The sequence below is a fragment of the Planosporangium spinosum genome, assembly GCF_049999945.1.
Classification (GTDB): domain Bacteria; phylum Actinomycetota; class Actinomycetes; order Mycobacteriales; family Micromonosporaceae; genus Planosporangium; species Planosporangium spinosum.
This window is the reverse complement of record NZ_JBLYUB010000040.1, coordinates 1-52,040: the sequence shown is the minus strand read 5'-3', so window position 1 is coordinate 52,040 and position 52,040 is coordinate 1. Positions and strand designations below refer to the sequence as shown.

At 70.7% G+C, this 52,040-nt stretch carries 42 protein-coding genes; 22 read left to right on the top strand and 20 right to left on the bottom strand.

Translation table 11 applies throughout. From position 1 onward, the window contains the following. A partial coding sequence (locus ACNTMW_RS32040) for a condensation domain-containing protein (RefSeq protein ID WP_426637744.1) occupies positions 1-862 on the bottom strand: 862 nt, incomplete at its 3' end. 119 nt (positions 863-981) lie between these two features. Further along, positions 982-2,334 (bottom strand): serine hydrolase domain-containing protein, encoded by a 1,353-nt coding sequence (locus tag ACNTMW_RS32035; protein ID WP_426637743.1) that lies wholly within the window; start codon positions 2,332-2,334, stop codon positions 982-984. Between the two features lie 955 nt (positions 2,335-3,289). On the opposite strand from ACNTMW_RS32035, the gene ACNTMW_RS32030 reads away from it, so the two are divergent. Beyond that, positions 3,290-4,243: a CPBP family intramembrane glutamic endopeptidase gene (locus ACNTMW_RS32030; protein ID WP_426637741.1), complete on the top strand. Its 954-nt coding sequence runs from the start codon at positions 3,290-3,292 to the stop codon at positions 4,241-4,243. Here the strand turns inward: ACNTMW_RS32030 and ACNTMW_RS32025 are convergent. Continuing rightward, complete coding sequence (locus tag ACNTMW_RS32025) at positions 4,197-4,727, bottom strand: MauE/DoxX family redox-associated membrane protein (protein WP_426637739.1); 531 nt, start codon at positions 4,725-4,727, stop codon at positions 4,197-4,199. The two genes, ACNTMW_RS32030 and ACNTMW_RS32025, sit on opposite strands and share 47 nt — an antisense overlap. 219 nt (positions 4,728-4,946) lie before the next feature. On the opposite strand from ACNTMW_RS32025, the gene ACNTMW_RS32020 reads away from it, so the two are divergent. Genes ACNTMW_RS32020 through ACNTMW_RS32005 form a run of 4 tightly spaced genes read left to right on the top strand, consistent with a single transcriptional unit; the run spans position 4,947 to position 10,188 of the window. Next, on the top strand, positions 4,947-5,663 hold the full coding sequence (locus tag ACNTMW_RS32020) for a hypothetical protein (RefSeq protein ID WP_426637737.1): 717 nt from the start codon (positions 4,947-4,949) through the stop codon (positions 5,661-5,663). Between the two features lie 12 nt (positions 5,664-5,675). Then, the gene (locus ACNTMW_RS32015) at positions 5,676-6,179 is read left to right on the top strand and encodes a hypothetical protein (protein WP_426637736.1); all 504 of its coding nucleotides are present in this window, start codon (positions 5,676-5,678) and stop codon (positions 6,177-6,179) included. A 25-nt stretch (positions 6,180-6,204) separates the two neighbouring features. Then, complete coding sequence (locus ACNTMW_RS32010) at positions 6,205-6,765, top strand: hypothetical protein (RefSeq protein WP_426637735.1); 561 nt, start codon at positions 6,205-6,207, stop codon at positions 6,763-6,765. Between the two features lie 39 nt (positions 6,766-6,804). Next, positions 6,805-10,188 carry a S8 family serine peptidase gene (locus ACNTMW_RS32005; protein ID WP_426637734.1) on the top strand — a complete coding sequence of 1,128 codons (3,384 nt, stop codon included), beginning with the start codon at positions 6,805-6,807 and terminating at the stop codon, positions 10,186-10,188. A 7-nt stretch (positions 10,189-10,195) separates the two neighbouring features. On the opposite strand, the gene ACNTMW_RS32000 is transcribed toward ACNTMW_RS32005, so the two are convergent. Both ACNTMW_RS32000 and ACNTMW_RS31995 read right to left on the bottom strand, forming a co-directional pair. Then, positions 10,196-10,750 carry a hypothetical protein gene (locus tag ACNTMW_RS32000; RefSeq protein ID WP_426637733.1) on the bottom strand — a complete coding sequence of 185 codons (555 nt, stop codon included), beginning with the start codon at positions 10,748-10,750 and terminating at the stop codon, positions 10,196-10,198. Positions 10,751-10,768: 18 nt separating this feature from the next. Further along, positions 10,769-10,969 (bottom strand): hypothetical protein, encoded by a 201-nt coding sequence (locus tag ACNTMW_RS31995; protein ID WP_426637732.1) that lies wholly within the window; start codon positions 10,967-10,969, stop codon positions 10,769-10,771. Between the two features lie 491 nt (positions 10,970-11,460). Between ACNTMW_RS31995 and ACNTMW_RS31990 the strand changes: the two genes are divergently transcribed. The 3 genes from ACNTMW_RS31990 (at position 11,461) to ACNTMW_RS31980 (ending at position 14,500) form a co-directional block, all read left to right on the top strand. Continuing rightward, a complete protein-coding gene (locus tag ACNTMW_RS31990) occupies positions 11,461-11,841 on the top strand; it encodes an STAS domain-containing protein (RefSeq protein ID WP_426637731.1) in 381 nt (126 codons plus the stop codon). Between the two features lie 101 nt (positions 11,842-11,942). Beyond that, positions 11,943-12,641, top strand: a complete 699-nt coding sequence (locus tag ACNTMW_RS31985) for a hypothetical protein (RefSeq protein WP_426637729.1) — start codon at positions 11,943-11,945, stop codon at positions 12,639-12,641. A 47-nt stretch (positions 12,642-12,688) separates the two neighbouring features. Further along, complete coding sequence (locus ACNTMW_RS31980; protein ID WP_426637728.1) at positions 12,689-14,500, top strand: glycoside hydrolase family 15 protein; 1,812 nt, start codon at positions 12,689-12,691, stop codon at positions 14,498-14,500. A gap of 84 nt (positions 14,501-14,584) precedes the next feature. Here the strand turns inward: ACNTMW_RS31980 and ACNTMW_RS31975 are convergent, their stop codons facing one another. Next, complete coding sequence (locus ACNTMW_RS31975) at positions 14,585-14,944, bottom strand: hypothetical protein (protein WP_426637726.1); 360 nt, start codon at positions 14,942-14,944, stop codon at positions 14,585-14,587. After that, the gene (locus ACNTMW_RS31970; RefSeq protein ID WP_426637725.1) at positions 14,941-15,771 is read right to left on the bottom strand and encodes an SAM-dependent methyltransferase; all 831 of its coding nucleotides are present in this window, start codon (positions 15,769-15,771) and stop codon (positions 14,941-14,943) included. Before ACNTMW_RS31970 ends, ACNTMW_RS31975 begins: the two co-directional genes overlap by 4 nt. Before the next feature lie 318 nt (positions 15,772-16,089). On the opposite strand from ACNTMW_RS31970, the gene ACNTMW_RS31965 reads away from it, so the two are divergent. The 3 genes from ACNTMW_RS31965 to ACNTMW_RS31955 all read left to right on the top strand — a co-directional run bounded on the left by ACNTMW_RS31965 (position 16,090) and on the right by ACNTMW_RS31955 (position 20,302). Further along, positions 16,090-16,494 (top strand): Fur family transcriptional regulator, encoded by a 405-nt coding sequence (locus ACNTMW_RS31965; protein ID WP_426637748.1) that lies wholly within the window; start codon positions 16,090-16,092, stop codon positions 16,492-16,494. 34 nt (positions 16,495-16,528) lie between these two features. Continuing rightward, positions 16,529-18,775: a catalase/peroxidase HPI gene (katG, locus tag ACNTMW_RS31960; RefSeq protein WP_426637723.1), complete on the top strand. Its 2,247-nt coding sequence runs from the start codon at positions 16,529-16,531 to the stop codon at positions 18,773-18,775. 192 nt (positions 18,776-18,967) lie between these two features. After that, on the top strand, positions 18,968-20,302 hold the full coding sequence (locus ACNTMW_RS31955) for an APC family permease (protein ID WP_426637722.1): 1,335 nt from the start codon (positions 18,968-18,970) through the stop codon (positions 20,300-20,302). A gap of 88 nt (positions 20,303-20,390) precedes the next feature. Here the strand turns inward: ACNTMW_RS31955 and ACNTMW_RS31950 are convergent, their stop codons facing one another. After that, a complete protein-coding gene (locus ACNTMW_RS31950) occupies positions 20,391-20,780 on the bottom strand; it encodes a hypothetical protein (RefSeq protein ID WP_426637721.1) in 390 nt (129 codons plus the stop codon). An 872-nt stretch (positions 20,781-21,652) separates the two neighbouring features. Continuing rightward, positions 21,653-23,095, bottom strand: coding sequence for an arabinofuranosidase catalytic domain-containing protein (locus tag ACNTMW_RS31945; RefSeq protein WP_426637720.1), 1,443 nt, complete (start codon positions 23,093-23,095; stop codon positions 21,653-21,655). Between the two features lie 265 nt (positions 23,096-23,360). Here ACNTMW_RS31945 and ACNTMW_RS31940 point away from each other — a divergent pair, with 265 nt between their 5' ends. From ACNTMW_RS31940 to ACNTMW_RS31930, 3 genes are read left to right on the top strand one after another with little or no spacing between them, the layout of a single operon-like run. Next, entirely contained in the window at positions 23,361-24,017 is a 657-nt protein-coding gene (locus ACNTMW_RS31940; RefSeq protein WP_426637719.1) for a TetR/AcrR family transcriptional regulator, read from the top strand. Positions 24,018-24,054: 37 nt separating this feature from the next. Continuing rightward, positions 24,055-25,788, top strand: coding sequence for an ABC transporter ATP-binding protein (locus ACNTMW_RS31935; protein ID WP_426637718.1), 1,734 nt, complete (start codon positions 24,055-24,057; stop codon positions 25,786-25,788). Further along, positions 25,785-27,845 (top strand): ABC transporter ATP-binding protein, encoded by a 2,061-nt coding sequence (locus tag ACNTMW_RS31930; RefSeq protein ID WP_426637717.1) that lies wholly within the window; start codon positions 25,785-25,787, stop codon positions 27,843-27,845. Before ACNTMW_RS31935 ends, ACNTMW_RS31930 begins: the two co-directional genes overlap by 4 nt. Before the next feature lie 64 nt (positions 27,846-27,909). Here the strand turns inward: ACNTMW_RS31930 and ACNTMW_RS31925 are convergent, their stop codons facing one another. Together ACNTMW_RS31925 and ACNTMW_RS31920 are read right to left on the bottom strand one after the other, a co-directional pair. Next, the gene (locus ACNTMW_RS31925) at positions 27,910-29,820 is read right to left on the bottom strand and encodes an MFS transporter (RefSeq protein WP_426637747.1); all 1,911 of its coding nucleotides are present in this window, start codon (positions 29,818-29,820) and stop codon (positions 27,910-27,912) included. Between the two features lie 379 nt (positions 29,821-30,199). Then, positions 30,200-30,340 carry a hypothetical protein gene (locus ACNTMW_RS31920; RefSeq protein ID WP_426637716.1) on the bottom strand — a complete coding sequence of 47 codons (141 nt, stop codon included), beginning with the start codon at positions 30,338-30,340 and terminating at the stop codon, positions 30,200-30,202. 91 nt (positions 30,341-30,431) lie between these two features. Between ACNTMW_RS31920 and ACNTMW_RS31915 the strand changes: the two genes are divergently transcribed. From ACNTMW_RS31915 to ACNTMW_RS31885, 7 genes are all read left to right on the top strand, one after another. Then, the gene (locus ACNTMW_RS31915) at positions 30,432-31,331 is read left to right on the top strand and encodes a Gfo/Idh/MocA family protein (RefSeq protein ID WP_426637715.1); all 900 of its coding nucleotides are present in this window, start codon (positions 30,432-30,434) and stop codon (positions 31,329-31,331) included. Positions 31,332-32,094: 763 nt separating this feature from the next. After that, positions 32,095-33,642: a multiple monosaccharide ABC transporter ATP-binding protein gene (gene mmsA, locus ACNTMW_RS31910; RefSeq protein WP_426637714.1), complete on the top strand. Its 1,548-nt coding sequence runs from the start codon at positions 32,095-32,097 to the stop codon at positions 33,640-33,642. After that, complete coding sequence (mmsB, locus tag ACNTMW_RS31905) at positions 33,639-34,934, top strand: multiple monosaccharide ABC transporter permease (protein ID WP_426637713.1); 1,296 nt, start codon at positions 33,639-33,641, stop codon at positions 34,932-34,934. The genes mmsA and mmsB overlap by 4 nt, the downstream gene beginning before the upstream one ends. Positions 34,935-34,998: 64 nt before the next feature. Next, a complete protein-coding gene (locus ACNTMW_RS31900; RefSeq protein WP_426637712.1) occupies positions 34,999-36,099 on the top strand; it encodes a substrate-binding domain-containing protein in 1,101 nt (366 codons plus the stop codon). Between the two features lie 97 nt (positions 36,100-36,196). Then, positions 36,197-37,444, top strand: coding sequence for an ROK family transcriptional regulator (locus tag ACNTMW_RS31895; RefSeq protein ID WP_426637711.1), 1,248 nt, complete (start codon positions 36,197-36,199; stop codon positions 37,442-37,444). Positions 37,445-37,967: 523 nt separating this feature from the next. Then, positions 37,968-38,762 (top strand): ABC transporter ATP-binding protein, encoded by a 795-nt coding sequence (locus ACNTMW_RS31890; RefSeq protein ID WP_426637710.1) that lies wholly within the window; start codon positions 37,968-37,970, stop codon positions 38,760-38,762. A 5-nt stretch (positions 38,763-38,767) separates the two neighbouring features. After that, positions 38,768-41,296, top strand: a complete 2,529-nt coding sequence (locus ACNTMW_RS31885; protein WP_426637746.1) for an ABC transporter permease — start codon at positions 38,768-38,770, stop codon at positions 41,294-41,296. Positions 41,297-41,446: 150 nt separating this feature from the next. On the opposite strand, the gene ACNTMW_RS31880 is transcribed toward ACNTMW_RS31885, so the two are convergent. Beyond that, on the bottom strand, positions 41,447-41,845 hold the full coding sequence (locus tag ACNTMW_RS31880) for a VOC family protein (protein WP_426637709.1): 399 nt from the start codon (positions 41,843-41,845) through the stop codon (positions 41,447-41,449). Positions 41,846-41,948: 103 nt separating this feature from the next. Next, the gene (locus ACNTMW_RS31875; RefSeq protein WP_426637745.1) at positions 41,949-42,359 is read right to left on the bottom strand and encodes a helix-turn-helix transcriptional regulator; all 411 of its coding nucleotides are present in this window, start codon (positions 42,357-42,359) and stop codon (positions 41,949-41,951) included. 234 nt (positions 42,360-42,593) lie between these two features. Between ACNTMW_RS31875 and ACNTMW_RS31870 the strand changes: the two genes are divergently transcribed. Further along, positions 42,594-42,749 carry a hypothetical protein gene (locus ACNTMW_RS31870; protein ID WP_426637707.1) on the top strand — a complete coding sequence of 52 codons (156 nt, stop codon included), beginning with the start codon at positions 42,594-42,596 and terminating at the stop codon, positions 42,747-42,749. Here ACNTMW_RS31870 and mycP read toward each other — a convergent pair. From mycP to ACNTMW_RS31835, 7 genes are all read right to left on the bottom strand, one after another. After that, entirely contained in the window at positions 42,746-43,999 is a 1,254-nt protein-coding gene (mycP, locus tag ACNTMW_RS31865; RefSeq protein WP_426637706.1) for a type VII secretion-associated serine protease mycosin, read from the bottom strand. The genes ACNTMW_RS31870 and mycP overlap by 4 nt on opposite strands. Beyond that, positions 43,996-45,384: a flagellar export protein FliJ gene (locus ACNTMW_RS31860; protein WP_426637704.1), complete on the bottom strand. Its 1,389-nt coding sequence runs from the start codon at positions 45,382-45,384 to the stop codon at positions 43,996-43,998. The genes mycP and ACNTMW_RS31860 overlap by 4 nt, the downstream gene beginning before the upstream one ends. Next, on the bottom strand, positions 45,381-45,785 hold the full coding sequence (locus ACNTMW_RS31855; RefSeq protein WP_426637703.1) for a hypothetical protein: 405 nt from the start codon (positions 45,783-45,785) through the stop codon (positions 45,381-45,383). The genes ACNTMW_RS31860 and ACNTMW_RS31855 overlap by 4 nt, the downstream gene beginning before the upstream one ends. Positions 45,786-46,030: 245 nt before the next feature. Continuing rightward, on the bottom strand, positions 46,031-47,755 hold the full coding sequence (locus ACNTMW_RS31850) for a glycerol-3-phosphate dehydrogenase/oxidase (protein WP_426637702.1): 1,725 nt from the start codon (positions 47,753-47,755) through the stop codon (positions 46,031-46,033). Between the two features lie 23 nt (positions 47,756-47,778). After that, entirely contained in the window at positions 47,779-49,296 is a 1,518-nt protein-coding gene (gene glpK / locus ACNTMW_RS31845; protein ID WP_426637701.1) for a glycerol kinase GlpK, read from the bottom strand. Between the two features lie 36 nt (positions 49,297-49,332). Further along, positions 49,333-50,163, bottom strand: a complete 831-nt coding sequence (locus ACNTMW_RS31840; protein WP_426637700.1) for an MIP/aquaporin family protein — start codon at positions 50,161-50,163, stop codon at positions 49,333-49,335. A gap of 125 nt (positions 50,164-50,288) precedes the next feature. Continuing rightward, on the bottom strand, positions 50,289-51,440 hold the full coding sequence (locus ACNTMW_RS31835; RefSeq protein ID WP_426637699.1) for an SMP-30/gluconolactonase/LRE family protein: 1,152 nt from the start codon (positions 51,438-51,440) through the stop codon (positions 50,289-50,291). Positions 51,441-52,040: the final 600 nt, after the last annotated feature.

The window sequence follows — 52,040 nt, the reverse complement described above, 5'->3', positions numbered from 1 at the left end:
CCAACTCCGCGAAACTCACCGTCACCTCGCCGTCCACCAACGCCGGCGCCCCCGGCCACCGGCACACCGCCGCCCCGAACAACCCCGCCAACGACACCGGCACCACCCCGTCACCCGTGTCGTTCCACGCATGCAGCACCCGGGACCGCTCCGCGACCGACAGGAGATCGAGGTCACGGATCGGCACCGACGGGTCGTCGGCGATCGCCTCCAGCACGCGGACGACGTGTCCGGCGAACCGTTCCACGGTCGCCGGGTCGAGCCGGTCGGTCCGGTATTCGACGGCGCCGGACAGGTCGGCGGCCGGCTCGGCCAGGCGTACCGTGAGCTGGGTGGTGGTGGGGACGGCGACGGTTCCGCGTACCACCGTGACACGCGCCAGGTCGGCGTCCAGCCGCAGTTCCTCGACGAGGCGCGGGAACGGCACGTCCGCGTGGGCGAGAGCGGCGCGCACCGTGGCACGGACGTGCCGCAGCAGGTCGAGGACGGTCGCCGTGGCGGGAAGGTCGGACCTCAGCAGGACCGGGTTGGCGGGTCGGTCGGGCTGGTCGGCCATGGTGGCCACCGTGACGTCGTCGGTGCCGGCGTAGTACCCGAGGACGGTCTGGACGGCGGCCACGGCGAGTTCGAGCGGTGCGATGCCGTGCCGGCCGGTCAGGTCCGCCAGCCGTGCCGCCGTGCCGGCCGGTACGGCGAAGGCGTGGGCCGCCGTCGCGCCGGGGCCCGTCGGCGCCGCCCCGGTGGCGGGCAGCTCGGCCGGGACCGCGCCCTCGAGCAGTTTCCTCCAGTGTTCCCGCTGCTCGTCCCAGGCGGGGGTGGACCTCGACGTCCGGTGGGCGTTGTCGCGGGCAGAACGGGTCACATCCTGGGCCACCATGGCGGTTGTCGACCTTCCGGGCGCGATTGACGGGTAGTGGTGACGGGGCGAGGTTCGAGTAGCGGTCGGTGGGTCGGGCGACCCGCAACCCGGCGGTCGGCGGGTCAGGCGACCCGCACGGCGTACGTGGTGGCCCGGCGACGAGTGCGGCGGCCGCCCATCTGTAGGGCGTCGATCTCGCCGGTCGCCGGGTCGCGCAGGAACCGCCCGCCGAGCACCTCCCGGCCGGTGGTCGGGTCCTCAATGGTGAAGGTCAGCTCGTCGTAGAAGGTCAGCCGCTCGAGGCCGCCGCCGTCGACGGACAGGTAGACGTTGCCGTCCTCCTTGTCGACCACCAGGTGCTCGACGTCGCCGTTGGTGTACGCGCCGGCGCACCCGGCGGGCGGGGCGGTCGAGATCCGCAGCGGCGCGTGCCGCCGGGCGCGTGCGAGGGGGATCCCGAGGTCATCCAGGTGGGATCGCAGCTCCTGCCAGAGCGCGGCGCCTGAGTTGGCGTTGGCGGTGAGCGCGACGACCCGGCCGCCTGCCGGATCGATGCGCAGATAGGAGGAGACACCGTTGATGTTGCCGTCGTGCCCCACCCAGGTGGTGTCGGCCTCCCGGTACACCGCGAGTCCGAGCCCCCATCCGTCGGCTAGCCCGAACGGGTCGGCGCCGGGAACGGCCGAGCGCATCCGTGCGGCGTACTCCGCCGGCAGCAGCGCGGGGACACCGGCCCCGAGGTGGAGTCCGGCCAGGGCGACGAGGTCGGTGGCGCTCATGGCCAGCGCGCCGGTCGCGGCGTGTGCGGGCGTCAGCGACGGGTGAACCGGCCGGATCCTGCCGATGCGGGCGTTGACGGAGTGGCCGACGGCGACCGGACGTCCCGGTGCCCGGGGCGCGGTGCCGTCGACGAAGGCCGGTGTGATCCCCAGCGGCCGGAGCACGATCGACTCGACCGCCTCCCGCCAGCTCATCCCGGTGACCGTTTCGATGATGCGGCCGACCAGGACGTAGCCGAGGTTGGAGTACGAGAAGCCGGCGCCCGGCCGGAACACGAGGTTGCGGCCGAGACAGTGCTCCTTGACGTACCGGTGGAGGGCGCTGTCCGGCACCTCCCGGGGGTCCGGTCCGTCGGCGAGCCCGCTGGTGTGGCTCAGCAGGTGGCGGAGGGTGGCCTGGTCGCCCAGGTCCGCCAGGCCCGACAGGTACTCGCCGACGCAGGCGTCCAGGTCGACGTCACCGTCGTCGGCCAGCACCATCGTGGTCGTCGCGGTGAATGTCTTGGTGATGGAGCCGATGGCGAACGCGGTGTCGGTGGTTACCGGCCGCCCGGTTCCGGACGCGAGCTCACCCACCTCCGCGGTCACCGTCCGGCCGTCCTGGTGAATGGCGAGTTGGGCTCCCGGGACGCCGTGTTCACGGGCGAGCGCGGCGAGCTCGCGCCCGAGTGAGGGCAGCAGACTCGGCTTTGTCACACTGGCAGCCAACGAGAGACCTCCATTGTCGACGTTCGGTGTCCGGCGGACGTCCGGCAACCACCTACGGGCTGGCGGTCGAGCAGGCGTCGAATCGCGCCATGGGCTGGTACGCCGGCCGCGGATCGGCCCGATCGGCACGGCGGGGCAGGTAACCCGCCAGCGCACGAGGAGTGCCGCGAACAACCGTTCGCCCCGGCGACCCGGTCTTGCCGTTGAGCGCCGTTGCGGCCCAGGTCACCGCTCGCTTTTCCGCGTCGGAGACGTCACCGTCACCCACCCGCCGCCGGCGGCGCCGGGCGCCGAACCGGGCATCCGAACCTGCCGCGCCGTGACACCATCCATACGTATGAATCGCCATGCACAACAAAAGAATGGCGTTTCGACGCGGGTCCAACACAGTACGTGATGTCATCTCGACACCATGAAATGAGCAGCCGAAAGTAATGACATGAGTAACGTTTAGAGCGGCTGATCGTGGGACAGCGACGACATCCGCCGGCCCCGCGCAGCCGATAAAAACCCTTATAGCGGACATATTCCGGCCGGACCGGCGAGCGGTTTGCCCCACGTCGACACCGGGCCGCCGCGACGGGGTGTGCGGCGTGCACCCGGCGGCCCCGTCGCTCCGGGCGGTATCGACCCTACTTCCCGTCGTACGCCGCCGCACCGCAATACGTGGAATTGGTCGATCTGCCCGTCCGCCGCCTGCCCCGCGCAGGATCTCGTTTCGGGTGCATGGTCAGGCGGCCGCTGGCACCATGCTCACCGTGCGGGCGAACCGCCCGCGAGGAGTGGCTGGATCGACAACACCCGCCACGCCGGCTTCGGCCGATCGGGCGGGCATGACCCGTCGAGGATCGGCCGGTGTGTGCGCTGAAGACCGCGGAACCACCAGCGAAAACCGCTGGTGAGCAGCGGTCGGTAATCGTCATTCGTCCCTTGTGGAGGAGAAGTGAGCACCCGTCCGAACGCGGTTCCCGGTGGCGTCCGCGGTCTCGTACACCACTTCCCGCTGGTCGCCTTCTTCTCGCTGGCCTTCGGCTTGACCTGGGCCGCGTGGACGCCGTACGTGCTGTCCACCAGCGGCCTGGGATGGATTCCGCTGCGCATTCCGCCGGTGTCCGGGAACACGCAGATCATCGGCATGCTGCCGGGCGTCTGCCTGGGACCGGTGACGGCCGCGCTGCTGGTCACCGCGGCCGCCGAGGGCCGGCCCGGGCTACGGCGCTGGTCGCGACGGCTGGTGCGCTGGCGGGTGGGCTGGCGCTGGTACCTGGTGGTGCTGGCCGGCGTTCCCGCGACGATTCTGCTGGCCACCTTCGCCCTGCCCGCCTCGTGGGGGCACGCCCGGATGGTCGGCGTCCTGGCCCTGGCGGCGTACCTGCCGGTGCTGGTGGTGCAGATCGTGACCACGGCGCTGCTCGAGGAGCCGGGCTGGCGTGACTTCGCGCTGCCTCGCCTGCAGCGCCGATTCGGCGCGGTGCCCGGCACCGCCGTGCTGGGCACGCTGTGGGGCTGCTGGCACCTGCCGCTGTTTCTCACCGAGTGGGGCGGCTGGCCGCACGTGTCGTGGGTGCAGCCCGCGGAGTTCGTGGCCGGGTGTGTGTCGCTGAGCCTGGTGATGACCTGGGTGTTCAACCGGACCGGGGAGAGCCTGCCGATCATCATGGTGCTGCACGCCGGTATCAACACCACCTACTCGTTGGTGTGGCCGCACGTGTTCCCCACCCTCGACCGCACCCGGGACCCGCTGCTCGCCCAGCTCATCGGGTCGACCGTGGTGGCGCTGATGCTGATCGTCGCGACCCGCGGCCGGCTGGGCCTGCGCGGCGAGGCGTCCCCGGTCGACGCGAAGCGGATCACAGCCGCGTCAGCTCCGGCGCCAGCCAGGCCAGCATCGCCGTGACGAACCCGCCCGCCAGGCACAGCGGCCGAACAGTCCCCGGCAGGGCCGCCACGTGATCGCTCAGCACGGCGGCGGCGACCGCTCCCGCCGCCAGCCCGCCGGCGCGCACCACGACAGCCCGGCCGGCCGGCGCGTCGCCGGTGAAACACCCGCACGGCGTCCCCGGCCGCCGGCGACGCGCCACCGCGAGATAGGCGGTGAACCCCGCGTACAGGGCGGACTCGGCGACCAGCGGCCCCGGTGCCGCCACCGGCACCGCGAGCACGGCGACGAGCACCGACGCGCCGACCAGTACCTCGATGCCGGGCAGCACCCGCGCCACCCCGCCCCGCACCCGGACGGGCAGCACCGCATGCGCGTGCAGCGCGACGCGCAGGACACGCGGATCCCGCCCGTGGCCGACGCCCGCGACGGTCACCAGCAGAGCGCCGCCCAGGGCCACCGAGCAGACCGCGTACGTCACCCACGCCGACACCGGTCCCATCGCCTATACCCGACCGATCCTGCACATCGGACACCGCCGGGTGATCCCGGAGACGATGATTTCTCCGAACACGAGCCATACCGTAATTTCGGGTCGGTTCATACGCACCACCCATTCCGCCAATAGTGAAGAACTCACGTTTCGCCGCAACAATATTGGCCCGAATCCCTGCTTTCGCTATCGTGCCGATTGCTGTGGAGGGGCGGGCAGGGAGGCTCGGTGACGGCAGGACAACGACTGAACCTGGTGGCGCCGAGCGGAGGCCTGGTGACCATCGACCTTCCGGCGGATCCGGCGGTCTCCAGCGTCGCCGCGGGCGTCCGGTTCGCCGGCGGGTCGTTCGGCACCGGCTTCCAGATCGGCCCGCGCGGCTACCACGACTTCGCCTGCACGTACGTGGCGCCGGCCCGCATGCGCGAACGGCTGCTGGTACACGGCCGCGAAGTCGTCGTCGCCGAAGCGCACGACGGCCAGTCCTCGCTGGCCACCCTGATGGGCGTCTACCACGAACTGATGACCGTCTACGCCGGACCGGCACCCCGCCGCGACCGGGTGTTCGCACTGTTCAGCAGCTTGCAGGTGGAAGACCACGTCGGCGGGATGGTCATCCGCCCCCGATCGGCGACCCTGTTGGACACCATGGCCGAACACGTCATCGTCGCGGTCAGGGAACGCGGCTCGCTGGCGATCCCCGGCCCCCGGCAGGCACTGGCCCTGCGGCCACCGCACGCCGGCGCGCGGACCAGGCACGGAGAGGTGTGGAAGGTGCGCCACCCCGACGCCGACGGCTCGGCCAGGACCGGCGGCCACTCCTACATCCTCGGCTGCCCGTCCGGGATCGCCGAGGTCCACCTCGCCGGCACCCCCGGGCTCGCCGCGGACGACGCTCTCGGCTGGCTCGACGACATCAACATCTCCTGGCAGCAGTCGAGCTGAACGGACGCGCACATGTCACCCACGACCGCGTTCGCGATCGTCACCTGGGCAGCGATCATTGTGCTCTTCGCCGGGCTGGCCGCGGTCCTGCGCGAGGTACGGGCGCTGCGGGACATCGTCACCCGCACGCCGGACGGGTTCGCCGCCACCCAACCCGACCTGGCCCTCGGCGCCCGGTTCGCCACCGGCGATCAGCGCGTCGTCCTGGCCGCCGACTCCGGCTGCCCGCTGTGTCTGCAGATCGTCGACCGGCTGGCCCGGCAGGCGACCGCACCGACACCCGGACCGCTGACCGTCACCCTGCTGACCCACGAGCCACCGGCGACGTGGGACGGCCTCGCCGACGGCATGCCGGTCGTCAGCGACCGGGACTCGTGGCGGGCCGTCTCGCACCTCGCCCCACCGGTACTGATGCTCGTCGACGGCTCCGGCACGGTACGCAGGATGAGCCTGCCGGTCCGGGCCGACGAGGTGGACGGCGTGCTGCGGGAATGGAGCGACCCCGTCGTCACATGATCCTTGAGGCTGGAAGGTGATCCCCGTGTCGCTGACGTTCGACCAGATTCCCGACCACGACCGGCCCCCACCCGGCGCCGCCGCCACCAGCGCGCTCGAAGACCTCACCGTCACCGGCCGTCGCCGCACCGTGCTCAGGGCGGCGGCGCTCGGCGCCATGACGCTCGGCGCCACCGCCCTGGACTGGGCCGGCATCCTCACCACCCGCGGCGCCCGCGCCGAGACCGGCCTGTACGCGCTGCAGGGCTGGGACCGCAACGACTGCCGCGACGCCTACCCCTCCGGGTACGACGAGCTCGGCGACACCACCGGCCAGTACGTCGGCACCTACGCCGCCTGCTTCGGCGGCACCTGGCGTGGCAGCACCTACTGCGACGCCGGCTGGCACAAGTACGGCACCTGGTACGAGAACGGCATCCAGGTCGACCACGTACCCATCTCGACGGCGTGCGGCGCGGCCACCCCCAAGAACGCGTGGCGGTGGACCACCCCGGACGGCCGGGTGTACCGCTGCTCCGACGGCTTCTCCACGTTCTGGGGCCCGTACCACGGCCAGACCTACCTGACGATCTGTCGCTCCTCCTGACCTCCCACGAAAGGCAGAGGTATGCACCGTCGACGCACCGTGCCGGCAGCCGTGGCCGTACTCGCCGTCACCACCCTCCTCGGCGGCGTGCACCCGGCCACCGCCCGGCCGACGACAGCCGGCTCCCACCCGGTCCCCGGCACGCGCGTCGACACGGTCACGCTCATCACCGGCGACCGGGTCCGCCTTACCGGCCGGTCCGGCACGGAGATCGTGGTCGGCGTCGAGCCGGCCCCCGGGCGCGCGCACATCGGATTCCTCCGCCGCACCCACACCGGCCGCAACGGCACCGACATCAGCATCGTCCCGGCCGACGCTGAACCGCTGCTGGCGGCCCGCCGGCTGGACCCCCGCCTGTTCGACGTGACCGAACTGCGTCGACAGGGCCTCGCCGACGCCAGTCCGACCCTCCCGCTGATCGTCACGTACGCCCCGACGGCCGGCGTGCCGGCCGCACCCGCCACCGCCCCGGCGACCGCCGGTGCGACCCGGGCCCTGCCCAGCATCAACGGCGCCGCGATCGCCACCGATCGGCGACACCGCGGCGAGTTCTGGCGCTGGCTCACCACGAGCCCCGGACCGCGCGCCACCGCGGCGGCCCCGACCCTCGACCCCGCGATCACCGGCGTGTGGCTCGACGCCCGCGCCCGGCCGACGCTCGACGTCAGCGCGCCGCAGATCGGCGCGCCCACGGCCTGGAGTACGGGCCTGACCGGCGCCGGCGTCACCGTCGGAATCCTCGACACCGGCGTCAAGGCCGACCATCCCGACCTGGCCGGCAAGGTGGTGGAGGCCAGGGACTTCACCGGCACCCGGCCCGACGCCGGCGACGACGTCGGGCACGGCACCCACGTCGCCGGCATCATCGCCGGCACCGGGGCCGCGTCGGACGGGAAGTACCGGGGGGTGGCGCCGGACGCGAAGCTGATCAGCGCCAAGGTCTGCGTCGCCTACGGCTGCCCGGACTCGGCCGTCATCGCCGCCATGGAGTGGATCGCCCCGAAGGTGCGCGTGGTCAACCTCAGCCTCGGCGGTGACGCAAGCGACGGCACCGACCCGGTGTCCCAGGCGGTCAACACCCTCACCGCCCGGTACGGCACGCTCTTCGTCGCCGCCGCGGGCAACGACCGGTCCCTCGACGCCCCCGACCCGCTCGCCTCGATCACCGCCCCGGCCGCCGCCGACGCCGCCCTGGCCGTCGGCAGCGTCACCGGGCAGGACCGGACCAGCCCGTTCTCCCCGACCGGGCCCAGGCGCGGCGACTACGCCATCAAACCCGACGTCGCCGCCCCGGGCAGCGACATCGTGTCCGCCCGGGCACCCGGCACCCCGGCCGGCGACCTCGCCCCCGTCGACGCCGCCTACACCACCATGTCGGGTACCTCCATGGCGGCACCACACGTCGCCGGCGCCGCGGCGATCCTGGCCCAGCAGCACCCCGACTGGACCGCCGGACGGCTCAAGCACACCCTCACCGGCACCGCCACACCGACCGCCGGCGTGTTCGACCAGGGCGCCGGCCGCGTCGACGTGGCCCGCGCGGTCACCCAGACCGTGTCGACCACCAGCGGCAGCCTCACCTACGGCGCGTTCACCTGGCCGCACAACCAGGCGCCGGCCACCCGCACCGTCACCTACCGCAACGACGGCACCGCCGCGGTGACGTTGACGCTGCACCTCACGGTCACCGGACCCGACGGCAAACCCGCCCCGGCCGGCCTGTTCACCGCGCAGGCAAGCCAGGTCACCGTACCCGCACACGGCAGCGCGGACGTCGGAGTGACCGTCGACCCCGCCGCCGGCGGCGCCGGCCTGTACGGCGGGCGGCTCACCGCCGCCGCCACCGGCGTCACCGTACAGACCGCCCTGGACGCCTTCGTCGAGCCGGAGAGCCACACCCTCAACGTCCGGCTCGTCAGCCGCACCGGCCACTTCTCCGTCGGGGTCGGCCAGGTGGTCGACACCCGCACCGGCGTCGCCTACGGCATCCGGTTCGCCGCCGACGGCACCGGGACGGCCCGCCTGCCCAGGGCCCGCTACGACCTCAACGCCTTCGACCTGTCCACCGACCCGACCAACCCCGACCGGCCGTACACGGTCACCCTACTGTCCAGAACGGACCTCGCCGTCGACGCCGACACCACCGTGACCCTGGACGCCACCGCCGGCAGGCCCGTCGACGCGGTGGTCGACAACCCGGCTGCCAGGCGGCAGTCCGCCGAAATGGGGGTGGTGTCGGGCAACCCGGCCGGGGACCGTACCACCGCCACCAGTTGGCTCGCCGGCCCGCAGCACCAACTGTTCGCCGTGCCGACCGGGCCGAAGGTCACCGACCACACCTACGCCTCCTTCTTCCGGACCGCCCTCGCCGCCGACCGGCCCGGCACCGACCCGGCGGCACCCGTGTACCAGCTCGCCTTCCTCGAACGCGGCCGGATCCCGACCGACTCCGTCCACCGGGTACACGACCGGGACCTCGCCGCGGTCGACACCCGCTACCACACCCAGGGTGCGCCGGCGTCGGGCGTCCGTGCCGACTACGCCCTGTTCTCCGTACCGGGGGCCGGCAGCGGCGTGTTCAACCAGTACGGCCAGGCCCTGCCCAGCCGGCGCACCGAGTACTACACCGCCAGCCCCGACGTGACCTGGGAGCAGGTCGGCGCGGTCGGACCCGCGGACGAGTCGGACATCGAGATCAGCTGGTCGTACCGCAGCTACCGCCCCGGCAGATACCAGACCAGTTGGAACCGTGCGCCCCTCGGACCGGCCTTCGGTGACCCCCGCGACGGCTGGGGCGTCCTCCGCGCCGGCAACAACCTCCAGGTCGCGGTCACCCTGCTGTCGGCCAGCGACCCGTACCAGTACACCTCTCCCCCGTTCAGCATGACCGGGACCACCACCCTGACGCGCGAGGGCACCGTCGTCGCCACCAGCCCGGCGCCGGGCGTCGGCACGTTCCCGATACCGGACGCCCCGGGCACGTACACGCTGCGGGCGACCGCGACGCGCACCGTGCCCTGGTCGGTCATCGGCACCACCGCCGACGTGGCGTGGACCTTCCACGAACCGGGCGCCGCCGCCCCGGCCACGCCGCTCCCCCTCATCGTGGTACGCGCGGCCGGTGACGTCGACGATGCCGGCCGCGCACCGGCCGGCCGGCCGTACACCCTGTCGCTGACCGCGCAGCACCAGCCCGGCGCGCCCGTGACACGGCTGGCCGCCCTCCAGGTCGAGGCGTCGTTCGACGACGGTACGACCTGGGCCCGCGTGCCGACCGGGCACGTCGGCGACAACGGCTGGGCGGTCCTGCGCCATCCGGCGCGCGGCGGCTTCGTGTCCCTGCGCATCACCGCCCGCGACGTCGCCGGCAACTCCGTCACCCAGACCGTCATCAGGGCCTACCAGATGACCAGCCGCGGGTGAGGGCCGGCTATCGCCAGGTGGCCGCGAGCAGGCCCAGCAGCGACACCACGAACGCGCCGCCCGTGACCGGGGCCAGCGTCCGCCGGTGTCGCAGCCATTCGGCGTCCCACCCGTTGTCGCTGCGGTAACGCAGATTCGACGTCACCATCAGCGCCCTGCCGACACCGAACCCGACACCCGCGCACAGCGCCGCGGGCACCGACGCCAACACGAACACGAGCACCGCGGCCAGGTACGGCAGGCTGCTCGGCAGGTATGTCCGCACACCGGTACCCATCTCCAGGCCGAACTGCAGCGGACCGAGATGACGCCCGAACCGCAGCACGCTCTCCGGCACCAGTCGCCGGTTCTCCGGAAGCGGGAACGACACGATCCCCGCCTGCCTGAGCAGGACCGCGCCGAGCGCCACGCCGACGACCGCCCAGCGCGCCGCGACCGGCAGCACCGGCCGCACCAGTGAACCCAGCACCATCAACCCGCCGGCGGTGAGCGCACCGCCAGCCATCAACCCGACGCAGAACGCCACCACCGGGGTGCCTCGCCAGACCGGCGAGCTCAGCACGAAGGCCGAGTTCCTGCTTCAGGTGGAACCGCTGGTGGCGAAGCCCGCCGCGGCGCCCGCCACCAGCCAGGTACCGAGGAGGGATGCGCCGGCACCGGAAACGCCCGCGGCACCGGCGACCACACACGCCGCGCCGGCCAGCCCGAACGCGACCGTGAGCGGATGCCAGCGCCGCCGGTGCCGGGGCGCCGAGATGTCAGGGTGTGCCGGCGAGTTCACTACCGCCCCTCCCGGTGTTGCCGGATGTGCCGCCAGCGGCGGTCGTCCCGGTTGCCCAGCAGCACGCCACGTCGTCGGCGACGGCATGCCAGCGGACGTCCATGTCCCGGGACCGGTGCCCACCGCGGGTCGTCATCCGTTCCCCGGCCGGCCACCGCCGGTCGGGAGGCGGGATCGGCGTGGGCGAACACACCGGCGAACGGCTCGGGAAATCCACCTGTGAGCGGTTGCTGCTCTGCCACGTTCACATCATGACCTACGTCGATGGCGCGGTGAGAGACGAACCGCTGGCGACGCGGGTGGCGCATTCACTCCCGCTGGCGCGACGGACCGGTCGACCTGGACGACGGCAGTGTCGTACCCGGGCGAACCATGACATTAAGTCATTCTTATCCCCAGCTGTGAATCGTTTTTCCCGCCTTCCATCCGCCGACCAATCGTGATCATCCTGTTCACGCGACATGCGGCTTTTGTCACGAGGAAGGGTGACGATGGACAACCTGGTTCCTGGAGATCAGGCACAGCTCCGAATCGGCGTGGAACCGGCCGGGCACGACGAGGTCATCATGACCGTGGGCGGCAAGCTCGGCTCCGCAACCGCCCACCGCCTCCGGACCGCGATCACCGCGGTCCTCAACCGCGGTGGCATTCGCGCCATCGGCCTGGACCTTCGCCGGCTGAACTTCATCGACTCCACCGGCGTCGACACCCTCGTGATCGCCCAACGCATCAGCGCGCAGGTAGGCGTGCGGCTCCGGCTGACCGCGGTCAGCGCCGTCGCCGCCCACCTCCTCAGCGCGCTCGGCGTGGACGTCATGCGCGGACTGCGACCGGCCCGCATCGAGACCCTCGCCCCGGGCGGTGCCGGCTAGGGCGCCGAAGCCGGGAAACGGCGGTTTGGACGCGGCGCGACCGGACAGATAGCCGCGCCGGCCGGTGGCCGGGATTCGGGTTACCACCGAGGAGGACCGTCGTGACGCACGTGACCACCGGTACGCCGCCACGGCGTCGCACGTCCCGCGTCGCCGCGTTGCTTGCCGCACCCACGGTGGCCGTCTGCCTGCTGTCAGGCTGCAGCGCCGACCAGAAGGCGCAGACCAGCAGGATGGTCGCGCCGGTGGCCGGCAACGAGGCCAACTCCAGGCCCCACGGCCAGGCAGCGCTGCGTGACGTCCAGATCAGATTCGACCACCCACAGGGGTACCCGGCAGGGGCGTCCGCGCCGCTGTCGCTGTTCATCACCAACAACAGCGCCCTGAAGCCGCTGGTGCTGCGCGGCGTCACCGCGGTCAACGGGAGGAGCGGTGCCACGTTGGGCACCGTCGTGCTCGTGGGTGGCGCCCCCGACATCGGCGCCGGCGGGCCGTCCGCCACCGCCATACCGTCCACCGACCCGTCCGAGGCCGACGAGCCCGCCAGCCCGGCGGCCGTTTCCCCGGCCGGCCTGACCATCCCGCCGAACGGGTACGCGCGACTGGACGTCGGCCACGGCACCTACCTGGCCGTCAGGGACCTGACGGAGGCGCTCGGTCCGGGTTCGACGGCGCACGTGACGTTCATGTTCGAGGGCGAGGAACCCCTGACGGTCGCCGTACCGTTCGGCGTTCCGCTGTCGCCGCCACCACCGAGGGGCCATGATCCAGGGCCGACGCGGCGGTCGGGCGCTCGTTAGCGCCCCCACCACGGGGGAAGGACAGGCTAATGAGCGGGGAGGGAGCCATGGCACAGCGTCGCCGCTACCTGCCGATCGCCGAACACGGGTTGATCGGCGACCTGCGTACCGCGGCCCTGGTGGGCACCGACGGCACCATCGACTGGTACTGCTGTCCGCGCTTCGACGCCCCCAGCGTGTTCGCCTCGATCCTCGACGCCGAGCGGGGCGGATCGTTCGCGCTGACCGCCGACGCGCCGGCGCGGTCCAAGCAGTTCTACTTCCCCGACACCAACGTCCTGATCACCCGGTTCTTCACCGACGACGGGGTGGGCGAGGTCCAGGACTTCATGCCGATCACCGGCGACCCCCGTGCTGCCGCCGGCCGGCACCGCCTGATCCGGCGTGTGCTGTGCGTGCGCGGCTCGATTCCCTTCCGGGCCCGGGTGGCTCCCCGGTTCGACTACGCCAGGCAGCCGCACACCGTCCGGCTGACCGACCGGGCGACGATGTTCGAATCCGAGGTTCTCTCGCTCGCGCTGACCGCCACGGTGCCGATCGAACGGGACGGCCCGGACGTGACGGCGAGTTTCAAGCTCCTGGAGGGCGAGTCCGCGGTGTTCGCGCTCGACCGGATCGGCGACGACATCGCGCCGCGCGGCTGTCCGCACGCCGAAGCGGAGCGCGAGCTCGCCGCCACGGTGGCGTTCTGGCGGCGATGGCTGTCCGCCTCCCGCTACCGCGGCCGGTGGCGCGAGACGGTCCACCGCTCCGCGCTGACCCTCAAACTGCTGACCTACGCACCGACCGGCGCGATCGTGGCCGCGCCGACGGCCAGCCTGCCCGAGCAGGTCGGCGGCGAGCGTAACTGGGACTACCGGTACGCGTGGATCCGCGACGCCGCCTTCTGCGTCTACGCGCTGCTTCGGCTGGGTTTCACCAGCGAGGCAGAGTCCTTCATGACCTTTCTGACCGAACACGCCACCCTGCGCGGCAACGGACCTGCCGGCCCGCTGCAGATCATGTACGGCATCGACGGGCGTACCGATCTGCCCGAGACCGAGCTGACCCATCTGGAGGGCTACCGCGGCTCCACCCCGGTGCACATCGGAAACGCCGCCGCCGACCAGCTCCAACTCGACATCTACGGCGCACTCATCGACTCGATCTACCTCTACGACAAGTGGGGGCAGCCCATCTCCAGCGACCACTGGGACGCCGTCTGTGCCCTGGTGTACTGGGTCTGCGACCACTGGAACCAGCCCGACGAGGGTGTCTGGGAGACCCGCGGCGGGCGCAAGAACTTCCTGTACTCCCGACTGATGTGCTGGGTGGCGATCGAACGGGCCATCCGGATGGCCCGCCGCCGTGGCCTGCCCGCCGACCTCCCGTACTGGCTGCAGACCCGCGACGCGATCTACCAGCAGATCATGCGACGCGGCTGGTCGCCTGTCCGGAAGGCGTTCGTCCAGCACGAGGACGGCGACGTCCTCGACGCCGCGGTCCTGATGATGCCCCTGGCCAAGTTCATCTCCCCCACCGACCCGAAGTGGCTCGCCACCCTCGACGCACTCACCGCGGACCTGGTGTCGGACTCCCTGGTCTACCGCTACGACCCCGCCGCCAGCCCGGACGGGCTGCGCGGCGAGGAGGGCACCTTCTCGATCTGCTCGTTCTGGTACGTCGAGGCGCTCGCTCGCGCCGGGCGCCTCGACGAGGCGCGGCTGGCCTTCGAGAAGATGCTCACCTACGCCAACCATCTGGGCCTGTACGCCGAGCAGATCGGCCGCACCGGCGAGCAGCAGGGAAACTTCCCGCAGGCCTTCACCCACCTGGCGCTCATCAGTGCCGCGTTCAACCTCGACCGCGCCCTCGGCTGACACATCGGTCGGGTCAGTTCAACGCGCCAGGTCCACCGGCCAGGCATGACAGGGGTGCGGCGAGCCCCTCTCCTTTCTCGATCGTCATCGAGGCTTCGTCGGCGCACCGTGGCCTACCCGACCACCCGGAAAGCGTCCTAGGACAATGACGATGAGCTGATCGCTGCCATGGCGGGCGGCGACGAACAGCACCCATCCCGGGCGGCCCGCGTCCTCCGGTTCGCTCCAGCCGAGAACCTTCCCCAACCTGAGCACGGTGGATATCTGGAACCGGCTGGCCGGGGCCGCCGTGGTGGTGGTGGTGGTGGTGGTGTGGTTGCACGCACCGCCCGTCCTGACCGGCCATCGCCGGCCGGCTCGCTCCTCGTCCTGGTCGAGCAGCTGGCCCGGGACAACCCCGGCCGGGGCTGCCCAGCGCATCCAGGGCGAGCTGCCCGGTCTCACCGGATCGACATCCTCTGATCCACACGGGCGACGACGCCGTAACCGGGGAACCGGGTGGCATCGGCCGGTGGGCCGTCGCCGAGGTCCGGGCGCCACAGTGGGCACCGGGCGATGCCCGGCGGAACGGGCTCCCAACCGTCGAGCAACGCTTCGATCTCCTGGCGACTGCGCATGATCACGGCGTTGTCCGCGCGGGCGTACACGGCCTGGGCGTCGCGCTGGCCGGCAGGCGGCCGGCCGTCCTCGCTCGCGTGGGAGACCGCCACGTAGCTGCCCGGGGCGAGCGCCTGGCGCAACTGGGTGAGCACACCGGCGGGATCCTGCTCGTCGGGGAGGAAGTGCAACGTGGCCACCAGCAGGGCCGCCACCGGCTGGTCGAGGTCGAGCAGCTCCCGTACCGCCGGGTCGCCCAGGACAGCGAGCGGGCGCCGCAGGTCGGCCTGGATGGCGATCGCGTGGGGGTTACCGGCGAGGATGGCCGACGAGTGGATCACCGCAACCGGGTCGATGTCGACGTAGACCACCCGCGCCGCCGGGTCGATCTCGGCGACGATCTCGTGCACGTTGCCGACGGTGGGGATTCCCGAGCCCAGGTCGAGGAACTGGCGCACACCCGCCTCGCCGGCCAGGAAGCGCACCGCCCGACACAGGAACGCCCGGTTCTCCCGCAGCACCCTCGGAAGCTGCGGCATGGCGGCGATGGCACGCTCGGCCACCTGCCGGTCGACGGCGAAGTTGTGCGACCCGCCGAGCATGTAGTCGTAGATCCGCGACGACGCCGGACGGTCGATGTCGACCCCCGGCGGCGCCCAATTCGGCCTTCGCACCCGCTACCTCCCCGTAACCAACGCGTCACAGACGGAGACGAGTCTAGATTCCAGCCGTCGCGCCGGGCAGACCATGACCGTCACCAAAGGCCGGCCGGGCGGTTGCACCCCTCAGGCCCGAGCGCTCGCGGCGGCGCACGACCCGCGTACCGGAGCGCCGCGCACGATCTGCGCACCGGAGCACCGCGCACGACCTGCGTACAGGTGCACGGAGCATGACCTGGTGCGCACCCTGGCGACACCCGGCCCATAAACTTGACTAATTCCAGAAAACTGGCCAGACTTCCGGCCGTGGCCACGACCCTGGACATCCAGCAGATGCTGCGCGGGGCCGCGTTGCGCGTGACCCGTCCCCGGGTGGCGGTGCTGAACGCGGTGCACACACATCCGCACGCCGACACGGACTCGATCATCGGTGCCGTGCGCAGGGATCTGCCCGACGTGTCCCACCAGGCCGTGTACGACTCCCTGCACGCGCTGACGGCCGCGGGTCTGGTGCGGCGCATTCAGCCCGCCGGCTCCGTGGCTCGCTACGAGTCGCGGGTCGGGGACAACCATCACCATGTCGTGTGCCGGTCATGCGGTCTCATCGCCGACGTCGACTGCGCCGTCGGCCAGGCGCCCTGCCTGACCGCGTCCGATGACAGCGGCTTCTCGGTCGACGAGGCCGAGGTCGTCTACTGGGGCCTGTGCCCCGACTGTTCCACCCCAGGCAGTTCCTGATCCCTGAGATTTGCTCACGTCACGGAAGGAATCCATGTCCGAGAACCCGATGTCCGAGCACCACGATGCCGTCGTCCACGACGCGGACGCGGGGAGCGAGTCCCGCTGCCCGGTCGCACACGGACGCGCTCCGCACCCGACCCAGGGCGGCGGCAACCGCGGCTGGTGGCCGAACAGTCTCAACCTGAAGATCCTCGCCAAGAACCCCGCCGAGCGGAACCCCCTCGGTGCGGAGTTCACCTACGCCGAGGCGTTCTCCAGCCTCGACCTCGCGGCCGTCAAGCAGGACATCGCGGAGGTCCTGACCACCTCGCAGGACTGGTGGCCGGCCGACTTCGGCCACTACGGCCCGTTCATGATCCGGATGGCGTGGCACAGCGCGGGGACCTACCGCATCAGCGACGGTCGCGGCGGCGCCGGCGCCGGCATGCAGCGCTTCGCGCCGCTCAACAGCTGGCCGGACAACGGCAACCTGGACAAGGCTCGCCGCCTGCTGTGGCCGGTGAAGAAGAAGTACGGCCAGAGCATCTCGTGGGCCGATCTCATGATCCTCGCCGGTAACGTCGCCCTGGAGTCGATGGGCTTCAAGACCTTCGGGTACGCCGGTGGCCGTCCGGACGTCTGGGAGCCCGACGAGGACGTCTACTGGGGCCCCGAGACCACCTGGCTCGGTGACGAGCGCTACACCGGCGACCGGGAGCTGGAGAACCCGCTCGCCGCGGTCCAGATGGGCCTCATCTACGTCAACCCGGAGGGCCCGAACGGCAACCCGGACCCGCTCGCCTCGGCCCGGGACATCCGCGAGACGTTCTACCGCATGGGGATGAACGACGAGGAGACGGTCGCGCTGATCGCCGGCGGTCACACCTTCGGCAAGACCCACGGTGCGGGCCCCGCGGACCACGTCGGCCCCGAGCCCGAGGGCGCCCCGATCGAGCAGCAGGGCCTGGGCTGGAAGAGCAGCTTCGGTACCGGCAAGGGCGCGGACGCGATCACCAGCGGTCTGGAGGTCACCTGGACCTACCACCCGACCCGGTGGGACAACGAGTTCTTCCACATCCTCTTCGCCTACGAGTGGGAACTGATGAAGTCGCCGGCTGGCGCGAACCAGTGGCGTCCCAAAAACGGCGCGGGCGCCGACATGGTGCCTGAGGCGCACGATCCGGCGAAGCACCGCGAGCCGCGGATGCTCACGTCGGACCTCGCGCTCCGGGTCGACCCGATCTACGAGCAGATCTCGCGGCGCTTCCTGGCGAACCCGGACGAGTTCGCGGACGCCTTCGCCCGGGCGTGGTTCAAGCTGACCCACCGCGACATGGGCCCGATCCAGCGCTACCTCGGCCCGGAGGTCCCGTCCGAGGTACTGATCTGGCAGGACCCGGTCCCGGCGGTCGACCACGAGCTGGTCGACGCCGGCGACATCGCCGCTCTCAAGGCGCAGGTCCTCGCCTCGGGCCTGACGGTGTCCGAGCTGGTCTACACGGCGTGGTCGGCGGCGTCGACGTTCCGTGGCGGCGACAAGCGCGGCGGCGCCAATGGTGCGCGCATCCGTCTCGAGCCGCAGAACGGCTGGGAGATCAACGACCCCGACCAGCTGGCCCGGGTGCTGCGCACCCTGGAGGGGATCCAGGAGGCGTTCAACGCGTCCCAGACCGGCGGGAAGAAGATCTCGCTCGCCGACCTGATCGTGCTCGCCGGTGGTGCCGCCGTCGAGCAGGCCGCCAAGGTTGCCGGCTTCGACGTCGAGGTGCCCTTCACGCCGGGCCGTACGGACGCGTCGCAGGAGCAGACCGACGTGGAGTCGTTCGCCGCGATGGAGCCGACCGTGGACGGCTTCCGCAACTACCTCGGCAAGGGCCACCGCCTGCCGGCCGAGTTCCTGCTGCTCGACAAGGCGAACCTGCTGACCCTGACCGCGCCCGAGATGACGGTCCTCGTCGGGGGCCTGCGCGTGCTGGGTGCGAACTACAAGGGGTTGCCGCTGGGCGTGCTCACCACCACCCCCGGTTCGCTGACCAACGACTTCTTCGTCAACCTGCTCGACCTGGGTACGACGTGGAAGGCGACCTCCGAGGACGCGAACACCTTCGAGGGTCGTGACTTCGCCACCGGCGAGCTCAGGTGGACCGGCAGCCGCGCCGACCTCGTATTCGGCTCGAACTCCGAACTGCGGGCGCTCGCGGAGGTCTACGCGAGCGACGACGCACGGGAGAAGTTCGTGCACGACTTCGTGGCGGCGTGGGTCAAGGTCATGAACCTCGACCGGTTCGACCTCGTCTGATCCCGACAACGTCCAGGTCGGCCCCGCGCGGGGCCGACCTGGACGTGGCTGCCGCCGGCGCAGCGGGTGGCGGCCAGGCGCACGAACGCCGGTGCGGCTGGACTCGACGACGCCATGCCGGAGGACACATCAAACCGATGTGATGGGCTTCCTTCGTGGATGTGATGGGCTTCCTTCGTGGAGAGGTGGAGGATGGCATCCCCGCTCCGGCCCCGGGGCGTTCCCGGATCGCCCCAGGCCCCCGGCACCGCCGACGACCAGCTCGCGCGCCGGCTGGGCACCGCGGACGCGGTGGTGATCGGTCTGGGGTCGATGATCGGGGCCGGAGTGTTCTCGGCGTTCGGCCCGGCCGCCCGCGCGGCCGGCACCGGTCTGCTGGTCGGGTTGGTGATCGCGGCGGTGATCGCCTACTGCAACGCGGTGGCCTCCGCGCAGCTGGCGGCGGCGTACCCGACCTCGGGCGGGACCTACATCTACGGCCGGGAGCGACTCGGGCACTGGTGGGGGTTCGTCGCCGGGTGGGGGTTCGTGGTCGGCAAGACCGCCTCGTGTGCGGCGATGGCGCTGACCTTCGCCTCGTACGCGGTGCCCGGCCCCTGGTGGGCGCAGCGCGTCGTGGCCGTGGCCGGGGTGGCCGGGCTGGCCGCACTCAACTACCGGGGCGTGACCAGAACCGCCGCGCTCACCCGTGTGCTGGTCGTCGCCAGCCTGGCGGCCCTGGCCGTCGTGGTGGCCGGCATCGCCGCCGGCGGGCACGCCGACCCGGCCAACCTGGGCGGCTGGGCCGCGGTGGGCGCGGGCGGCGGCTACGGCATCCTCCAGGCCGCCGGGCTGCTGTTCTTCGCCTTCGCCGGGTATGCCCGCATCGCCACCATGGGCGAGGAGGTCCGCGACCCGCGCCGCACCATCCCCCGCGCCATCCCGCTCGCGCTGCTCATCGCCGTCGTGGTGTACCTGGTGGTGGGCGTGGCGGCGCTGCTGGCCGCCGGACCCGACCGACTGGCCACCGCGACCGCCCCGCTCACCACCGCCGTGCACGCCGCCGGCGCCCCGGTCGCGGCACCGGCCGTCCGCGTCGGCGGCGCGCTGGCCTCGCTCGGTGCGCTGCTGGCCCTGATCGCCGGCGTCGGCCGCACCGGCCTCGCCATGGCCCGCCACCGCGACCTGCCCGGCTGGCTGGCCGCCGTCCACCCCCGCTACCGCATCCCGCACCACGCCGACGTCGCTCTCGCCGTCATGGTCAGCGCCCTGGTGACCATGGTGGACCTGCGCGCCGCGATCGGCTTCTCCTCCTTCGGCGTGCTCATCTACTACGCGATCGCGAACGCCTCCGCGTTCACCCAGCCCGCGCGGGATCGCCGCTGGCCCCGCGGGCTCAACCTGCTCGGCGCCGCCGGCTGCCTCACCCTGGTCGCCACCCTGCCCTGGCAATCCGTGATCGCCGGCCTGCCCATGTTCGCGATCGGTCTGGCCGGCCGCGCCGTCGCGCTGGCCGGACGCGGACCACACCCCACCGAGCCGGCGTGAACACCACACGCCCACCCGCCTACGGAGAGACCCGATCAATACAGCAGCTCAGGTCACCACCGGGCCAGGGCTCTCGGCGCCCCACGGGTCAGCCGTCGGGGGTGAACAGGCCCTGAACACCGACGATGATCGCGATGAAACCGAAGACGGCAAGCAGCAGGCCGGGCCCCGTGGCGGTGCCCTGTCGATCCTCCCGCGGCGCCTGTCGCCCGGTCAGGCGATCCCACAGCAGGGCGGTGCCGACACCGATCCCGACCACCTCGAAGGGGAACAGCCGGGGACCGGAGATCAGGTGGACAATGAGGTAGTACCCGCCCGCCACCAGCGCAACGAGCCCGACTATCCAGCCGAACGGCGCGACCCGGGCGGCAAGATTGTTGAGATCGTCCCCGACGCGCGGCAGGCGCCGAAGAAGGGCGACAGCGAGCAGGAAACCGCCGACGACGTTGGCGAGATCGAGCAACAAGGCGATGATCATGAACGGCTCATCCCTTGCCGGGTTCAACACATAACGGTATCGACATGAGTCGGCATCGTAGCGAAGGTTGACAGCGGAACGCACATTCAGCGTCGAGACCGGGACCAGGCACGGTCAGAGCGACACTGTTGGTCACCTGTGACCCTATATCCGGCCTCCAGGGCAACGCGGGCGCGGCCGCTCCTCCCGCCACCACGCACCGCACCGCACCGCCCCGTACCGCGAGAGCGTGATCCGTTCGGGAGGACCTGCGGTGCCGCGCCGGCGGACATCCGAGCTGAAGCGTCGATCTGGTGAGCGCGTCGAGGGTGATCTCTGACCGTGCGCCCGCCGGGGTGGTGGGCCCCCCGTTGTGTCAGTCCACCACCCCGGCGCGCGCCCTTCTGGGCGACGAGCGGTACCCGGTGACGGCCCCGCTCGTCGGACATCTCCCACGATCGCCGGACACTCTCGTGATTGCCAGGTCGGTGGCCGGCAGTTGACCGGCAACGTCGCCGGTGGAACCCTGGGCGCGGCATCAGTCAGAGTCGATGCCGATGCCGCCGCCCGTCGGGGTGGGGTTCCCGGGGAAGGATCGGATGCGTCCTCGGTGACCTCGCCCGCGCCCGGCACCACTACGAACACGCCCCGGCCCTCCGCACGGACCTCGGCTCCCCCGACGCCGACGAGGTACGCGCCCACCTCACCACCCTCGACGCGCTACCCGGTACCGCCACCGACACGATTGACGAGCCCGGCCGAACCGTCTCTGCTCAGGTTGATCACCAGAGGCCGTACGGGTAGTGCGCCGCCGCCCGGCCGATGACCTCACCGCCCCCGGTACGGGCCGGGGGCGGCGCGGTCATCGGCATTCCCGGTCCACCGTGGCCGTTCTACCGGTAGCCGGCGGCGACGATGGTGGCCTGGACCGCGTTCTCGGTGGCGTCCGACGGATAGCCGGACGTCATCACGCCTTCGTAGAAGGTACCGGCGGAACCGTTGCTGTTGTCACCGCCGATGCCGAGGATGATGGCCCCTTCCTTCTTCATCGGGTTGTAGCCCGCGACATTGGGCCGCTTGCCGTCGTAGAAGGTCGACAGGCTGCCGGACTGTGCGTTGCCGGCCCGGATGGCCCAGTGGTTCGGCTCGCCCTTGACGATGGCGGTCAGGTACCGGTAGTTGACGGTCGGGTCGTTGGCGTTGTAGCCGGCGTTCACTCCGGAGAACAGCCCGTTCTCGAGGTCGGCCATGACCCAGGGGCCGTTGCCCGTGCCGTAGCCCCAGACCTTGATGTTGCCGAAGTAGATGGCTTCCATGGTGCCGTTGCCGTTGTCCCGGCTGTTGCGCTCGGCGTTGCCGTAGTCGAAGCAGCAGCCGCCGTTGTAGTGCGTACCGTCGAAGATCGCGTACATCCCCTCCGGCTGGTCGCCGGTCGCGATGCCGTTGGTGTTGTTGTTGCGGTACCCGGTGCCGGGAGCCACGAAGACGCCATAGGCCTTGTGACCGCCGACCGTCGTCGGCGCGGCGGTCGCATTGGCAAGGTTGTCGTATCCGCCCGGAGCCGGGCCGGCGAACCCGCCGGGAGGCGCCTGGGTGAGGTGGTTACCCCGACCGGACTGGTCGTAAATGACGGTGATGAGGCAGGTCGTGCCGGAGCAGAACGAATCCTGCGCGGCCGCGTTGGCGACCCCACCCGGGCTCAGGGGGCCGATGTCCCGGGTGGTGTTGTCCGACGAGCGCCTGACCTGGTACAGCGGGCCGTTGTACGAGGCGTACAGCGCCCGGGTGGTGCCGTGCGCCGCCACGCACGGCGTGCCGCCCGCCGCGTAGATGTCGCACGGCAGGCGCGACGCCGGCGTCGAGGGGGTGGGCGTGGGCGAGGCCGTGGTGGGCGGCGGTGAGGTGACGCCTCCGGTACAGGCGACGCCGTTGAGAGCGAAGCCCGTGGGTACCGGGTTGGACCCGTTCCACGTCCCGTTGAACCCGAAGCTGACGCTGCCGCCGGAGGGGATGCTGCCGTTGTAGGCGGCGTTCGTGACGGTCACCTGCGTACCCGACTGGGTGTAGGAGCCGTTCCACAGCTGGGTGACGGTCTGCCCGGCCGGGAAGGACCACGTCAGCCGCCAGCCGTTCACCGGGTCACCTAGGTTATTAACGCTAACATTCGCACCGAAACCTCCGGCCCACTGCGCGGAGACGGTGTAGGTGACCTGACATCCGGCCACGGCCGCAGCCGCGAATTGAGTTCCGACTACGCCGATACCAGCCATCATGAGCGAACCGGTGGCGGCGGCGGCGATCAGCGTCCGCCGCCGCCGAGGAGAGTCGCCGTACATGGATGTCCTCCCGTTCTCTGTAACGTGACGATGTTCCTGTTAGCGCTAACACCGAACCGCCTACGAGTCTTGACCGCTCACCCGCCTGTCTGTTCCTCATGGCCTCGACGGCGGACCGGGCACGGCCGGTCGCCGGAGGCTCCGCGTCGACACGGAACCCACTACATCGATGAATATGAGTTTCCAGCAGGAGCATACCCACCGCGTGTCGGGCCGGCGAGGGCGACACTTGTGAGTGAGCCACTCACTCAGTTACTGTCCTGCCGTGACCTACCCGTCTGCCGGCAGCCGGCCCTCCACGGCGGACGATCAGCAGCCACGGCAACAAGGCACCGGCCGGGCCCGGCCACTGCCACCAGAGGAACGCCGCGCGGCACTGGTGGCCGCCACGCTGCCGCTGGTGACCGAGCACGGGACGAAGGTCACCACGCGGCAGATCGCGGAGGCCGCCGGGGTCGCCGAGGGGACCATCTTCCGCGTCTTCCCGGACAAGGAGAGCCTGGTCCGGGCGGCGGTCGAGGCGGCGCTGGACCCGGAGCCGCTGCTGGACGTCCTGCACCACATCGATCTGACGCTGCCGCTGCAGGAGCGACTGACCCTCGCCACCCACCTGCTGCAAAACCGGATGACCAGGGTCATCAATCTGCTTATGGTCCTGAGGCTGCAACGCGCGGAGCGGAACATCCCGGTGGACCGGGCAGCCGCCCGCGACACCAACAACCGGATCCAGGAAGCGTTCGTCCGCCTGCTGGAGCCCGACCGCGAGAACCTGCGATACCCGGTGGCGGAGGCGGCGCGACTGCTGCGCATGCTGACGTTCTCCGGCGTGCACCCGATGAACACCGAAGGCAACCCGCTCACCGCTGGGCAGATCGTCTCGGTCCTGCTGGATGGTGTTCGCCGCCATCCGGACCACCCGTAACCCGTCCACCGCGCCTCAATACTCGGGGGAGTCGCCCATGCTGGCTCGACTACTGCGCACCTATCTGCGCCCCTACGCCCGACCACTCATGGCGGTGGTGCTGCTGCAACTCGTCGGCACCATGGCCTCGCTCTACCTGCCCAGCCTGAACGCCGACATCATCGACAAGGGCATCGCGAGAGGTGACACCGGCTACATCCTCGCGACCGGCGGCTGGATGCTCCTCGTCTCCGCGCTCCAGATCGCCTGCTCGATCGCTGCCGTCTACTTCGGATCGCGTACCGCCATGGGGTTCGGCCGTGATCTACGCGCGGCGATCTTCCGTCGCGTCGGCACGTTCTCCGCCCGCGAGGTCGCCCAGTTCGGCGCGCCCTCGCTGATCACCCGCAACACCAACGACGTCCAACAGGTACAGATGCTCGTGGTGCTGAGCTGCACCATGCTCGTCGCGGCACCCATCATGTGCGTCGGCGGTGTCATCATGGCCCTGCGGGAGGACGTCGGCCTCTCCTGGCTGATGCTGGTGAGCGTGCCGGTGCTCATCCTGGCCATCGGTCTGATCATCCGCCGGATGGTCCCGCAGTTCCGGTTGATGCAGACCCGCATCGACGCCGTCAACCGGGTACTGCGCGAGCAGATCACCGGCATCCGCGTCGTCCGGGCATTCGTCCGCGAACCGTACGAGACCGAGCGCTTCGCAACGGCCAACGCGGACCTGACCGCGACGGCGCTGCGGGCCGGCCGGCTGATGGTACTGATCTTCCCGACCGTGATGCTGGTCCTCAACGCGTCCAGCGTCGCCGTCCTGTGGTTCGGCGCGTCCCGGGTCGATTCGGGCGAGATCCAGATCGGAGCCCTGACCGCCTTCCTCAGCTACCTGATGCAGATCCTGATGTCGGTGATGATGGCGACCTTCATGCTGATGATGGTCCCGCGCGCCGCCGTGTGCGCCGAGCGCATCGTCGAGGTGCTCGACACCGAGTCGTCGGTGACCCCGCCGTCCCGGCCGGTCACCGAGGTGCCCGCGCGGGGCGAGCTGGAACTGCGCGGCGTGCGGTTCCAGTACCCGGGTGCGGAGGCTCCGGTGCTGCGCGACATCTCGTTCCGCGCCGGGGCCGGCACGACGACCGCGATCATCGGCAGTACCGGCGCGGGCAAGACGACCCTGCTGTCCCTGGTTCCCCGGCTGTTCGACGCGACCGCAGGCGCGGTCCTCGTCGACGGGGTCGACGTGCGTGAGCTCGACCCGGACCTGTTGTGGAGCCGGATCGGCCTGGTACCGCAGCGGCCGTACCTGTTCTCCGGCACCGTCGCCAGCAACCTGCGCTACGGCAGGCCGGACGCCACCGACGAGGAACTGTGGACCTGCCTGGAGATCGCCCAGGCGCGTGAGTTCGTCGACAACATGCCGGGTGGCCTCGAGGCGCCCATCGCGCAGGGCGGAACCAACGTCTCCGGCGGCCAACGGCAGCGTCTCGCGATCGCACGGGCGCTGGTGCGCCAACCGGAGATCTACCTGTTCGACGACTCGTTCTCCGCGCTCGACCTGGCCACCGACGCCCGGCTGCGCGCGGCGTTGCGCCCGGTGACCGCGAACGCCGCGGTCGTCATCGTGGCGCAGCGGGTGTCCACCATCATCGACGCCGACCAGATCATCGTGCTGGACGACGGCGAGATCGTCGGCATCGGCCGGCACGCCGACCTGCTCGACAGTTGCCCGACCTACGCGGAGATTGTCGAGTCGCAGCTGACCGCGGAGGTCGCGGCATGAGCACACGGGGGGAAGCGGTGAGTCAGCAGGTGGGAGGCCAGCGGCCGGCAGGCTCCGTACCGGGCCGGTTGCCCGGCGCCGGTGCGCGCCGGGGCGGCGGTGGGCCGCCGTGGATGGGCGCGGGAATGCCCGCCGAGAAGTCGATGAACTTCGGTCCCTCCGCCCGCCGGCTGATCGGGCGGCTGCGGCCACAGCGCTGGCGGCTGGTCTCGGTCATCGGACTGGCCGTGGCGAGCGTGGCCCTGTCCGTGATCGGCCCGAAGATTCTCGGGCACGCCACGGACGTGATCTTCTCCGGGGTCGTCGGCAAGCGGCTCCCGGCCGGGGTCGATCTGGCGCAGGTGATCGCGCACGAACGCGCCGCGGGCAACAACCGGTACGCCGACATGCTGGCGCACATGCACGTCGTACCCGGGGTGGGCATCGACTTCACCGCGCTCGGCCGGATCCTGGCGCTGGCGGTCTGCCTGTACGTGGCGGCCAGCCTCCTGATGTGGCTGCAGGGCTACCTGCTCAACGGCGTCGTACAGCACACCATCCTCGACCTGCGCGCCGAGGTCGAGGACAAGCTCAACCGGCTGCCGTTGCCGTACTTCGACAACCAGCCGCGTGGTGAGCTGCTCAGCCGGGTCACCAACGACATCGACAACATCTCCCAGAGCCTCACCCAGACGCTCAGCCAACTGCTCACGTCGTTGCTGACCGTCATCGGCGTACTCGTCATGATGTTCGTGGTCTCGCCGCTGCTGGCCGTGATCGCACTGGTGGCGGTGCCGCTGTCGATGGTGGTGACCAAGCAGGTCGCGAAGCGCTCGCAGAAGCAGTTCATCGCGCAGTGGACGCACACCGGGGCGTTGAACGCCCAGATCGAGGAGGCGTTCACCGGGCACGAACTGGTCAAGGTGTTCGGACGGCAGCGCGAGGTCGAGGCGGCCTTCAACGCGAAGAACGACGAGCTGTTCAAGGCGAGCTTCGGAGCCCAGTTCGTCTCGGGCATCATCATGCCGTCGATGATGTTCATCGGGAACCTGAGCTACGTGGCGGTGGCGGTCGTCGGCGGACTGCGGGTCGCCTCGGGGACGATGAGCCTGGGCGACGTCCAGGCGTTCATCCAGTACTCCCGGCAGTTCACCCAGCCGCTGACCCAGGTCGCGTCCATGGCCAACCTGCTGCAGTCCGGGGTCGCGTCGGCGGAGCGGGTCTTCGACCTGCTCGACGCGGAGGAGCAGACCCCCGACCCGGTCGAGCCGGTACGGGTCAGCGATCCCCACGGGCGGGTGGAGTTCGAACGGGTGTCGTTCCGGTACTCCCCCGACAAGCCGCTGATCGAGGACCTGTCGCTGGTGGCCGAGCCCGGTCACACCGTCGCGATCGTCGGACCGACCGGTGCCGGAAAGACCACGCTGGTCAACCTCATCATGCGGTTCTACGAGCTGGACTCCGGCCGCATCACGCTCGACGGCGTCGACATCAGCACGATGCGCCGCGACGAACTGCGCGGCGAGATCGGCATGGTCCTCCAGGACACCTGGCTGTTCGGTGGGACGATCCGGGACAACATCGCCTACGGCAACCCCGGTGCCAGTGACGAGGAGATCGTCGCCGCGGCGAAGGCGACCTTCGTCGACCGTTTCGTGCACAGCCTGCCGGACGGGTACGACACGGTCATCGACGAAGAGGGCAGCAACATCAGCGCGGGCGAGAAGCAGCTCATCACGATCGCGCGCGCCTTCCTGTCCCGCCCGTCGCTGCTGATCCTGGACGAGGCGACAAGTTCGGTGGACACCCGTACCGAGGTGCTGGTGCAGCGGGCCATGGCCGCGCTCCGGTCGGACCGGACCAGCTTCGTCATCGCGCACCGGCTGTCCACCATCCGCGACGCCGATCTCATCCTGGTGATGGAGAGCGGTCGCATCGTCGAGCAGGGTACGCACGCCGAACTCCTCGCCACGGAAGGCGCGTACCACCGGCTCTACCACGCACAGTTCTCACAGGCCGTGGTGGATACCGGCGAGGAGGCGGGAGTGGTGGGCACCGCCGCCGGCTCCCCCAGGTAGCCGGGTCCCGCGACGACCGCGGTCGGTCGAGCCACGGCTCGACCGACCGCGCGGGCCCGCGCGATTATCGCGATTCGACCATCGGGGTCTGAACAGGGTCGGGAAGTAACTTCCAGATCGCTTCTACAGCGGTATTCGCGACCTCCTCTGGGCTGCCCTTTGCCGCGATCATGATGGACGACAGTCCACCAAGGCGTTGACGCTCTATCACCCTTGCGCGGGTCACCCAGAGCACCACACCCGCTGGCCGACCACCGATGGCACACCTGAGCAGCCGGACGAACTCCATGCCGTCGGCCCTGTTCGGAGCGGCCGCGTGTGACACCGGGTAACTCAGACCGCAGAGTACAACCGCCGCGCCCCTCTGCAGGGCGGGCATTACGGTCCGTTCGGCGCCCTGTGCCAGGGCGGCGAATCGGACCAATGAGGCGGCAGCGGGGGCAATGAACGGACGATCCCCACTCCGCTCAGGAAGCTTGAGGCCAAGGGACAAGGCGGCGGCTTCGGCGTCGAATACCTCGCACGGGTGACCGTTAGCTTTAAGGAGGCTCTGTACCTCACGCGCATAGCGATCGTCCGACTCGCCGAGCAGGGATATCACGACGCCAGGAGGATATCTATCAGTATCGCGGCGCACGATTGCCGCGAGGAGGTCCGAAAGCACCGGCGTCCCACGCTTGTCGTCCATGAGCCGGAACGCCGAAACGCCTACGAACACGGCAAGCAGTCCTGCGACCAGGAGCACGCCGCGACTGGCGCTCAGGTCGACGCTGAGGTCTGCGACGGTCAGCGCGTGGGTGCCACCAATACCAGAGAGCAATGAGCCGAGCGCGGTGGCGAACATCAGCACGACCCGAACACCGGTCTGCACGAAGGCGAACATACGGCCTCGAAGCGCGTCTGTTACCTCGGTTCCGAGCAGCGTCGTCCCGGAGAGGAAAGCCATGCCGGCACCGGAACCGACCAGGACGGCAAACGCCACCGCGATCGCCAGGTGCGGCGCGAGTGCCAGCGCCACGACAGCAGCGCCGGCCAGCACGACGCTCATCCCGAACCAGCGACGCCTGGACAGCTCACCTACCAGACGCGGACCAAGCGCCATCCCCACGCCCAGTCCGATGAACAGGGTCGCGAACAGCAGGCCGAAACTGGCCTCGCCACCGCTGAGGCTCTCCGCATACAACGGTGCGGCGCCGATGACGACCCCACCCGCGGCGAACGCTCCCACGATGCCCAGCATCAGGCCACGCAACAACTGCGTGCTGAACGCGTAACGCCATCCGTCACGCAGCGCCTGAAGCACGCCGGATGGCCGCTCCCGGCTTTGAGTGTTCCCGCCGGGCCCTTCGAGGCCGGGGATGGTGACGACCACAATCGCAGCGGCGAGGAAGGTGCAGGCATTGAAGTACAGCGCCAGTTCCGGTGCTCTGATGTTCAGCAGGTCGTTGGGAAAGATTCGCCCGAGCGCGGCGAGCAACAACGCGGCGAACACCGGGGCGACGCCGTAGGTGGTCACGAGCGATATCTGGTTGGCCTCTTCGAGTCGGGTCCGCACCAGGTTCGGCACGGCCGCCTCCTTGGCCGGTGCCCACACCATCGCACAGGCCTGGGCAAGGAAGGTGGCTACCAGCGCCCAAACGACCGCACTGCCGCTGGGCAACATGGCCGGTGCCGCGGGGATCGACGCGTACAGGAGGAACCGTAGAACATCGCAAGTTATCATGGTGACGCGACGGTCCCAGCGATCCGCTAGTACGCCGGACAGCGGCCCGAGCAGCAACGCCGGAAAGAGTTGAGCAAGCACAACCCCGCCAAACGCGGCGCCATGCGCGGCCGTGCCACTCACATGGCTGGCGGCAAAGAGTCCGGTAGCCAGCAGGCCGAGCCAGTCGCCGACGGATGACATGGCAAGAGTCAGCCATAGCCGGCGAAACGCCCGGATTTTCAAGACAGAAATCGGTGACCTCCGCGCCACGTACACACACCCGGTGCCCGACAACTCCGCGACTGTTACGTCAGAGCGGTTTGTACATACCTCTTATCGCCCCACGGAAATACGATGACCAGGCAATGTGGACACGCACAAAGAATTTCTGCGGCCAAAACCACTTCCAGACACCTGGCGCCGTCGATTGGCCCACGGCAAGTCACCGTACCATGTAATGTGACCCTTATCGATTAAAAATGCCGACAGCGCCTCACCGCCTCGGTCATTCGTGAGAGTCGTCCGCCCGCCGGTCGAACAGCAAGCATGAAGATACGTCGATGTGTTGTGGCGGATGGGCATGGTGCGGGGCCGTCCGTCGCGACGGTGGATGTCGCCCGCTGGCTCCTCCGGCCGTCAGGATAGGTGCTCAGCGGGTCAGCCGGGTACGGGGTTCACCGGGGTGCCCGTTGTCGGCGATCATCACGGTCAGGTCGCCAGCGCCCGTTCCCGGCCACAGGTCGGCCGCCAGCGCTCCCTCCGACGGATGACCGCAGTCGAATGTCTCCATTATCCGATACGCACGGCCCCTGGCCGGACGTTCGCGGATCCGTGTTAACTTTCGGCCCGGCGAACGTGGCGAGGGAGAGGTGGCGCCGGCGATGCGGTTCGGACTATTCGGTACGGGGCCCTGGGCCCACATGACCCATGCGCCGGGCCTCGCCGCGCATCCCGGCGTCGAGTTCGTCGGCGTCTGGGGTCGTGACCCGGACAAGGCCGCCGCGCTGGGCGGCGAGTACGGGGCGCGGGCCTACCCCACCGTCGACGGCCTGATCGCCGACGTCGATGCGATCGCCGTGGCCCTGCCGCCGGACGTACAGGCGCCGATCGCACTGGCGGCGGCGCGCGCGGGCAAGCATCTGGCGCTCGACAAGCCGGTGGCGTTCACCGTGGCGGAGGCCGAGGAGATCGCCTCAGCCGTGGCCGAGAATCACCTCGCCTCCGCGGTCTTCTTCACCCGGCGCTTCGTGCCGCAGCTGCGGGAGTTCCTCGAACAGGCCCAGAAGACCGACGGCTGGGCCGAGGCCCGCGTCGACCACCTCGGCTCGATCTTCGAGGAGGGCAACCCGTTCGGGGCGTCGCCCTGGCGCCGCGAGAGCGGCGGCCTGTGGGACGTCGGCCCGCACGCGCTCGCGCTGGTACTCCCGGTGCTCGGCCCGGTCACCGAGGTGACCGCGATGGCGGGCCCCCGTGACCTGACCCGCCTGCTGCTGCGGCACGCGTCAGAGGCGATCAGCACACTGACGCTCTCGGTCGACGCGCCGCCGGCCTCGGCCCGGCAGGAAGCCGTCTTCGCGGGCAAGGCCGGCGTCGTCCCGGTGCCGACCATGTCGTGGGAGCCGGTCGTGGCGTTCGGACGCATGCTCGACGAGCTGCTCGCCGCCGCGGACGGCGGACCGCAGTCGCAGCTCGACGTGCGGTTCGGGGTCGAGGTCACCGCGGTCCTCGCCGCCGCCGAGGAGGCAGCGCGGACCGGCCGGACGGTCCGGCTCACCGCCTGACGCGGCGTCCATCCACGTTCACCGGATGTACCGGTGAACGTGGTCGATCCTCGCCGCGGTCCGTGGTCAATTGCCTCCCCGCCGTCGACCACACCGCGTATCCGCATCCGCGTCGACCACACCGTGTATCCGCCATGGCCGTGTCGGAGCGTCGGCCGAGACGACCCATGGCGGTTTCGTGGCTGTCGTACGGGTTCCCACGTGGAGGGTCTCGTCGACGCTGGCGGCACATCGGCCGGCGGTCAGGTCCTGCCGGCGGCGCCGGTCACGCCCGGTCGCCGGCGTTGCCGGAACGGATGGGGCACCGGGCGCGATCCGCGCGCGGTAGGCCGTCGCGCCGGGGATGGCCGGGCGGAATCGGACATTCGGCGGATCGATTCCGCTGGTCGTACCGGCGATCCCTCCAATTTCGGCAATCAGCCCGCAAAGGGATGAGCTGGTCTAGATCAAGCCTCATGGACAATTTTTCCCGATAGCCCCCGCACCACAATCATTTACCTTAATCGGACGTCGACCGGCGGTCCGACCGAGCGGCCCTCCCGGCCCGACAGCCGATGTCACGGCCGCATTACCAGGTTGTGACCTTAGGGAAACACGTGGAGAACTTGCGAAACGTGTTCGACTCTGAATATGTTCGAGCGCGCAACAAACGCATGCCAACCCCTGACGAGCGCTCCCGGAGGCAACATGACGTGGGTGACGTGGTGCGGGCCCCCGAAGCGAGAGCCGTACGCGGGACCGGCCCGAATCGAGGAGACGACCGATGAGTGACGCCCCGGTGCTCCTGGAGATGCGCTCCATCACGAAGGAGTTCCCCGGCGTCAAGGCACTGTCCGACGTCAACCTGGCCGTCCGTGCCGGGGAGATCCACGCGATCTGCGGAGAGAACGGCGCCGGCAAGTCGACGCTCATGAAGGTACTCAGCGGTGTCTATCCGCACGGCACGTACTCCGGGGAGATTGTCTACCAGGGACAGGAGGTCCGGTTCTCGGACATCCGGGCCAGCGAACGGGTCGGCATCGTGATCATCCACCAGGAGCTCGCCCTGGTCCCGGGGATGTCGATCACCGAGAACATCTTCCTCGGCAACGAGCCGCGCCGCTTCGGCCGGATCGACTGGAAGGCCGCCAACCTGAAGGCGGCCGAGCTGATGAAGCTGGTGGGCCTCGACGAGGACCCGGACACGCTGATCAAGGACATCGGCGTCGGCAAGCAGCAGCTGGTCGAGATCGCCAAGGCGTTCGCCAAGGACGTGAAGCTGCTCATCCTGGACGAGCCCACGGCGGCGTTGAACGAGGCGGATTCCCAGCACCTGCTCGACCTGCTCCGCGGGTTCAAGGAGCGCGGCATCACCTCGATCATGATCTCGCACAAGCTGAACGAGATCGAGCAGATCGCTGACTCCATCACGATCATCCGCGACGGCAGGACCATCGAGACCCTGGACGTGAAGGCCGACGGCGTCAACGAGGACCGAATCGTGCGCGGCATGGTCGGCCGGGAGCTGAGCAGCCGGTTCCCCGACCACACCCCGAACATCGGCGAGGTCTTCTTCGAAGTCGACGACTGGTGGGTGCGCCACCCGGTCTCGGCCGAGCGGATGGTGTGCAAGGGCTCCAACTTCCACGTGCGCCGCGGCGAGATCGTCGGCTTCGCCGGCCTGATGGGCGCGGGGCGTACCGAGCTCGCAATGAGCGTCTTCGGCCGCTCCTACGGCACGTACCTCTCCGGCCGGATAGTCAAGGACGGTCGTGAGATCGAGCTGAAGAACGTGGCCGACGCGATCGCGCACGGGCTCGCGTACGTCAGCGAGGACCGCAAGTCGGTCGGCCTGAACCTGCTCGACGACATCAAGACGTCGGTGGTGGCGGCGAAGCTGTCCAAGATCTCCACGGCCGGGGTCGTCGACCAGGTGAAGGAGTACCAGGCCGCCGAGGGGTACCGCACCAGCCTGCGGATCAAGACCCCCACCGTCGACGAGGGCGTCGTCAAGCTCTCCGGCGGCAACCAGCAGAAGGTCGTCCTGGGCAAGTGGATGTTCACCGACCCGGACCTGCTCATCCTCGATGAACCCACCCGGGGCATCGACGTGGGCGCGAAGTACGAAATCTACGGAATCATCCAGCGGCTCGCCGACCAGGGCAAGGGCGTCATCGTCATCTCCTCAGAACTTCCGGAGCTGATCGGCCTGTGCGACCGCATCTACACGGTGTCCGAAGGGACCATCACCGGCAGCATCGAGCGCCGGGACGCCGACCCGGAGACCCTCATGAAGTTGATGACCTCGACGAAGAAGATGCAGATGTCATGAGCCGAATCAGAGACCTTCAGAAGCACCTCTTCAGCGGAAGCACGTCCAACGCCCGCCAGTTCGGCATGATCTTCACCCTCGTGGCGATCGTCGCGCTGTTCCACGTCCTGACCGACGGGCTCACGCTGAACTCCACCAACCTCATCACCCTGGTGAGTCAGTACTCGTACATCCTGATCCTGGCCATCGGCATGCTCATGGTCATCGTGGCGGGACACATCGACCTGTCGGTCGGCTCGATCGCCGCGTTCGTCGGCATCGTCGTGGCGAAGTCGATGGCGACCTACCACGTGCCCTGGCCGGCGGCGATCCTGCTCGGCCTGGTCGTCGGTGCGCTGATCGGCGCGTGGCAGGGCTTCTGGGTGGCGTACGTCGGGGTGCCGGCGTTCATCGTGACCCTCGCCGGCATGATGCTGTTCCGCGGCGGTAACCAGGCGATCGGCAACGCGGAGACGATCGCGGTACCGGCGGGGTTCCGCAAGATCGGCGCGGGCTTCCTGCCGGAGGTCGGGCCGGACACCGGATACAACAACCTGACCCTGCTGCTCGGCCTGGCCGCCTGCGTGGCGGTGGTGATCCGCGAGTGGCGCGCCCGGCAGACCCGCCGGGCGATGGGCGCCGAGCCGGCGCCGCTGTGGGTCACCGGCATCCGGCTGGCGATCATCCTCGCGGTGATCATCTTCGCCGCGCTGCGCTTCGCCGGCGGCCGGGTGGGCACGAGCTTCCCGATCTCCGGCATCATCCTCGCCGTCCTGGTGCTGATCTACTCGTTCGTCACCCGCAACACCTCGGTCGGCCGGCACATCTACGCCGTCGGCGGCAACTCCCGCGCGGCCGAGCTCTCCGGCGTCAAGCTCCGCCGGGTCAACTTCCTGGTCATGATGAACATGTCCGTCCTCGCGGCGCTCGCCGGCATGATCTATGTCGCCCGGGCCTCGGCCTCGGGTCCGCAGGACGGCCTGAGCTGGGAACTGGACGCGATCGCCGCCGTCTTCATCGGTGGCGCGGCCGTCTCCGGTGGTCTCGGCACCATCAGCGGCTCGATCGTCGGTGGTCTGGTCATGGCCGTGCTCAACAACGGCCTGCAGCTCCTCGGCGTGGGCTCGGACCAGGTACAGATCATCAAGGGCCTCGTCCTGCTGCTGGCGGTCGCGCTCGACGTGTACAACAAGCGCCAGGGCCGGTTCTCGGTCATCGACTCGATCACGCGGCCGTTCCGCCGCTCCAGCGGGACCCCCCTGATCCCCACCCCGACGGGCACCGAGCCCGACAAGACGCCGGTGGCCGGCTGACCGTCCACCGTCAACGGGGCGGATCACGTCCGCCCCGGCTCACTCCGAAGAAGGGCAACACACTATGCGCAAGTTAGTCGTCAGGGGCGTCGCCGCCGGCGCCATCGCCCTGCTGGCCCTGACGGGCTGCTCCAGCCGCAACTCCGACAGCGGCTCGTCGAGCAGCGGGAACTCCGACAAGGGCTTCGCGGCCGACTCGCTGATCGGCGTCGCTCTGCCGACGAAGACCTCCGAGAACTGGGTCCTCGCGGGTGACCTGTTCACCAACGGGCTCAAGGAGGCCGGCTTCAAGTCCGACGTGCAGTACGCCACCGGTGGCGTCGCCGAGCAGCAGGCCCAGATCTCGGCCATGGTCACCAAGGGCGCCAAGGTGATCGTGATCGGCGCGATCGACGCCGCCCAGCTCACCACCCAGGTCGAGGCCGCCAAGCAGGCGGGCGCCACGGTCATCGCGTACGACCGGCTGCTCAAGAACACCAACGCGGTCGACTACTACGTGGCCTACGACAACTTCAAGGTCGGCCAGCTGCAGGGCCAGGCCCTGCTGGAGGGCATGAAGAAGAAGAAGCCGACCGGCCCGTACACCATCGAGCTGTTCGCCGGCTCGCCCGACGACAACAACTCGGGCGTGTTCTTCAACGGCGCGATGGACGTGCTCAAGCCCGAGATCGACAAGGGCAACGTGGTCGTCGGCTCCGGCCAGACCGACGTCAAGCAGGTCTCCACCCAGGGCTGGAAGGCCGAGAACGCGCAGCAGCGGATGGACTCGCTGATGACCTCGACCTACAGCTCCGGCAAGACCCTCGACGGCGTGCTGTCGCCGAACGACACCCTGGCCCGGGCGATCATCACCTCGGTGAAGGGCGCCGGCAAGGCGGTTCCGGTCGTCACCGGCCAGGACTCCGAGGTGGAGTCGGTCAAGTCCATCGTGGCGGGCGAGCAGTACTCGACCATCAACAAGGACACCCGCAACCTGGTCAAGCAGAGCATCCAGATGGTCAAGGACCTGCAGGCCGGTAAGAAGCCCGAGGTCAACGACGAGAAGTCGTACAACAACGGCGTCAAGGTCGTCCCGTCGTACCTGCTCCCGCCGGTCATCGTGACCAAGGAGAACGCGGCGCAGTCGTACGCCAACGACCCGAAGCTGGCCCCGCTCACCAAGTAGGCGTTCGGAGCCGGACACGTTCGTCATGGGTCCCCGGAGACTGTGCTCCGGGGACCCATGCTCGTCATGAGGCGTTCCGTGCCGATCGGAAGGACCGATGGTCAGCGCCCGAGAGCAGAGGCAGCACCGGACGGGCTCCGCGGCCGGCGCCCGGTCCGCTACGGCGGCCGCCGCGAACCTCGAGGCGGTCCGCCGGCACAACCTCGGCACGCTGCTGCGGTACGTACACATCCACGGCGCCACCTCGCGCGCCGAACTGACCGACCGGCTCGGCCTCAACCGCAGCACGATCGGTACCCTCACCGCCGACCTTGTCACCGCCGGGCTCGTCACCGAGACGGTACCCACCCGCAACCACGGCGCGGGGCGGCCGTCGCTGGTCGTCCGGCCGCGCTCGACGCGGGTCTTCGCGTACGCGTTCAGCGTCGAAGTGGACCGCCTGCGGGCCGCCCGGGTGGGCCTGGGAGGCGTCGTACTGGAGCGGCGCGACCTGCCTCGCCCACCCGGGGCGCCACTTCCCGAAACGCTGGAGCCGCTCGCCACCCTGGCTCATGGGCTGCACCGCGGCGTACCGGCCGACGCGCTCTGCGTCGGCAGCGCGGTAGCCGTCGCCGGCGTACTGCGGCAGGCGGACGGGACGCTGGCCATGAGCCCGCGCGCCACCGGCGCGGTGCTGCAGGGCCGGCTCGGCGACGACCGTGCCCCGCTGGTGGGCGACGTGGCCGACCTCGCGGCGCTGGCGGAGCACGTCCGGGGTGCGGCTACGGGCCTGCGCAACGTCATCTACCTGCACGGCGACGCCAGCATCGGCGCCGGCATCATCGCCGACGGGCAGCGGGTCACCGGGCACGGCGGGCACGGCGGCGAGGTCGGACACATGGTGGTCAACCCGGACGGACAGCCGTGCTGGTGCGGCTCGCGCGGCTGTTGGGAGACCGAGGTGGGCGAACGCGCCCTCCTCCGGCGCGCCGGGCGGGACGGCGCAGGAGGCTCGGACGCCGTGCTCGCCGTCGTCGACGCCGCCGCCCGCGGGGACCACACCGCCCAGGCAGCCGTCCGGCACGTGGCCGACTGGCTCGGCTTCGGGGTGGCAAACCTGGTCACCATCGTCAACCCGGAAGCCGTCCTCTTCGGCGGCACGCTCGGCGACCTGTACCTGGCGGGCGGGGCCCAGGTACGCGGCCGCCTCGACGGCATGGCGCTGCCCGCGTGCCGCGAACACGTCCGGCTCCGGACCTCGATCCTCGGCGACGACGCGCCGCTGATGGGCGCGGCCGAGCTCGCGTTCGAACGGCTGCTGGAGGATCCGCTCGAGGTCGCCGGCGGCGACGCGCCGGCCGGCTGACCGGGCGACCGGACCTCCGGGGCGCGGCCCGTCGCCCCCACCCGGCCGGCATCGTCTCCACGCCTCACCGACGCCGCCCCCGCCATCCCCCACCACTGTCGGCAGCGCGGTGCCGCACCGGGGATCCGCCGTGCCGAACCTGTTCGCTGTCCGCGCCGTCGGCGCCGCGCTTACCGAACCAGGTACCCGGCGGGAACCTGGTTCGTTCGCCCCCGCGTGAGTCACCGGCTGGCGGGCACATCGGCTACCGACGCACCCGCCAGCCTCCGTAGCCCAGCCCGTACCTGACGGTCTGCTGTCCGTGCGCTGTCCACGACCGCCTGACCGACAGCCGGCCGCGAAGTGATCGGCCAGCGCACGGACAGCCCGGGTCGCGACACTCCTCGTACCACGCCGCCCCGGTGCTGAGCGCGACCGTGCTCGCCCGCTGCCCGGTCCTGTCCTGACCGATCCCACCCATCGTCTCGCCCAAGCCCCGCCGCGTCCGTCGCCGACGCCGCGGCCCGCCCACTCAGGAGAATCCGTGAACACACCCACCGCCAGCCGGCCGGCTCCGCCGCAGGGGTCTGCGGCGCGGATCGCGGCGTGCGCCGTCGACCTCGTCAAGACCTATGGCCGGGGCGAGGCCGCCGTCCGTGCGCTCGACGGCGCCAGTGTCGCCATCCCCGCCGGCCGGTTCACCGCCGTCATGGGGCCCAGCGGCTCGGGCAAGTCCACCCTCGTGCACGCGCTCGCCGGTCTGGACACCGTCGACTCGGGCCGGGTGCTGCTCGGCGACACCGACCTGACCGCGCTGTCCGAGCGGGAGCGGACCCTGCTGCGCCGGGAGCGGCTCGGCTTCGTGTTCCAGGCGTTCAACCTCGTCCCGTCGCTGACCGCCGCACAGAACATCGCGCTACCACTCACCCTCGCCGGCAAGCGACCCGATCCGGCCTGGCAGGCGGAACTGGTCGCGATGCTCGGCCTGCAGGACCGGCTCAGCCACCGCCCCGGCGAGCTGTCCGGCGGCCAGCAGCAGCGCGTCGCCGTCGGCCGGGCCCTGATCGCCCGCCCCGACCTCGTCTTCGCCGACGAACCGACCGGTAACCTCGACTCCCGCCACGGCGCCGCGCTGCTGTCCTTCCTGCGCGACGCCACGCGTACCCTCGGCCAGACGATCGTGATGGTCACCCACGACCCGGTCGCCGCCTCCTACGCCGACCAGGTCGTCTTCCTCGCCGACGGGCGCATCGTCGACGAGCTGGCCGACCCCACCGCCGAGACCGTGCTCACGCGCATGGCGCGGCTGGACGTGCCCACGACGACGGTGGGGGCGTGATCGCGATGTGGCGCCTGACCGTCTCCACCGCGCTCGCGCACCGCTCCCGCCTGGCCCTGACCTGGCTGGCCGTCGCGCTCGGCGTCGCGTTCGTCGCCGGCAGCCTCGTTCTCACCGACACGAGCGGCCGCCTGCTCGACGCACAGTTCCGCACCACCGCGGCCGGTGTCGACCTCACCGTCCGCGGCGCCGCCGCCTTCGGCAGCGCGATGGGCGTGGAGGTGCAGCGCGACCCGTTACCGGCCGATCTCGCCGACCGCGTCGCCGCCATCCCCGGCGTCGACCGCGTCCGACCGACCGCCTCCGGTGCCGGCCAGCTGAAGGTCCGCGGGCAGGCCGTGCTCCCCAGCGGGCCGACCATGCTGGGCAGCTGGGCCGAGGCGCCGTTCACCGCCTACCGCCTGCGGGCCGGGCACGCACCGCACGGCCCCGACGAGGTGGTCCTGGACGCGGCCACCGCCCGCGAACACGCCGTGCGGCTCGGTGACACCATCACCGTGTCGGCCACCGCCAGCCGGCAGTTGCGGGTCGTCGGCCTGGCCGGCATCGGCGACGACGAGGGCCTCCCCAACACCGCCGTCGTGCTCGTCGACCTGGCATGCGCACAGACACTGCTCGGCCTCGGCTCCGGAGTGACCTCGCTCGACGTCATCGCCGACCCCGCCGTCGCCGTCTCCGACCTGCGCACCCGGCTGGCCACCTCACTCGGCGCCGGGTACGCCGTCACCACCGGCCAGGACGCGGCCGCAGCCAGCGCTGCCGCCGCCAAGCAGAGCGTCAACTATCTACGCCTCGTGCTGCTGGCCCTGGCCGCCGCCGGGCTGCTCGTCGGCGCGTTCCTCATCGCCAACACCTTCGGCATCGTGCTCAGCCAGCGCACCCGGGAGTTGGCGTTGCTACGCGCCGCCGGCGCCACCGGCCGGCAGGTGCTCGCCTCGGTCCTCGGCGAAGCGCTGCTGGTCGGCGTCACCGGCGCGGCCGGCGGTACCGCGGCCGGCGTCGGCGCCGCCTACGGCCTGCGCGGGCTCGCCCGGCGCGCCGGGCTGGCGCTGCCCGACGGCCCGCTGGACGTGACCGTACGCACGATCATCATCGCGTTGGCCGCCGGAACCCTGGTCACCCTGTTCGCCGCGGTCGGGCCGTCCCGCCGCGCCGCCCTCATCGCACCGGTCGAGGCGATGCGCCTGTCCGGCCCGGGTGCGACGCCACCGCGGCGCCTCCGGTCGATCATCGGCTGGGTGGTGCTCGGCCTCGGCGTCGTCCAGCTCGTCGCCGCGGCGGCCTTCCACGACATCGCCGGTGTCGCGGTCGGCGCGGCACTCTTCCTGGCCAGCCTTGTCGTCCTCGGCCCGGTACTGGCACCGGCGCTGGCGAAAGGCGTCGGACGTCCCCTGACGTCCCTGGGGGTACCCGGCACGCTGGCCCGGGAGTCATGCGTCCGCAACCCTCGGCGCACCGCGGCCACGGCGATGGCGCTGGCCCTCGGCCTGTCGCTGATCAGCTTCGTGTCCGTGCTGGGCAGCTCGGTCAAGGCGATCGGCGCGACCTACCAGGAGCAGATCACCGCCGACCTGGTCATCCAGAGCAGCCGCAACGAGATGCTCGGCGGGCTGTCGCCGGAGGTCGCGCGCCGCGCCGCCGGCCTGCCCGAGGTGGCCGTGGCCTCGCCGATCCGCTACGGGCACTGGCTCGACAAGGGCATGACCGGCGTACTGACCGCCGTGGACCCGGCCACCCTGCCGCGGGTCGCCCACGTCCGCATGACCGCCGGCACCCTCGACGCGCTGGACGGCAACGGCATGGTGCTCGCCGACAAGGTCGCCACCGAACGGCGCCTGCGCGTCGGGGACAGCCTGCCGATGACCTTCCCCCGCGACGGGGAGCAGCAGCTACGCGTCGTCGGTCTCCTGGACGACACCAGCGCCCAGGCGCTCAGCAGCAGCTACATCATCTCGCTCGGCACCTATGCGAAGCACTACAGCGAGAACGTCGACGCCAGCGTCCTGGTCACCCTCGCCGGTGGTGTCAACCCGCAGGCGGCCCGCGCGACGCTGGGTCAGGCGATCGCCGACTTCCCGAACGCGGAGGTCCTCAACCAGGCCGAGGCCGCCGCCGGCCGGGCCGCCGCCATCGACCAGGTCCTCGGACTGATCACCGTGCTGCTCGGCTTCGCCGTCCTCATCGCGTTGCTCGGCATCACGAACACGCTCGCGCTGTCCATCGTGGAACGCACCCGCGAGATCGGCCTGCTCCGCGCGGTCGGGATGACCCGCCGGCAGGTGCGCTGGATGATCCGCGCCGAGGCCGTCCTGGTCGCCGCCGTGGCCGTGGTCACCGGCGTCGGTATCGGCCTGGGGCTGGCCGCCGCCACCCTCATGGGCCTCAGCGCCGACAGCCCGCTCGTCGTGCGGGTACCCACCGGGCAGCTGCTGGCGATCGTCGGCGCCGCCGTACTGGCCGGGCTCACCGCCGGCCTGCTGCCCGCCCGCCGCGCCGCCCGGCTCGACGTGCTCACCGCCATCGCCACCCACTGACCGGTGCGGCCCCGTTCTCCACCCCGGGATGGAGAGCGGGGCCGCGGACAGTTCCTCCGCGGCCACCGGCATGCTCGGGCACGACGTCGGCGCGGGACGTGCTCACCGAGCGGAGCCGGCGGTATGTGCGGCGCTCCGGGCGGGCGACGGTCAGGCCTGCGCGATGCGGACGAGGTTGCCCGAGGGGTCGCGGAACGCGCAGTCGCGCGCGCCCCAGGGCTGCGACACCGGCTCCTGGAGCACTTCGGCGCCCGACGCCCGCACCTTCTCGAACGTGGTGTCGAGGTCGTCGGTCCGGAAGATCGCGGCCTGCAGGGAGCCCTGCGTCACGAGCGTCAGGAGGGCATCACCCTCGGCCTGCGAGCGACCGCCGTGCGGTTGGAAGAGGACGATGTCCACGTCCTGCCCCGGGGCGCCGACGGTGACCCAGCGGTAGCCGCCGGACGCGACGTCGTTGCGGACTTCGAGGCCGAGCGCGTCGCGGTAGAAGCCGAGCGCGGCGTCGGGGTCGTGGACAGGGATGAACATTGCGGAGACGGTTACTGCCATGCGACGACCTTATGTCGCGTGCCGCCACCTGTGCTTCTTCGATCCTGCTCGGTGCGCCGGGCACGGTCGGTACTTCCGACCACGGGGCTCGCCGCGCCTCGCGTCAGGCCGCGGCCGGCGTTCGCCGCGGTCGGGTGGCGACCATGACCACGCACGACGGCAGCACCTCGAGGTCGCTGTGGTCGCGCGCACGGTACCGCGACGGCGTCTCGCCGACGATCTCGGTGAACCGCGAGCTGAACGAGCCGAGCGAGGTACAGCCGACCGCCACGCAGGCATCGGTGACCGACATCCCCTGGCGCAGAAATGCCTTCGCGCGCTCGATGCGGCGGGTCATGAGATAGGAGTAGGGCGTCTCGCCGTACGCCGCACGGAACTTGCGCGAGAAGTGCGCGGGCGACATGAGGGCGGCGCGCGCCATCGCCGGGACGTCGAGGGGCTGCGCGTAGTCGCGGTCCATGAGGTCGCGTGCCCGGCGCAGGTGCGCGAGGTCGGCGATCTCCTCCGGTGTCATGCCGACGACGGTACGCGACCGGCCGCCGCCCGCCGCGCAGCGGAGCGGCTCGGGCAGCGCCCACTGCTCGTCGGTCAGGTTCGTGGGGTACACGTCTGTTCATCGGCAGCCGCATCCCGGCGCTGAGGCGGAACAGGGACACCCCCAGGTACCGCCCCAGCCATCCCGCTCTGCTACTCGCCCGGGTTTTCACACGATCTACGCGCAAATCGGTGGAATCTAGACGATTTCTTCATGTCGCCGAACGTCGCCTGCACCCGCCCGTACCGCCGCAGCGCTGACGGAGGTCGGGCTGGCCGAACGGGCGCGGGCCTGGCCGGCGGGCAGGCCCAGCGGGTGGCGGGGCTACGCCGTCGCCTGCTCGACCGGCTGGGCGTGCCGACCAGCTAGGAGGAGGACTCGGGCGGTGGAGCGGAGTGCTGTCGCTGGCCCGGCCCCTGGGGGTACGGCAGGTGCGGGGATGTGCTGTGGCCGGAGGCTGGGTATCCGGTGACAGCCGACGACGGCTTGTTTCGACCACGTACCACCAGCCAGATGGCCAGGCCGATGCCGACGGCCACCAACAGACCAACCACACCCAGGCACACGAAGAACGCCGGACTGAGCTTCAGCGGCGTCGATCCTTCCGCCTCGGCGGTAGGCCCGGCGGCCGCTGGCGACGGCTGGCCGTCCGTGGGCGCGGAGCCACCGCCTGTCGGTGCTGGCTTGACATCGGCGGTCAAGGCAGCGACGAGGTTGAGCACGCCATAGCCGTACTGCGGGTCTCTGCCCGGGGTGCCCTTGTCGGTGGCGGTGGCGGTGAGCCGGTGCACGACCTCGGTTGCGGGCAGCGTGGGGTACTTGGCCCGGATGAGTGCGGCCGCCCCGGCGACGATTGCGGTGGAGTCGCTGGTTCCGGTGCCGATGCGGTAGCCCCCGATACCGTCGGTGGAGACGATGTCGACGCCCGGCGCGGTCAACATCACCTCCCTGCCGGTCATGGATACCGGGGCGAGGTTGCCGTCCTTGTCGGTAGCGCCGACCGCGACCACACCCGGGTAGGCGGCGGGATACCCCACAAAGGAGTCCTTGGGCCGGTTGCCGACGCCCGCCACGACGACCACATCAGCGGCCAAGGCGGTCTGAACCGCCTGCTTCAACGCGTCGTTCGGAGCCACAGCGAGCGAGACCGACACCACCTTCGCTCCGCCTTTCACGGCGGCGTCGATGCCGGCGGCGACTCCACCCGTCGTGCCGAGGAGATCCCGGTGCTCGCGGATGGGCAGGATCTTGGCGTGAGGGGCGATGCCGATGGCCCCGTCGGCGTTGTCGGGGCCGTGGCCGTGGCCTGCGATGAGTCCGGCCATCGCGGTGCCGTGACCGCTGGTGTCCTGTTGGCCCTTCGTGTCGACGCCGGTCAGGTCGACGCCGGGCAGGACGTTGCCCGCCAGGTCCGGGTGGTCGGCTTTGACACCCGAGTCGACGACCGCGACGACGACGCCGTCCCCCATGGTCATCTGGTGGGCCTGGGCGACGTTGAGGACGCTCAGGTGCCACTGCCGGTCGCGGAACGAATCCGCCACTGCGGGTGGCGCGGCCGCCAGTGCGGCCACCAGCCCGCCGGTGACCGCCGCCACCCAGCGTCGCGATCGGGCCGTCACCGGTCGATCCCGATAACTCCGGGGCCGGCATCGTGCGACCGCGGCTCGTGGCCCGGCTCGATCACCGGCGCGACGCCCTCGCCGACCGCCCACGGATTGTCCGGATCCCAGGCCCGTTCCTCGCCCTCACCACCACGGCGACCGGCGCGCTGCCCGCCGAGGACACCCGGCCCGACGCCACCACGACTGGCAGCGGCACCACCCTTCGACCCGCCGACCGCCGCCGGCCCCCCGCCGCCTTGGCCGAGGACGCCACCGACCGGGTTGACCCGAGGTGCGCCGGCCGTCCCCCGACGGCCGGCGGGACCGAAGCCACCCGCACCGCCGATGACGCCGCCGGGTGGGAGTGCACGGGCCACCGGCCCCGTGACCGGGCCACCGCCGGGCCTGCCGAACCCGGAGACACGTGTCGCACCCACGCCCGGCGTACCGGCGACCGGGGGAACACCGAAGACCGTGCCCGGCATCGGGCTGCCGGTCGGGCTCGGCATCGGGTTGCCCGTTCCGGGAAGATGACCACTGGCCGGCAGTGTACCGACCGTGCCTCCGGTCAGCACCGGGCCGGCGCTGGGCGACGACGGCAGGTCGGGCGCCTCCTGGCCGCTCGGCGCGGACACCTCAGGCAGGTACGAACCGCGGGTGTGGGCCGGCGGCGCGATCACCGGAGGCCGGTGCGCCCCACCGGTTGAACTGTCGCCGATGTGTTGTGCGTCGTCGACCTCATGGACTTGCGGCGGGTCGTACGGTGGCGGTGTCTCCATGTTCGACGACGCGTCCTGTGCCGCGCCGCCCAGCGCCGCCATGGCGGCGCGGGCCTGCTGGTTGAGGTGGTCCTGGCGGCCGTCCGGTACCGGCGACGAGGTGAACAGCTCCATGCCGGCCTTCGCTCCGAAGCCGCCGAGGGCGTCACCGACCAGGCCGCCCAGCCGACCGCCGGCAACGCGGCCTGCCACGCCGCCGGCGACGCTGCCGGTCGCCTCGGCGGTGCGGATCTGCTCCCGGTAGTCGGCCAGTTTCTTCTCGTTGCCGACGTACTCGTCGTAGAGCGGCTTCAGCGTCTTGTGTGCCTGCTCGATCGCCTCGACGGTGTGCACCAGCTGCCAGTGGTTGACCGCCGATGCCGACGCCGTCTTCGACACCGCCGACAGCAGGTCGTCGAGGTGACGCAGGTACGCCGCCGCCGCCTCGTTCCGCTCCGGCGGCCACTGCGCGGCCAGGTCGTCGCGGTACCCGCGCAGCCGGTCGGCGTGTGAGTCCAGCATCTCGCTGGTCTTCTGCCACGCCTGGATCTGCTGATGGGTCTGCGGCAGATCCCGCTTGGCAGCGTCGATCATGTGGAACAGTTGCTTGACGTCGAACGAGCCGTAGTCTCCGGAGTTACTCACTGCGCTTCCACCGTCGCCCTCGGCGTCAGGGGGTTGGCTGCGGAGGGCACGACGAGGGTCGCGTCCACGTCGCTGGCCGAGGCCCGCGCGAACGCGTCCGTCTCACCGTAGCGCTTGGCGATCAGGTCGGCGGCCTGCGCCAACGCCTGACTACCCTTGTCGATGCCGTACACCGCCGTCAGTGTCTCCTCGATGCACCGGGAGTAGGTGTTCTGCAGCCGGACCCACTCCCCGCCGGCGATCTGGCCGCCGATGGTGGCGCCGGGCTGCATCGCGTCGTGTACCGCCGGCACCTGGGTACGCAGGCCCTGCTCCAGGTTCTCCCGCATCGCGGCCGCGATGCCCTTGAGACTGTCGATCTCGACGTCGATCTGGTGGAACAGTTCACCGGGCGGCAGCATCGGACCTCCCCAGGTCGCGGTTGGACATCAGCCGCGGCAAGGATATCGAAGCCAGCTGTCATGCCGCTGTCGCGTTATGGGCCCCGGCAAGGACCGCCACGGATCAGGACACATCGGCTTCACCGCGTTCGCCAGTCACCTGCCGGTGTCGCCCGTTACCGCCCGTTACCGCCCGTCCGCAGCCGGCATCCACCCCTTCCTGTCGCTGTTCGTCGACCGGTGGGGCCGCCTCCCCCACCGGCGGCTCAGGCCGCCTGGTGCGCCAGTGGTACGACATCGGGCGCGCCCAGCCGGGTCGCGTCGGCGGTCTCGTCGTCGGGCTGCTCCTGCGAGGCGCGTTCGGCCTCGACCCGGAGCTGGTAGTGCGTCACCTCGCGCTCGATCTGCTCGGTCGACCAGTCCAGCACGTCGGCCATGATGGTGGCGGTGGTGGGCAGTGCGCTGAGGCCGCGGTCGAAGGTTTCGATGGAGATGCGGGTACGGCGGGTGAGGACGTCCTCGACGTGGCGGGCGCCTTCGTGCGAGGTGGCGTAGGCGATCTCGGCGCGCAGATAGTCGTCGGCGCCCGGGACCGGTTCGCCGAGCGCCCGGTCGGCGCGGATGAGATCGAGCACCTCGTGGATGAGTGAGCCGTACCGGTGGAGCAGGTGCTCGATCCGCGCGATGTGCAACCCGCTGTCCGCCGCCAGGCTGTGCCGCCGGTTCCACAGTGCGACGAACCCCTCGGCCCCCACGAGCGGGACCTGCTCGGTACACGAAGGAGGGACAGCGCCGCCGAGGCTGTGCACGGCCGTGTCGACCGCGTCGGCGGCCATCACCCGGTACGTGGTGTACTTGCCACCGGCCACCACCACCAGGCCCGGCACCGGACTGGCGACGCTGTGCTCGCGCGACAGCTTCGACGTCACGTCGGACTCGCCGGACAGCAGCGGCCGGAGGCCCGCGTAGACGCCCTCGACGTCGGCGCGCTCCAACGGCGCCGCGAGCACCTTGTTAATCTCGCCCAGCAGGTAGTCGATGTCGGTACGCGAGGCGGCCGGATGGGCCTTGTCCAGCGTCCAGTCGCTGTCGGTGGTACCGATGATCCAGTGTCGTCCCCACGGGATCATGAACAGCACGCTCGTGGCGGTGCGCAGGATGAGCCCGGTGGACGAGTGGACGCGGTCGCGCGGCACCACGAGATGGACGCCCTTCGACGCCCGGATCCTGAACTGTCCACGTGAGCCGACCAGAGCCTGCGTGTCGTCGGTCCACACGCCGGTCGCGTTGATCACCTGCCGGGCGCGGACGTCGAACTCGCGGTCGTGCTCCAGGTCGCGGACCCGAACGCCGGTGACCCGCTCGCCCTCACGGAGGAAATCGACGACCCGCGCCCGCGAGGCGGCATGCGCGCCGTAGGCGGCGGCCGTGCGGACGAGGAACATGGTGTGGCGCGCGTCGTCGACCTGGGCGTCGAAGTACTGCACCGCGCCGACGAGGGCGTCTTTTCGCAGCGCCGGGCAGACCCGCAAAGCCGCGTGCCGGGACAGGTTGCGGTGCCTCGGCAGACCTCGCGCGTAGCCACTGGAGATCGCCATCGTGTCGTAGAGGACGAGCCCCGCGTTCACGTAGGCGCGCTCCCAACCGTGATGCCGCAACGGGTACAGGAACGGGACCGGACGTGCCAGGTGCGGAGCGAGGCGTTGCAGGATCAGGCCGCGCTCCCGGAGCGCCTCGCGGACCAGTCCGAACTCCAGCATCTCCAGGTACCGCAGGCCGCCGTGGAGGAGCTTGCTGGACCGGCTGGACGTGCCGCTGGCCCAGTCACGCATCTCGACCACGCCGACCGACAGTCCGCGGGTGACCGCGTCGAGCGCGCAGCCGGCGCCGACCACGCCGCCACCGACCACGACGACGTCGAGCTCGCCGCCGCCGGACATCGCCGCGATTGCCGCCTCACGGGCCTGCGGGGACAGGTCTCCTGGTTGCATGGCGTCGCCCCTTCATCGAGGTGTCAGCCGACATCGACCCAGTCGAGGGTGCGCTGTACGGCGGCTTTCCATCTGCGGTAGCCCTCGGTGCGCTGCTCCGGCGTCCAGGTCGGCTGCCAGCGCCGTGACTCGTTCCAGTTCGCGCGCAGCTCGTCGGTGTCGCGCCAGAAGCCGACCGCCAGGCCCGCGGCGTACGCGGCACCGAGCGCGGTGGTTTCCGCGACGACGGGACGGCTCACCGGAACGCCGAGGATGTCCGCCTGCACCTGCATGCACAGGTTGTTGGCGGTGACCCCGCCGTCGACCTTGAGCACGTCCAGCGTCACACCGGAGTCGGACTGCATCGCCTCCACCACGTCGCGCGTCTGGTAGCAGATCGCCTCGAGCGTGGCGCGGGCCAGGTGGGCATTGGTGTTGTACCGCGACAGCCCGACGATCGCGCCTCGCGCGTCGGAGCGCCAGTACGGGGCGAACAGCCCGGAGAACGCCGGCACGAAGTAGACACCGCCGTTGTCGGGCACCTGAGCGGCGAGGGTTTCGCTGTCGGCCGCGCTGCGGATGATGTGCATCTGGTCGCGCAGCCACTGCACCGCCGAGCCGGTCACGGCGATCGAGCCTTCCAGCGCGTACACCGGTGCGCCGTCACCGAGCTGATAGCAGACCGTCGTGAGCAGTCCGTTGGTCGAGCGGACCGGTTTGGTCCCGGTGTTGAGCAGCATGAAGTTGCCCGTACCGTAGGTGTTCTTCGCTTCGCCGACGGCGAAGCACACCTGGCCGACCGTCGCCGCCTGCTGGTCGCCGAGGTCGGCGGTGAGCGCCACCTCGCCGCCGAGGGGGCCGTTCGCGAGGGTGGTGCCGTACCGGTCGGGGTCCGACGACGGCCGGATCTCCGGCAGCATGGCGCGCGGGATGCCGAAGAACGACAGCAGTTCGTCGTCCCAGTCGAGGGTCTCCAGGTCCATCAGCATGGTCCGGCTGGCGTTGGTGACGTCGGTGACGTGTACGCCGCCCCGGGTGCCGCCGGTCAGGTTCCACAGCAGCCAGGTGTCGGTGTTGCCGAAGATCGCGTCGCCGCGCTCGGCGGCCTCGCGGACCCCGTCGACGTTCTCCAGGATCCACTGGATCTTCCCGCCGGAGAAGTACGTCGCCGGCGGCAGGCCCGCCTTACGTCGGATCACCTCGCCACGGCCGTCGCGGTCCAACGCGGAGGCGATACGGTCGGTGCGGGTGTCCTGCCAGACGATCGCGTTGTAGTACGGCCGGCCGGTGCGCCGGTCCCAGACCACCGTGGTCTCGCGCTGGTTGGTCACGCCCAGCGCGGCGAGGTCGGCGGCGGTGAGGTCGCGGGCGTGCATCGCGGTGCGGGCGACCGCCACCGTACCCGTCCAGATCTCGATCGGGTTGTGCTCGACCCAGCCGCCGCGCGGCAGGATCTGCTGGTGTTCGAGCTGGTGGCGGCCGACCTCGTTGCCTCCGTGGTCGAAAATCATGAACCGGGTACTGGTCGTGCCCTGGTCGATCGCGCCGACAAAGTCAGCCATCACGTTCCTTGTCGCAGTCTCGAAGGATGGGTCGGGTCATGTCACGGTGTCATCCGGCTCGGGTCGGGGCAGCCTGCCCGGCTCCGGCGGCACCGCGGCGGGCAGGAAGCGTCCGACGCACGCCCGGTAGAGCGCGGCGCCGACGACGCCGCCGATGAGCGGCGCGACGATCGGCACCCAGAAGTACGGGTAGCCGGTCTGGTCGCGAAAAGCACTGCGGTATCCGGTGAGGAACGAGGCGAGCCGCGGGCCGAAGTCGCGCGCCGGGTTGATCGCGTAGCCCGCGTCGGCGCCCCACGCCATGCCGATCGCGACCACGATGAGCCCGATGACGAACGGCGCGAGGTTGGCGCCCGGCGCGACATTGGCCGCGTCGGTCACAGCCATGATCAGGAACAACAGAATGGCGGTGCCGATGACCTGGTCGCGGAACCCGCCCCACGCGCTGACGGGAAGGACCCCGTTGCCGGGGAGAGTGGAGAACACGACCTGGGTCTTGATGGTGAGCCCGGGGTCGGCGACGTGCAGCGCCTCGGTGTAGTTCCACCGCACGACGAGGGCCGCGACGAACGCCCCGACGACCTGGGCCGCCAGGTACGGCACCACCTTCCGCCACGCGAAGCCGCGGAACAGTGCGAACGCCACGGTAACCGCCGGGTTGAGATGCCCGCCGCTGATCCGCCCGGCGACGTAGACGCCGAACGTGACGCCGAACCCCCATGCCCAGGCGATGCTGTCGTGGCTACCGAGCTTGGCGGCGGTCACCTGGGCCACGACACCGACGCCGAACAGGATGAGGATCATGGTCCCGGCGAACTCCGCGGCGACCTCGCCGACGAGCCCCGGGACCTTCAGCCGCCGTGCCATACGCCGTCCAACGGGCTGATCACCAGGCACACCGCGGGCCCCTCCCGCGGTGTGTGGCTACCCGTCGGTCGGCGCACCAAACAGCGGCCCAGCGGCGACGTTCGTCGCGCCGTCTCCGGCGCCGCTCACGGCGTCGCGCCCCCTTGTTCGGACGCCGGCAGGTGGTAACCACGGCTGTTGACCACGATGCGGTAGAGCCCCTTGCCGGCCGTGATGTACAGGACGTTCGCCTCGTGTCCGGTGCCGAACTCCGCGTTGGTCGGCAGGAGGTTCCCGGTTGGGATACGGGCCAACTCGCGCCCCTGCGGGTCGTACACGCGGATGCCCGGCGCCTGCGTGTCACGCACGGCGGCGTACAGATTGCCGTTGACGTCAGCGGCGAGGCCGTCGGCACCGAGGTGCGGCAGGTAGCCGACCAGCGCTCGACGCTGGCCCACGGTGCCGTCGGCATGCAGCGGGTAGGCCCACAGCGTCATCTGCACGGGTGGGACGCTGGCCAGTTCTTGCGGGGTGAGCCGATGCGTGTCGAGGATCCCGGTGTTGAAGTCGGTGACGTACAGCGTCCGCTGGTCGGGCGACACGAGCACGCCGTTGGGCTTGGCGGCGTTGACGATGATCCGGTGGATCGAGCCGTCGGGGTCGATGCGGTAGACACCTTCGACCGGCTGATCGACCGTCTCCGCCCCCTCGTAGCGGGGGTCGGTGACATAGATGCGGCCCCGCTCGTCGATGCTCACGCCGTTCGGGGAGTTCAGCGGCCGCCCCTGGTACTGGCCGGCAAGCATGACGCTCTTTCCGGTACGCATGTCGGTCCGCGTGACGCGCCTGCCCCCGTAGTCGGCCGACTCGGCCACGACGAGGTTGCCGTTGGCGTCGAATTCCAGACCGTTGGCCTGGCCGCTCGGGGAGCGGAAGACGGTCGTACCCCGGTCGGCCGTGTTGTACCTGAAGATGACACCGGCCTCGGCATGACCCTGACGGTCATGGCATTGGTTGGTCGGCGTGAGATCGGTGAAGAAGACGTTGCCGCGACGGTCGGCCGCATCCCCCGCGGTGAGGACACAGCCGCCGTCGAAAACTGTGGTCAGGCGGGCGCCCGGACGGATGATGCGGGGATCGCCGGTCGGCGGCGGCGGGCTGTTCTCCTCACCAGCCGCGCTGCGCACTCCGGCCGTGCGGGTGACGACGTCTGGCGCGTCGGATGCGACAGGCGAGCTCGCCGGCGGGGCCATGACAATTGCCGTGACCAACGTCGACAGGACAGCCAGGAATCGCATACCTACCTGAATGTGACACATTCTCGCGTCTCCCACCGACGGCGGGCGACGGGCACATCACGCACGCCATACTTCGACCTCACGTCATGCCGAGAAGCCCAGCCATGATCCGCCTCCGCCCGGGCGGGGCCTCTCACCAGAGAGGATCGTGTCCGCTTCCGGCGCTTACCCATCGACGCTACGCCGGGCCCGTAACCACCGAACGCCGCCCCGGTATCCCCTAACCGGCACTGGTCACCGCAGTCCTACGACGCGCCCCGACTCGGTCCCCGGGATCGTCCACGACAGCGTCACCGGGTGGATCTGTGACGATGTCACCGGGTGGATCTGTGACGATCCGGCACAGCTACCGGACGCTCTCCCGCGTACCGACGACCTCGACGTCGCCTGCCGTCGGCCCTTCCTCCTGGCGTGTGGTGTTGGCCGGGGTCGCCACCCGGGTCGCCCGGCGGCGCCCGGGTGGCGGCTCCGGCCGGGTCAGCGCGACCCGGTGAGGGCGGCGAAGACGATGATGTTGTCGGTGTAGTTGCCCGACGCCCGGTTGAAGGTGCCGCCGCAGGTGATCAGGCGCAGTTCCGGCCGGGTGGTGGTGGCGTAGAC

What these genes read in the sequence shown, in the direction of transcription:
- ACNTMW_RS31895 (WP_426637711.1), top strand. Translation starts at nt 36,197, where the DNA reads ATGGTCAGCGCCCGAGAGCAGAGGCAGCACCGGACGGGCTCCGCGGCC.
- ACNTMW_RS32025 (WP_426637739.1), bottom strand. Translation starts at nt 4,727, where the DNA reads ATGGGACCGGTGTCGGCGTGGGTGACGTACGCGGTCTGCTCGGTGGCC.
- ACNTMW_RS32015 (WP_426637736.1), top strand. Translation starts at nt 5,676, where the DNA reads ATGTCACCCACGACCGCGTTCGCGATCGTCACCTGGGCAGCGATCATT.
- ACNTMW_RS31920 (WP_426637716.1), bottom strand. Translation starts at nt 30,340, where the DNA reads ATGGAGACATTCGACTGCGGTCATCCGTCGGAGGGAGCGCTGGCGGCC.
- ACNTMW_RS31900 (WP_426637712.1), top strand. Translation starts at nt 34,999, where the DNA reads ATGCGCAAGTTAGTCGTCAGGGGCGTCGCCGCCGGCGCCATCGCCCTG.
- ACNTMW_RS31855 (WP_426637703.1), bottom strand. Translation starts at nt 45,785, where the DNA reads ATGCTGCCGCCCGGTGAACTGTTCCACCAGATCGACGTCGAGATCGAC.
- mmsB (WP_426637713.1), top strand. Translation starts at nt 33,639, where the DNA reads ATGAGCCGAATCAGAGACCTTCAGAAGCACCTCTTCAGCGGAAGCACG.
- ACNTMW_RS31945 (WP_426637720.1), bottom strand. Translation starts at nt 23,095, where the DNA reads ATGTACGGCGACTCTCCTCGGCGGCGGCGGACGCTGATCGCCGCCGCC.
- ACNTMW_RS31880 (WP_426637709.1), bottom strand. Translation starts at nt 41,845, where the DNA reads ATGGCAGTAACCGTCTCCGCAATGTTCATCCCTGTCCACGACCCCGAC.
- ACNTMW_RS31965 (WP_426637748.1), top strand. Translation starts at nt 16,090, where the DNA reads ATGCTGCGCGGGGCCGCGTTGCGCGTGACCCGTCCCCGGGTGGCGGTG.
- ACNTMW_RS31980 (WP_426637728.1), top strand. Translation starts at nt 12,689, where the DNA reads ATGGCACAGCGTCGCCGCTACCTGCCGATCGCCGAACACGGGTTGATC.
- ACNTMW_RS31950 (WP_426637721.1), bottom strand. Translation starts at nt 20,780, where the DNA reads ATGATCATCGCCTTGTTGCTCGATCTCGCCAACGTCGTCGGCGGTTTC.
- ACNTMW_RS31935 (WP_426637718.1), top strand. Translation starts at nt 24,055, where the DNA reads ATGCTGGCTCGACTACTGCGCACCTATCTGCGCCCCTACGCCCGACCA.
- ACNTMW_RS31840 (WP_426637700.1), bottom strand. Translation starts at nt 50,163, where the DNA reads ATGGCACGGCGGCTGAAGGTCCCGGGGCTCGTCGGCGAGGTCGCCGCG.
- ACNTMW_RS31955 (WP_426637722.1), top strand. Translation starts at nt 18,968, where the DNA reads ATGGCATCCCCGCTCCGGCCCCGGGGCGTTCCCGGATCGCCCCAGGCC.
- mmsA (WP_426637714.1), top strand. Translation starts at nt 32,095, where the DNA reads ATGAGTGACGCCCCGGTGCTCCTGGAGATGCGCTCCATCACGAAGGAG.
- glpK (WP_426637701.1), bottom strand. Translation starts at nt 49,296, where the DNA reads ATGGCTGACTTTGTCGGCGCGATCGACCAGGGCACGACCAGTACCCGG.
- ACNTMW_RS31915 (WP_426637715.1), top strand. Translation starts at nt 30,432, where the DNA reads ATGCGGTTCGGACTATTCGGTACGGGGCCCTGGGCCCACATGACCCAT.
- ACNTMW_RS31930 (WP_426637717.1), top strand. Translation starts at nt 25,785, where the DNA reads ATGAGCACACGGGGGGAAGCGGTGAGTCAGCAGGTGGGAGGCCAGCGG.
- ACNTMW_RS31875 (WP_426637745.1), bottom strand. Translation starts at nt 42,359, where the DNA reads ATGACACCGGAGGAGATCGCCGACCTCGCGCACCTGCGCCGGGCACGC.
- ACNTMW_RS31850 (WP_426637702.1), bottom strand. Translation starts at nt 47,755, where the DNA reads ATGCAACCAGGAGACCTGTCCCCGCAGGCCCGTGAGGCGGCAATCGCG.
- katG (WP_426637723.1), top strand. Translation starts at nt 16,529, where the DNA reads ATGTCCGAGAACCCGATGTCCGAGCACCACGATGCCGTCGTCCACGAC.
- ACNTMW_RS31870 (WP_426637707.1), top strand. Translation starts at nt 42,594, where the DNA reads ATGTCGCCGAACGTCGCCTGCACCCGCCCGTACCGCCGCAGCGCTGAC.
- ACNTMW_RS31835 (WP_426637699.1), bottom strand. Translation starts at nt 51,440, where the DNA reads ATGCGATTCCTGGCTGTCCTGTCGACGTTGGTCACGGCAATTGTCATG.
- ACNTMW_RS31990 (WP_426637731.1), top strand. Translation starts at nt 11,461, where the DNA reads ATGGACAACCTGGTTCCTGGAGATCAGGCACAGCTCCGAATCGGCGTG.
- ACNTMW_RS31885 (WP_426637746.1), top strand. Translation starts at nt 38,768, where the DNA reads ATGTGGCGCCTGACCGTCTCCACCGCGCTCGCGCACCGCTCCCGCCTG.